This window comes from Winogradskyella poriferorum, assembly GCF_036553625.1.
In the GTDB taxonomy this organism is placed as follows: Bacteria; Bacteroidota; Bacteroidia; order Flavobacteriales; family Flavobacteriaceae; genus Winogradskyella; species Winogradskyella poriferorum.
This window is the reverse complement of the sequence record NZ_JAZHOU010000001.1, coordinates 634,387-692,057: the sequence shown is the minus strand read 5'-3', so window position 1 is coordinate 692,057 and position 57,671 is coordinate 634,387. Positions and strand designations below refer to the sequence as shown.

General features: G+C 34.0%; 52 protein-coding genes and 1 tRNA gene (2 of these 53 only partly in view). 23 read left to right on the top strand and 30 right to left on the bottom strand.

Annotated features, from left to right (window positions below; genetic code table 11):
- The 3 genes from V1468_RS03175 to V1468_RS03165 all read left to right on the top strand — a co-directional run.
- A protein-coding gene (locus V1468_RS03175) for a HupE/UreJ family protein (protein WP_331808804.1) crosses the window boundary here: on the top strand, positions 1-471 show its 3' portion. The gene continues 120 nt to the left of window position 1, outside the view; the window shows 471 of its 591 coding nt (coding positions 121-591); the start codon falls outside the window, past its left edge; the stop codon is at positions 469-471.
- 91 nt (positions 472-562) lie between these two features.
- Positions 563-991 carry a deoxycytidylate deaminase gene (locus V1468_RS03170; protein WP_331808803.1) on the top strand — a complete coding sequence of 143 codons (429 nt, stop codon included), beginning with the start codon at positions 563-565 and terminating at the stop codon, positions 989-991.
- Positions 992-1,014: 23 nt separating this feature from the next.
- Positions 1,015-2,622 (top strand): S41 family peptidase, encoded by a 1,608-nt coding sequence (locus tag V1468_RS03165; RefSeq protein WP_331808802.1) that lies wholly within the window; start codon positions 1,015-1,017, stop codon positions 2,620-2,622.
- Here V1468_RS03165 and V1468_RS03160 read toward each other — a convergent pair.
- Genes V1468_RS03160 through V1468_RS03150 form a run of 3 tightly spaced genes read right to left on the bottom strand, consistent with a single transcriptional unit; the run spans position 2,612 to position 4,016 of the window.
- The gene (locus tag V1468_RS03160; protein ID WP_331808801.1) at positions 2,612-3,223 is read right to left on the bottom strand and encodes an FAD-dependent oxidoreductase; all 612 of its coding nucleotides are present in this window, start codon (positions 3,221-3,223) and stop codon (positions 2,612-2,614) included. The two genes, V1468_RS03165 and V1468_RS03160, sit on opposite strands and share 11 nt — an antisense overlap.
- Positions 3,220-3,423 (bottom strand): hypothetical protein, encoded by a 204-nt coding sequence (locus tag V1468_RS03155; protein WP_331808800.1) that lies wholly within the window; start codon positions 3,421-3,423, stop codon positions 3,220-3,222. The genes V1468_RS03160 and V1468_RS03155 overlap by 4 nt, the downstream gene beginning before the upstream one ends.
- Positions 3,424-3,434: 11 nt before the next feature.
- The gene (locus V1468_RS03150; RefSeq protein ID WP_331808799.1) at positions 3,435-4,016 is read right to left on the bottom strand and encodes a MarC family protein; all 582 of its coding nucleotides are present in this window, start codon (positions 4,014-4,016) and stop codon (positions 3,435-3,437) included.
- A gap of 90 nt (positions 4,017-4,106) precedes the next feature.
- Between V1468_RS03150 and V1468_RS03145 the strand changes: the two genes are divergently transcribed.
- From V1468_RS03145 to V1468_RS03135, 3 genes are all read left to right on the top strand, one after another.
- Positions 4,107-4,676 (top strand): DUF3109 family protein, encoded by a 570-nt coding sequence (locus tag V1468_RS03145; protein WP_331808798.1) that lies wholly within the window; start codon positions 4,107-4,109, stop codon positions 4,674-4,676.
- 165 nt (positions 4,677-4,841) lie between these two features.
- Positions 4,842-5,345, top strand: a complete 504-nt coding sequence (locus V1468_RS03140; RefSeq protein ID WP_331808797.1) for a hypothetical protein — start codon at positions 4,842-4,844, stop codon at positions 5,343-5,345.
- Positions 5,346-5,359: 14 nt separating this feature from the next.
- A complete protein-coding gene (locus V1468_RS03135; RefSeq protein ID WP_331808796.1) occupies positions 5,360-6,109 on the top strand; it encodes a CPBP family intramembrane glutamic endopeptidase in 750 nt (249 codons plus the stop codon).
- A gap of 91 nt (positions 6,110-6,200) precedes the next feature.
- Here the strand turns inward: V1468_RS03135 and V1468_RS03130 are convergent, their stop codons facing one another.
- Both V1468_RS03130 and V1468_RS03125 read right to left on the bottom strand, forming a co-directional pair.
- On the bottom strand, positions 6,201-7,052 hold the full coding sequence (locus tag V1468_RS03130; protein ID WP_331808795.1) for an OmpA/MotB family protein: 852 nt from the start codon (positions 7,050-7,052) through the stop codon (positions 6,201-6,203).
- Positions 7,053-7,195: 143 nt separating this feature from the next.
- Positions 7,196-9,493, bottom strand: coding sequence for an inorganic phosphate transporter (locus V1468_RS03125; RefSeq protein ID WP_331808794.1), 2,298 nt, complete (start codon positions 9,491-9,493; stop codon positions 7,196-7,198).
- Between the two features lie 287 nt (positions 9,494-9,780).
- Here V1468_RS03125 and V1468_RS03120 point away from each other — a divergent pair, with 287 nt between their 5' ends.
- Positions 9,781-10,137 (top strand): toxin-antitoxin system YwqK family antitoxin, encoded by a 357-nt coding sequence (locus tag V1468_RS03120; RefSeq protein WP_331808793.1) that lies wholly within the window; start codon positions 9,781-9,783, stop codon positions 10,135-10,137.
- A gap of 78 nt (positions 10,138-10,215) precedes the next feature.
- Here V1468_RS03120 and V1468_RS03115 read toward each other — a convergent pair whose 3' ends face one another.
- Together V1468_RS03115 and V1468_RS03110 are read right to left on the bottom strand one after the other, a co-directional pair.
- Positions 10,216-13,050 (bottom strand): TonB-dependent receptor, encoded by a 2,835-nt coding sequence (locus V1468_RS03115; RefSeq protein WP_331808792.1) that lies wholly within the window; start codon positions 13,048-13,050, stop codon positions 10,216-10,218.
- A gap of 73 nt (positions 13,051-13,123) precedes the next feature.
- The gene (locus V1468_RS03110; RefSeq protein ID WP_331808791.1) at positions 13,124-14,395 is read right to left on the bottom strand and encodes a hypothetical protein; all 1,272 of its coding nucleotides are present in this window, start codon (positions 14,393-14,395) and stop codon (positions 13,124-13,126) included.
- Positions 14,396-14,641: 246 nt separating this feature from the next.
- Here V1468_RS03110 and V1468_RS03105 point away from each other — a divergent pair, with 246 nt between their 5' ends.
- Both V1468_RS03105 and V1468_RS03100 read left to right on the top strand, forming a co-directional pair.
- Complete coding sequence (locus tag V1468_RS03105; protein ID WP_331808790.1) at positions 14,642-15,982, top strand: deoxyguanosinetriphosphate triphosphohydrolase; 1,341 nt, start codon at positions 14,642-14,644, stop codon at positions 15,980-15,982.
- Positions 15,983-16,066: 84 nt separating this feature from the next.
- The gene (locus V1468_RS03100; RefSeq protein ID WP_331808789.1) at positions 16,067-16,237 is read left to right on the top strand and encodes a hypothetical protein; all 171 of its coding nucleotides are present in this window, start codon (positions 16,067-16,069) and stop codon (positions 16,235-16,237) included.
- On the opposite strand, the gene V1468_RS03095 is transcribed toward V1468_RS03100, so the two are convergent.
- Both V1468_RS03095 and V1468_RS03090 read right to left on the bottom strand, forming a co-directional pair.
- Entirely contained in the window at positions 16,211-17,983 is a 1,773-nt protein-coding gene (locus V1468_RS03095; RefSeq protein ID WP_331808788.1) for a 1-deoxy-D-xylulose-5-phosphate synthase, read from the bottom strand. The genes V1468_RS03100 and V1468_RS03095 overlap by 27 nt on opposite strands.
- A 21-nt stretch (positions 17,984-18,004) precedes the next feature.
- Positions 18,005-19,024 (bottom strand): energy transducer TonB, encoded by a 1,020-nt coding sequence (locus V1468_RS03090; RefSeq protein WP_331808787.1) that lies wholly within the window; start codon positions 19,022-19,024, stop codon positions 18,005-18,007.
- 80 nt (positions 19,025-19,104) lie between these two features.
- On the opposite strand from V1468_RS03090, the gene V1468_RS03085 reads away from it, so the two are divergent.
- Positions 19,105-19,554, top strand: a complete 450-nt coding sequence (locus tag V1468_RS03085) for a nucleoside deaminase (RefSeq protein WP_331808786.1) — start codon at positions 19,105-19,107, stop codon at positions 19,552-19,554.
- An 11-nt stretch (positions 19,555-19,565) separates the two neighbouring features.
- On the top strand, positions 19,566-20,018 hold the full coding sequence (locus V1468_RS03080) for a protease complex subunit PrcB family protein (RefSeq protein ID WP_331808785.1): 453 nt from the start codon (positions 19,566-19,568) through the stop codon (positions 20,016-20,018).
- Between the two features lie 52 nt (positions 20,019-20,070).
- On the opposite strand, the gene V1468_RS03075 is transcribed toward V1468_RS03080, so the two are convergent.
- The 8 genes from V1468_RS03075 to V1468_RS03040 form a co-directional block, all read right to left on the bottom strand.
- Positions 20,071-20,262: a cold-shock protein gene (locus tag V1468_RS03075; protein ID WP_138432774.1), complete on the bottom strand. Its 192-nt coding sequence runs from the start codon at positions 20,260-20,262 to the stop codon at positions 20,071-20,073.
- 100 nt (positions 20,263-20,362) lie between these two features.
- The gene (locus V1468_RS03070) at positions 20,363-20,608 is read right to left on the bottom strand and encodes a hypothetical protein (protein ID WP_331808784.1); all 246 of its coding nucleotides are present in this window, start codon (positions 20,606-20,608) and stop codon (positions 20,363-20,365) included.
- A 12-nt stretch (positions 20,609-20,620) separates the two neighbouring features.
- Positions 20,621-22,402 (bottom strand): chloride channel protein, encoded by a 1,782-nt coding sequence (locus tag V1468_RS03065; RefSeq protein WP_331808783.1) that lies wholly within the window; start codon positions 22,400-22,402, stop codon positions 20,621-20,623.
- 45 nt (positions 22,403-22,447) lie between these two features.
- Positions 22,448-24,202, bottom strand: coding sequence for an aspartate--tRNA ligase (gene aspS / locus V1468_RS03060; protein WP_331808782.1), 1,755 nt, complete (start codon positions 24,200-24,202; stop codon positions 22,448-22,450).
- Positions 24,203-24,301: 99 nt separating this feature from the next.
- Positions 24,302-27,844 carry an efflux RND transporter permease subunit gene (locus V1468_RS03055; RefSeq protein ID WP_331808781.1) on the bottom strand — a complete coding sequence of 1,181 codons (3,543 nt, stop codon included), beginning with the start codon at positions 27,842-27,844 and terminating at the stop codon, positions 24,302-24,304.
- A gap of 11 nt (positions 27,845-27,855) precedes the next feature.
- Positions 27,856-29,040 (bottom strand): efflux RND transporter periplasmic adaptor subunit, encoded by a 1,185-nt coding sequence (locus V1468_RS03050; protein WP_331808780.1) that lies wholly within the window; start codon positions 29,038-29,040, stop codon positions 27,856-27,858.
- A 10-nt stretch (positions 29,041-29,050) separates the two neighbouring features.
- Positions 29,051-30,463 carry a TolC family protein gene (locus V1468_RS03045; protein ID WP_331808779.1) on the bottom strand — a complete coding sequence of 471 codons (1,413 nt, stop codon included), beginning with the start codon at positions 30,461-30,463 and terminating at the stop codon, positions 29,051-29,053.
- Positions 30,464-30,466: 3 nt separating this feature from the next.
- Complete coding sequence (locus tag V1468_RS03040; RefSeq protein ID WP_331808778.1) at positions 30,467-31,078, bottom strand: TetR/AcrR family transcriptional regulator; 612 nt, start codon at positions 31,076-31,078, stop codon at positions 30,467-30,469.
- Between the two features lie 120 nt (positions 31,079-31,198).
- Here V1468_RS03040 and V1468_RS03035 point away from each other — a divergent pair, with 120 nt between their 5' ends.
- Entirely contained in the window at positions 31,199-32,173 is a 975-nt protein-coding gene (locus V1468_RS03035; protein ID WP_331808777.1) for a polyprenyl synthetase family protein, read from the top strand.
- Positions 32,173-32,520, top strand: coding sequence for a hypothetical protein (locus V1468_RS03030; RefSeq protein WP_331808776.1), 348 nt, complete (start codon positions 32,173-32,175; stop codon positions 32,518-32,520). The genes V1468_RS03035 and V1468_RS03030 overlap by 1 nt, the downstream gene beginning before the upstream one ends.
- Positions 32,521-32,552: 32 nt before the next feature.
- On the opposite strand, the gene V1468_RS03025 is transcribed toward V1468_RS03030, so the two are convergent.
- A complete protein-coding gene (locus V1468_RS03025; RefSeq protein ID WP_331808775.1) occupies positions 32,553-33,095 on the bottom strand; it encodes an alpha-ketoglutarate decarboxylase in 543 nt (180 codons plus the stop codon).
- 114 nt (positions 33,096-33,209) lie between these two features.
- Here V1468_RS03025 and V1468_RS03020 point away from each other — a divergent pair, with 114 nt between their 5' ends.
- Positions 33,210-35,972: a 2-oxoglutarate dehydrogenase E1 component gene (locus V1468_RS03020; protein ID WP_331808774.1), complete on the top strand. Its 2,763-nt coding sequence runs from the start codon at positions 33,210-33,212 to the stop codon at positions 35,970-35,972.
- Positions 35,973-36,011: 39 nt separating this feature from the next.
- Positions 36,012-37,268, top strand: coding sequence for a 2-oxoglutarate dehydrogenase complex dihydrolipoyllysine-residue succinyltransferase (gene odhB / locus V1468_RS03015; protein WP_331808773.1), 1,257 nt, complete (start codon positions 36,012-36,014; stop codon positions 37,266-37,268).
- Positions 37,269-37,626: 358 nt separating this feature from the next.
- On the opposite strand, the gene V1468_RS03010 is transcribed toward odhB, so the two are convergent.
- The 4 genes from V1468_RS03010 to V1468_RS02995 form a co-directional block, all read right to left on the bottom strand.
- Positions 37,627-40,821, bottom strand: a complete 3,195-nt coding sequence (locus V1468_RS03010; RefSeq protein ID WP_331808772.1) for an alpha/beta fold hydrolase — start codon at positions 40,819-40,821, stop codon at positions 37,627-37,629.
- A gap of 104 nt (positions 40,822-40,925) precedes the next feature.
- The gene (locus tag V1468_RS03005; protein WP_331808771.1) at positions 40,926-41,486 is read right to left on the bottom strand and encodes a hypothetical protein; all 561 of its coding nucleotides are present in this window, start codon (positions 41,484-41,486) and stop codon (positions 40,926-40,928) included.
- A 234-nt stretch (positions 41,487-41,720) separates the two neighbouring features.
- Positions 41,721-42,347, bottom strand: coding sequence for a response regulator transcription factor (locus V1468_RS03000; RefSeq protein ID WP_331808770.1), 627 nt, complete (start codon positions 42,345-42,347; stop codon positions 41,721-41,723).
- A gap of 48 nt (positions 42,348-42,395) precedes the next feature.
- On the bottom strand, positions 42,396-42,848 hold the full coding sequence (locus V1468_RS02995; protein ID WP_331808769.1) for a retropepsin-like aspartic protease: 453 nt from the start codon (positions 42,846-42,848) through the stop codon (positions 42,396-42,398).
- A 48-nt stretch (positions 42,849-42,896) separates the two neighbouring features.
- On the opposite strand from V1468_RS02995, the gene V1468_RS02990 reads away from it, so the two are divergent.
- From V1468_RS02990 to V1468_RS02955, 8 genes are all read left to right on the top strand, one after another.
- Entirely contained in the window at positions 42,897-43,664 is a 768-nt protein-coding gene (locus V1468_RS02990; protein WP_331808768.1) for a TatD family hydrolase, read from the top strand.
- Between the two features lie 4 nt (positions 43,665-43,668).
- The gene (locus V1468_RS02985; protein ID WP_331808767.1) at positions 43,669-44,694 is read left to right on the top strand and encodes an asparaginase; all 1,026 of its coding nucleotides are present in this window, start codon (positions 43,669-43,671) and stop codon (positions 44,692-44,694) included.
- A gap of 74 nt (positions 44,695-44,768) precedes the next feature.
- Positions 44,769-44,856 (top strand) — tRNA-Ser (locus tag V1468_RS02980).
- A gap of 75 nt (positions 44,857-44,931) precedes the next feature.
- Entirely contained in the window at positions 44,932-45,702 is a 771-nt protein-coding gene (locus V1468_RS02975) for a MotA/TolQ/ExbB proton channel family protein (protein WP_331808766.1), read from the top strand.
- An 18-nt stretch (positions 45,703-45,720) separates the two neighbouring features.
- Positions 45,721-46,161: a hypothetical protein gene (locus tag V1468_RS02970; protein WP_331808765.1), complete on the top strand. Its 441-nt coding sequence runs from the start codon at positions 45,721-45,723 to the stop codon at positions 46,159-46,161.
- Between the two features lie 6 nt (positions 46,162-46,167).
- On the top strand, positions 46,168-46,809 hold the full coding sequence (locus V1468_RS02965; protein ID WP_331808764.1) for an ExbD/TolR family protein: 642 nt from the start codon (positions 46,168-46,170) through the stop codon (positions 46,807-46,809).
- Between the two features lie 12 nt (positions 46,810-46,821).
- Entirely contained in the window at positions 46,822-47,283 is a 462-nt protein-coding gene (locus tag V1468_RS02960) for an ExbD/TolR family protein (RefSeq protein WP_331808763.1), read from the top strand.
- 89 nt (positions 47,284-47,372) lie between these two features.
- Positions 47,373-48,071 carry a porin family protein gene (locus tag V1468_RS02955; RefSeq protein ID WP_331808762.1) on the top strand — a complete coding sequence of 233 codons (699 nt, stop codon included), beginning with the start codon at positions 47,373-47,375 and terminating at the stop codon, positions 48,069-48,071.
- Here the strand turns inward: V1468_RS02955 and V1468_RS02950 are convergent.
- The 8 genes from V1468_RS02950 to V1468_RS02915 form a co-directional block, all read right to left on the bottom strand.
- The gene (locus V1468_RS02950) at positions 48,066-48,674 is read right to left on the bottom strand and encodes a hypothetical protein (protein ID WP_331808761.1); all 609 of its coding nucleotides are present in this window, start codon (positions 48,672-48,674) and stop codon (positions 48,066-48,068) included. The genes V1468_RS02955 and V1468_RS02950 overlap by 6 nt on opposite strands.
- A gap of 8 nt (positions 48,675-48,682) precedes the next feature.
- Complete coding sequence (gene rpoN / locus V1468_RS02945) at positions 48,683-50,146, bottom strand: RNA polymerase factor sigma-54 (RefSeq protein WP_331808760.1); 1,464 nt, start codon at positions 50,144-50,146, stop codon at positions 48,683-48,685.
- A gap of 75 nt (positions 50,147-50,221) precedes the next feature.
- Positions 50,222-51,655, bottom strand: coding sequence for an asparagine--tRNA ligase (gene asnS / locus V1468_RS02940; protein ID WP_331808759.1), 1,434 nt, complete (start codon positions 51,653-51,655; stop codon positions 50,222-50,224).
- A 31-nt stretch (positions 51,656-51,686) separates the two neighbouring features.
- Positions 51,687-54,098 carry an efflux RND transporter permease subunit gene (locus V1468_RS02935; RefSeq protein ID WP_331808758.1) on the bottom strand — a complete coding sequence of 804 codons (2,412 nt, stop codon included), beginning with the start codon at positions 54,096-54,098 and terminating at the stop codon, positions 51,687-51,689.
- A 139-nt stretch (positions 54,099-54,237) separates the two neighbouring features.
- Entirely contained in the window at positions 54,238-54,768 is a 531-nt protein-coding gene (locus V1468_RS02930) for a hypothetical protein (protein WP_331808757.1), read from the bottom strand.
- 9 nt (positions 54,769-54,777) lie between these two features.
- On the bottom strand, positions 54,778-55,815 hold the full coding sequence (locus V1468_RS02925) for an aldo/keto reductase (protein WP_331808756.1): 1,038 nt from the start codon (positions 55,813-55,815) through the stop codon (positions 54,778-54,780).
- A 214-nt stretch (positions 55,816-56,029) separates the two neighbouring features.
- Positions 56,030-56,986, bottom strand: a complete 957-nt coding sequence (locus V1468_RS02920) for an OmpA family protein (protein WP_331808755.1) — start codon at positions 56,984-56,986, stop codon at positions 56,030-56,032.
- 118 nt (positions 56,987-57,104) lie between these two features.
- On the bottom strand, positions 57,105-57,671 hold the 3' portion of the coding sequence (locus V1468_RS02915; RefSeq protein WP_331808754.1) for an exodeoxyribonuclease III. It continues 195 nt past the right edge of the window; the window shows 567 of its 762 coding nt (coding positions 196-762); its start codon lies off the right edge, out of view; its stop codon occupies positions 57,105-57,107.

Sequence of the window (57,671 nt, the reverse complement as noted above, 5' to 3'; positions counted from 1 at the left end):
AAGCGTGTTTTACTACTTGTTTCTATGTTTACCTTAGGGCATACGTTGTCCTTGGTATTAGCCGCTTATGGTGTTGTTTCAGTAGATGGAGGGTTGGTTGAGTTCTTAATACCTATAACCATTTTAATTGCTGCTGTTTACAATGTTTTTACAGCAGGTAAAAAAGATAGAGGCAAAAAAATAGGCTTGCTATTTTTTACCACATTGTTTTTTGGTTTAATTCACGGCTTAGGCTTTGCCAGAGAGTTTAAAATGTTTGCAGGCCAGTCTGAAAATAAGATAGAGCTTCTGTTAGAATTTGCATTAGGTATTGAGATTGCACAGATAATTATTGTATTTGTAGTTTTATTCCTTGGATTTCTTTTCCAGACGATATTTAGATTTTCGCGTCGCGACTGGGTAATGGTGCTTTCAGCAATCGTAATAGGTTTGGTTCTTGAAATACTTATTCGTAATGATTACTTATGGTAATACTAAAGTTTTGTAAAACTTTAACGACAGCGTGATTGTTTATACAATTCTATCCTATTATATTCGTTAAATACATTGTTTAAAACACTTAATGTCAAATAAAAAACAATTACGTTACGATAAAGCTTATTTGCGTATTGCTCAAGAATGGGGAAAGCTTTCGCATTGCAAACGTAAACAGGTTGGTGCACTTATCGTCAAAGACCGAATGATTATTTCAGACGGTTATAATGGCACACCAACAGGTTTTGAGAATTATTGTGAAGATGATGAAGGGTATACAAAATGGTATGTGCTTCATGCAGAGGCTAATGCTATATTAAAAGTGGCTTCGTCAACACAATCTTGTAAAGGGGCAACCTTATACATTACATTATCTCCTTGTAAGGAATGTAGTAAGTTAATACACCAAGCAGGTATCGTTAGAGTAGTGTATTCTCAGCCTTACAAAGATGATTCTGGTATAGAGTTTTTAAAGAAGGCAGGAATAGAACTAGAGTTAATAGAAGATTTAAGCTAAGATTCCTAATTGGGAACAATGACATGGCAACAAAGAATAAATACATACCACTTATTATTGGTGTAGCTATTGCAGCAGGTGTTGTCATTGGCGGAAAGTTAAACTTCACAGATACGTCTGATAACCTTTTTACAACCAATAGTAAAAAGGATAAACTCAATCGCTTAATAGATTACATAGATTACGAATATGTAGATGAGGTAAACACAGATAGTATTGTAGATGTTACCGTAAATGGAATTTTAGATAATTTAGACCCTCATTCTACCTATATCCCAAAAGAAGATTTAGAGCGCATTACTGAGAGTATGAAAGGCGATTTTGTGGGTATTGGTATCAATTACTATCCTTACAAGGATACAATAGCTGTAATTAAACCAACAGAAGATGGACCAAGTGAAAGTGCTGGGATAATGAGTGGTGACCGTATTTTGTTGGCAGATGGAGATACAATTTATGGTAGAGGAGTTACCAACGATTATATTTCAAAAAAATTAAAAGGCGATAAGAATACTAAAGTAAAGCTCACAGTGTATCGAAAAAGTGAAGATGAAATTTTAGAGTTTGAAGTAAAACGGAAAACAATTCCTATAAGAAGTGTAGATGCTGCTTATATGCTAACAGACGATTTAGGGTATATAAAAATGAATCGTTTCGCAGAGACTAGTTACAGAGAGTTTAAGGTTGCATTAGAAGATTTACAAGATCAAGGGGCAACAAAATTAGCTCTAGATCTAAGAGATAACCCAGGTGGTTTTTTAGGTATTGCAGAGCAAATAGCAGATGAGTTTTTAGAGGACGATAAACTCATTTTGTTTACCAGAGATAAAAAAGGAAAAGAAGAGCATGTCTATGCTACAAGAAGAGGTGATTTTGAAGATGGTGAAATTTATATACTTATCAATGAAAATTCCGCTTCAGCAAGTGAAGTTATTGCAGGTGCATTACAAGACAATGATAAGGGTATTATAGTTGGGAGACGTTCTTATGGTAAAGGTTTGGTGCAGCGCGAAATGGCTCTAGGTGATGGTAGTGCTGTGCGATTAACCGTTTCTAGATATTACACTCCAACAGGTCGTTCAATCCAAAGACCTTACACTAATGGTGATAATAACTCTTATTACAATGATTATTACAAACGTTTGCGAACAGGAGAATTAGCAGACGAAGAAAATATTGAAGTTGACGACTCATTAAAATTCACAACACCAAAGGGAAAAGTAGTGTACGGAGGTGGAGGCATTATACCAGATGTTTTTGTGCCTGTAGACCGTTCTTTTGATAATGAAACGATCAACTATCTAAGGCGTCGAGGTCATTTCGGTTATTTTGTTTTTGAAGAGTTAGATAAAGATAGAGGTGTATATCAAGATGTTACCAAATACGATTTTATAAATAATTTTGAAGTCAGTGACGATATCGTTGTGCGCTTTCAGGATTACGTAAATCGAAAAGAAGGTACAAACATTACATTTGTGGCTTATAATGATGAAATAAGACGTCTTATAAAGGCAACCTTAGCCAGACAATTGTTTGATGACAATTCCTTTGAAGAAGTTCTAAATAAGGAAGATATTATGGTACAAGAAGTGATTCTTCTCAGCAACGAATACCCAAGTTTTAAACAATAACTTTATCGTGTACCTTGGTGTGTTTGCCACCATTCCAAAGTGTAAGAATATCTGTAGCTACATGAGCACCACTGCCAGAGGCAATAGCAAACTGACTTCTCCAACCAGCCAATGTACCAGCAACATATAGATTTTCTTCAATCAAATGGTCTGTGTTTTTTAGCCAGATTCTGTCTTTTTCTACAGCAGCTCTTGGATGAGGTTCAATATAATTTTCTAAACCATTTATTGTAAATAGGCTAGTGTATCCAACAGCAATAACCACTATTTTAGAGAGGTATTCGCCTTTGTTGGTAGTGACTTTAAAATCACCATAACTCTTATCTATTTGTGTTACTTTCTCGCTATCTATTTGAGTAACGTGTGGGTACAAATCTGTAAGCTGCTGAAGTCCCTCATTTAGAATATCTTTTCCTAAAGTACCTGGTTTAAGACCAAGAACGTTATTAAATAAAGCGGTTTGGAGATGCGAGCTTTTTTGATGCGCGATAATGCCAATCTTTTTGTCTTTTGCAAAAGGCTTATTCTTTGCAGAGCCCAACACTAAAGCACAAGATAATCCAGCTGCGCCAGCACCAATAATTAGCACATCAAAACTCATTTTCTGTTTTTGCTTAGAGTTTCAATTTTCTTAGAGATTCTAAGAATTTGTAATAATATAATAGCACAAAGTGCCGCAACTATTGTTATCATTGCTATTTTACTTTCGCCTGTTAGTAATGCATCAAAATCCAATTTAGTTGCATTATATATTACAAGACCGACAGCAATAATCGTTAAAATCCAGGTAAAAATCTTCATATTATATTTTGTTATACCAATAAGGCTTTAATATTAGCAGCAAATAATTTTACCGCTATGGCTAACAAAATTACACCAAAAACTTTTCTTATAATGTTAATTCCATTTTTACCTATTAGCTTTTCGATTTTAGCTGATGTTTTAAGAACAACATAGATTACAATAACATTACAGATTACTGCAACGATAATGTTTTCAATTTCAAATTCTGCTCGAAGTGATAATAAGGTAGTTAAGCTTCCTGGTCCGGCAATAAGAGGAAATGCCAATGGAAAAACAGAAGCAGTCATTGCGCTGCCTTCATCATCTTTATAAAGTGTTATGCCTAATATCATTTCTAATGCAATAAAGAAGATGACAAAAGCACCAGCTACAGCAAATGAATTAACATCGATACCAATAAGATTCAATAAACTTTTACCCACAAAAAGAAACACAATCATAATTACACCAGCAATTAATGAGGCTTTTTCACTCTGTATATGACCAACTTTTTTGCGTAAATCTATAATGATAGGAATGTTTCCTATAATATCTATTACAGCAAACAAAACCATAAAAGCAGTAAATATTTGTTTAAATTCTAACTGCATAACTTCTGTTTTTAAAATTCGGCGCAAAGGTCTTATTTTATTGTGGATTAACAATATTAAATAACGGTAAAGTTTATTTATTTTTGTGGCATGTTTCAGTTAGGAAAAACCATAGTTTCAGAAGATATTATAGAAAAAGATTTTGTGTGCAATCTCTCGGCATGCAAGGGTGCTTGTTGTGTGGATGGAGATGCTGGTGCTCCTTTAGATGAAGAAGAAACAAAGATTTTAGATGATATCTACCCAAAAGTAAGACCTTTTTTACGCAAGGAAGGTGTTGAAGTCCTTGATGCACAAGGTGCTTGGGTAAAAACATCCTATGGAGAATTAGAAACTCCGCTTATTAATGGTGCAGAATGTGCTTATGTTATTTTTGATGATAAAAACACTGCATTATGTGGTATAGAGGAAGCCTATAACCAAGGTGAGATATCTTGGAAAAAACCTGTGTCTTGCCATCTTTATCCGATTAGAGTAAAGGATTACTCTGAATTTTCTGCAGTTAACTACGAAAAATGGGAGATTTGTGATGATGCCTGTTCTCTTGGTAAAGAATTACAAGTGCCTATTTACAAATTTGTAAAGGAAGCTTTGATTAGAAAGTTTGGTGAAGATTGGTATGCTGAGTTAGAGAAAATTGCAGAGAAAAATTTCAAATAGCCTTTTTATATAGCTAGCTTCTTTGTTTGTCTTGTTTTTATTAGTGTTTAACAAGAAAAGCATTATCGATATTTTTCTACTCATAACGAGTATTTCGTTGATACTGATATAGGTATTGGCTTTTTTTCTATATTGGTTGCTTCATCCAAAAATCGTATTCCAAATATGGAAGAAGGACCAATAATCCAAACTCAAGAATTCGCGTGTACAATATGTAAGACTTCCATGGATATAGAAGATTTGTATTGTTCAGAATGTGGTTATCCAGAAAAAGGTACTGAACGAGAAATAGCTCTATATCATGCAAGGAGAGCGATGCAGAAAAATCAGAATATGGATGCTGATAAAAAAATTAGATTAGCAAGAAATATACTGTATGTAATGGCTGGTATTGTACTTATTTTTGGTTTCTTTAGTTTTTTTGAAGATGAGGATTTAGGTGTATTGATTACCAATGCTATTCTTGGGATTATTTATTTGTTGTTGGGTGCTTGGACTTCTAAAAAGCCTTTGGCAGCGTTATTGCTTGGGTTATTTCTATTTTTAACAACCATAATTATCTCGGGCATTTTTGATCCTTCAACAATTTTAAGAGGTATTATATTTAAAATAATAATTATAGTTTACCTGGGAGTGGGTGTGTATTCTGCTTCTTCAATAAAAAAGTAAAGAGGATTTAGAATATGAGTATTGTTTGTAGTAGTTGTAATGTGGAGTTATACAGAGAAGTTAAGTTTTGCACCAGATGTGGTAAGCAACTTCTTAAAAATAATGTGGATAAGAGAACATCCTCATTAAACTTAATTATAGTTTTTTATGCAACTTTTCTGCTGTTTGCTGTTGTATCTTATTTGCTATACAACGAATACCCTCTTAATCTTTATGTTGAAATTGGTATAGAGAGTGTATTTGCACTTATGGTAGTTGCTTTCTCTTTGTTTGATTATAAGCAGATTGTAAAGCTTTATAAAATCCCTAAGTTAAACAGGAAAGTTTTAGCGTTTTCAATTGTGTTTCCCTTGTTTTCAGCAATTGTTGTTTCTTTATCTATTGGGTATTTAAACGAATCGCTCTTTGGCGTTAGTGAGAATTATTATAGTGAATATTTGTATTTAGAATACCCTTTATTATGGGCAATTCTGTTTACAGCTATTTTGCCACCAATATTTGAGGAGTTAGGATTTAGAGGGTTCTTGTTTAATAGCTTACAGAAGGTGGTTAGTGAGCGAATTACTATTATTGCAACGGCTTTTATTTTTGCGCTAATTCATTTCTCATTTATATCTTTTATTTGGATTTTTCCATTTGGATTAATTTTAGGATACATGAGGAGTAAGTACAATACACTTTGGTATAGTATTATTATTCACTTTATACACAACTTTGTTGTTTTAATGATAGATTACTACAACTTTAACTACTCTTTATTTTAGTATTAAAATTAGTAATGTAAAAACAAAAAGCACTCAACGCCGAGTTACACGCGAGAGTGCTTTTTCACCTCTATAAAAAATAATGGATTAATTAATTTGCCTCCATTAAAGCAAAAAACTTGTCAATATTAGGCATTAAGATAATACGTGTTCTACGGTTTTTAGAACGGTTTTCTCTGGTGCTGTTGTCTACCAAAGGTTGGTAGCTGCTGCGACCAGATGCTATAAGTTTTGCAGGATCTACTTTGTATTTGTGTTGTAATTTTCTAACAACAGAAGTTGCTCTTAACACACTTAAATCCCAATTGTCTTGTATCTTTTCTGTATTAATACTTCTAGAATCAGTATGACCTTCTACCATAACATCAATACTTTCTTCTGAGTTAATAACATCAGCTAACTTTTGCAAAATGTCGTCTGCTTTACTACTTATTCTATAGCTTCCAGAATTAAATAACATCTTATCTGAAATTGAAATCATTACAACAGTTTCATTGATGTTTACAGCAATATCTTCATCTTCATTAAGATCCGAACTGTTCATTGTTTTTTCAAGATTGTATTGAATAGCTAAATTCATAGAATCCTTTAAGGTCTTGGCTTCAGCCAATTTAGTAGGATCAACATTTTCTAGAGTAGTAAGCATTTTTCGTTTACTCTCATTAGACATAATAGTGCCATCTTTATGGACATCTAACTTTATGTCGTTTTCCATTGTTAAGCCTTCTACATCTTCATTTAGCGAGCTGATTTTTTCATTATATCTATCAACACGTTCTTGAATTTTAGCGAATTTGTTTTCTAGATCCTCTTTCGCTACTTGGGTTTTGGTTAGTTGGCTTTTAATCTCTCCGTTTTCTTGTTCTAAAGCCATGTATTTCTTTTTTGAAACACAAGAGTTTAAAAGAATTGTTGCTATTAAAAGCATTGAAATTTTTTTCATGTTTTTGTTTTAATTAGTTTATCTAGTATAAGTAGATATACGACTAAATGCGTGTTTTGGATGTTTAAGTGTAATAATTTTTAAAAATTGACCATAAAAAAGCCTTAGAATCTCTAAGGCTTTTGGTATAATAAAGTTTGAATTTATTCCTCTTGGTCAGAACCTACTCTAGAGTTAAGTCTTGCAGGTTTAACAGAGCTATCATGAGATTGATAATACTCTTCTAGTAGGTTCATCATGGCAGTCAATAAGTCTTTAGTTTCTAAGAGTAAACTAAAATATAACGTTGTGTTCTTAGGGCTAGATTCTTCGCTTCTTGTGCGTTCTACTTGCTTTTGTATTTTGTTTCTAACTAAGTCAAACATCTCTGTTTTAGTCTCTAACACAGCTCCAATTTGCTCAAAAGATCTAGATTCAAACGCAGTTTGTGTTGTAGCAAATAGTGTTTCGAGTTCAGAATCTAAGTCTTTAAGCTCTTTAATTTGACTAAACTTTAATTTCTTATGATTGTTATTGATGTGTTTATGGCTGGCTTTAGAGATGTAGTCTAAAGATTGTGTCATGTCTTGTAAATGACCTAGTATGTTAATATAGAAATTACTTGCCGCTACACTTGGTTCGTCTAGATTTCTTATAAAGTAGAAAATGTTATCCTTAAGATCATCAATTTCGGTTGATAATTTATCGATTTGTTTTCTATTCTTTTTTAAGAGCTTTAAATCTTGTACAGCTAAACCATTAATAGCTGACGTGTAAATCCTATTTCCGCGTTTAATAACATTAGCAATGTTAGATGCACTCTCGTGAATAACACCTTGTGTAGAACTACTTTCAGCTTTTTCAAGCTGATCTTCTTCACGCATTATTTTAGAGCTCTTACGGTGGGCCAAATAACTTCTCACTAATAAAATTACTGCTAATACTAACAATCCGGCTAAAGCATAGCCTTCTCCATGGTATAAAATAAAAGCCATGATTGCAGCAGCAACAAAAGCACTAAATGCTGTAAAAAACCATCCGCCAATAACATTTAGTACACCAGCAACTCTATACACTGCGCTTTCGCTTCCCCAAGCTCTATCTGCTAAAGACGTTCCCATGGCAACCATAAATGTAACGTAGGTTGTAGAAAGTGGTAATTTCATAGATGTAGCAATTGAAATAAGAACAGATGCTACCATTAAATTTACAGCAGCTCTTACCAAATCAAAAGCAGGTTTATCTTGCTCTTTTACAACAACATTAGGTTTTATAAACCGCTCTTTTGACCAATTTTTGTATGAATTTGGTAAGACTTTGTTTATACTCTCATTAAGACCAATAGTTAGTCTTACTATGTTTCTGGAGAGATAATTTGGTTCAAAACGTTCTTTAACTTCGTCTTGTCTTGATAGATCTACAGAAGTTTTCACTACAGCTTTAGCTTTGCTTGAAAACCATAAGGTAAGTACCATTATAAGACCAGCAATAAGCAGTAGATATGAGTTGGTTGGTACTTTACCAGCAAGCCCTTCCATACTAAACTCTGATGGTAAAACACCATTGGCTAAGAAGGCTTCATACCATTTTTGAAATGAATCATAGCCTGCAATAGGTACACCTATAAAGTTAACTAAATCATTTCCGGCAAAGGCCACAGCTAGAGCAAATGTTCCTATAATAATGATAATAGTATAAATTTTGGCATTAAATAATTTAATAGCCAACATAGAAAGTATGGTAAAGGCTAAAAAGCTTATACCTGTAAAAGTAAAAGGGCTTGTGCTTAAAAACTCCTGAGCCGAAGGTGGCATAAAAGATGCGTTTTTTAAGCCTTTTACTATAATGAAGTACATTATTGATGTTACAGCAAAGCCACTAAATATAGCACTATACCAATCTGGTTTTTCTTCAAATTTAAAAGACAATAGTAAACGAGACACATATTGAATGATAGCACCAATTGTAAAAGCAACAACAACAGATAGTAGAATACCAAGAATGATTTCAATTGCCTTTTCGTTATTTATGTAGTTACCTAAGTCTATTATAGATTTAGAGCTGTCAGCATAAATTTTGATAAGTGCAACAGCAACCGAGGCACCTAATAATTCAAATACAATAGATACCGTTGTTGAAGTAGGTAAGCCCATTGTATTAAAAAAGTCTAAGAGAAGAATATCCGTTAGCATCACAGCCATAAAAATGACCATGATCTCGTTAAACATAAATTCTCCAGGATTAAAGATGCCTTTCCTTGCAACCTCCATCATTCCACTAGAGGTCATTGCACCAACAGCAACACCAATACTGGCAACAATCATTATGGTTTTAAAAGAGACGGCTTTAGAGCCTATGGCAGAGTTTAAAAAGTTTACAGCATCATTACTTACACCAACTACTAAGTCTGCAACAGCTAGAAATGCTAATGCAGCTAGCATATAGATATAGAGGTTTTCCATTTAAAATAGTAACTATAATTGTACGCAAATTTCTTCTTTTAATTTCAACGTTATGTTACCATAATGTTATGATATACGTGTGGGTTTAAAAAAATATAGATTTGATTTTATAGTAAATACGGGAAGTTGATTAAATGTTATCTAATGTTAACGATTTTACAAATACTATATAATTGTAAATCAGTTGTTTATATGTTTAATGTTAACTTAATGTTACGTAAAAGTTGTTTAAATGTAAAATTAATGTTATGTTTGTAATGTGATTATTAATTAAAGCCCAAATGAATATGAGAAATTTAGTAATTGTTCTTATGATGTTGAGTGTAGCATTCTCTTATGCTCAAGACAATAATGAACCAAAGTTAGAAAAGAAAGGCGACTTAACTTACGTTACATATTATCATGATAATGGTGAAATAAGTCAAACAGGTGTTTTTAATGCAGATGGCAAGGTACACGGCGAGTGGAAGAGCTATGACGCAGAAGGAAATAAAGTTGCATTAGGAAATTATGAAGATGGTAAAAAAGTTGGAAAATGGTTTTTCTGGCAAGGTGAATCTTTAAAAGAAGTAGATTTTATTGATTCTAAAATTGTAAGCGTTAACCAATGGGATAACAAAACTAAGGTTGCCATTAACAACTAGTTATTATCAATAGTGTAAATAAAAAAAGCGCTCTAACATTAGAGCGCTTTTTTTATTTACAATAATTTTATAATTGCATTAGAACTTAAAAGTGTAACCCAGTGAAAACTCTGTACCTGGATTTCTTAATGAGAAAACTTGATTGTCAGTTCCATAAGATACATAGTCACTTTGACGCTCATCTCCTAATATGTTGCTAACTTTTACATCTATAGAAGAACGTTTGCTCTCACCAAAAGATTTATTAAAAGTTAAGTTTAAACTATTAAAAGGTTGTGCGTATACATCTGGTACTAAGCCAATACCAACAACATCTAAAGTTTCACCTTGAACATTATAGAATAAACCTGCTTGTAAGCCAATATCATTATTGTTATAGTCAAAACCAAAATTAATCACAAAAGGAGCTTGTCCTTGCATATCTCTTTCTCTATCAATAGTTTCTCCATCTCTTGCTGCTAATTGTCTACTGTTAAATTCATCTTCACCCATAGTTAATCGAGACTCGGTAACAGTAACGTTAGTAACAAGTCTTAAGTTGTTAAGACCTTCAGAAAGAAAACCTAAGCGTTGTCTAACTTCAAACTCAGCACCAAAAACTTGCGCATCACCAAGATTACCAACAGTAATTTGGCTTGGAGCTTGTTGAAAGAATGCTTGCTCAATAGGATCTTTAAAATCTTTGTAAAAACCACTTACTGCAAACATCTGACCATTTTCACCAAAGTACTCGTAACGTAAATCAAAGTTGTTTACGTAAGTTGGTACTAAGTTGATGTTACCAATAAATAATCGGTTTGTAATAGGGTCAAAAATCTGAGCAACAGAAGCTTCTTTGAATGAAGGACGTGCAGTTGTTCTACCATAAGAACCTCTTAAGTTAGATTTTTCGTTTAATGCATAAATCAAGTTAGCAGAAGGGAAAAAATCTACTTCATCCAAAATACTTGTTCTGTCAAAAACAGTAGTGTTATCTTGTCCTGTATAGTAAGAATTAAATGCTTCTGCTCTTACACCAATAATAGATTTAAAGCTTTCAGATATATTAAACTCAGCAGATACGTAAGTAGCACCAATATGTTGTTCACCTTCGTATGCGTCATTAGGGTTAAATGTATCAATAGAGATTAAATAAGTACCATTGTCCGTATCTGGAGTCCAAATGTTATTTGGATTTAATAATTGATTAACATCTCCACTAGCAATAAAAGAATCATCACCTTGAATATTAAACGTATAGTCATCTGTACTAAAATCTCTAAACTTGTAAGTGTACGCTCCACCAAATTTAATTTTAGCAGGACGACCAAACATTTCAACAGTTTTATCAAAATCTATTTTACCAGCCCAGTTTTCTTCTATTAAGTTTCTCCATAATTGAATTGGGAAAGTTGCAGCAGATGGACTAACAAAAAACTCACCATTGTCAGCTCTTTGTAATGGTGTAATTCTGTGCGCCTTATCCATAACTTTAGAAAAAGTCGGAGACAACTTCCATTCCATGTTAAAAGCGTTGTCCTCTGTCATACTGTTTAATCTGTGTTTACCAGTTAACAGTAAATTGGTAATAGAACGCTCTGTGTATGTAATAGAACTTTTAGTTAATGGCTCTAAACCACCACCAACACCATCCTGAGATATGGTTTGATTAAAGAAACCTGCTGCCGATTCGCCATTTTGAATGTGAAGTAAGTTTGCTTTAATTTTAGACTTATCTGTCTTATATGTTAAGCCTAACATTCCGTTAAGAATAACATTGTTAATACCTTCAGAACCTGTAGATGCTAAAGTAAAATTTAAGTCATTGTCAGAAGGGTCTGCATTATTTTTAACGTAGGCACCATCTTGTCTGTCTTCATAAAACGTAGTTTCGTTTTTGTAAGAGAAAGAAGCTTGATACCCTAATCTGTCATCACCAATATTGTATTGATTACCTAATGTGAAACCTAAATCGTAGTTCATTCCACTAGTAGATTGCTGACCTGCAAGTTCACTTAAGAATCTGCTTGTTAAAGCATTTAATAACAGTTTGTTATCAAAAGTACCAGGGATTTGTTGGTATCTGTTTATTGGTAAATTTCTTGTACCATCATCGTAACCAAAAAAATCTGTATCACTTCCTTCAGATTTTAAATATTGATCGTTAAAGTGCATATCAGGATTGTAACCTCCACCTAATGAGATAGAATATTCTCCTTTGCTAGGAAAATCTTTTGTTACAATATCAACTAAACCACCAGTAAAGTCTGCCGGATATTCTGCTGATGCTGATTTTACAACTATAACATTATCAATAATATTGGTAGGGAATAAATCCATTTGAATCGTATTACGATCTGGATCTAAACCAGGAATGTCAATGCCATTTAAAGTGGTTTTTGTATAGCGATCACCTAAACCACGGACAAAAACGTATTTATCACCTTGTATAGATACACCAGGAACACTTTTTACAGCGGCAGCAACATTACTAGCACCTGTACTTTTTATGGCTTGCGAAGACAGACCATCTAAAACTACTGCTGACTTTTTTTGAAGGTTTAAAACTGCACTTTCAGTATTTCTCTTAGTTGTAGTAGTGATGACAACCGTATCTAAAGAATTGGTTTCCATCAATACATCTAAAGTAAACACTTCATTGTTTTTTATAACAACATCTGAAATTTCTTTAGTCGCATAACCAACAAAAGAGAATACAATTGTGTAGGTGCCTTCTTCTAGCTCTAGCTCATATTTTCCATCAAAATCGGTAGTAACACCTTTTGAGGTACCTTTAACTAAAATGTTAGCAAAGGCCATAGGCTCATTGAATTCACCGTCAATTACAGTTCCACTTACTTTTCCCTGAGAAAAAGTAGTAGTTGTAGCTGAGAAAAATAAAACAAGAGCTAAGACTTTTAAAATATGTTTCATTATATTTTGATATTAATCCAATGCCTACATTGTAGACATTGGATTTATTTTTATGAATGGAAAAAAGGGTTTATTAGAATCCTAAACCACCAGCTACATTAGCGTAGGTCCAGCTTAAGCTAGAGGTGTCAGCTCCAACTGTTTGAGATCCTTCTGTTACTGCTGTTGCAGTAGATCCAAATCCTGAAACAGTAACAGTTTCAGCATTGTTTACAAAGATGTCTGTAACGTTAGTTACTCCAGTAGGTAAAACGATTTCCCAAGGGCCAAAAGTTAAGTCACCATTATTATAGTTAGTTGCAACACCATCGTTGTCTAATTCAACGTCCTTACCTGCAGGGAAACCATAAGCATAAACATTTTCAGTAAGACCTTGAGCGTTACTTCTGTAATCTGCATACTCACCATTTGAAGTAACAGAGTTACCAATAATTGTAGCGTTTCTTAAAGTAAATGCACCATTTGCAGTTCCTTCAGGACCATCGATTTCAAAAGCATGATCAGAGATATCTCCTAATACAACTACAGCATTATCAATAGTACCAGAATAAGCTTGGTCAATATCAAGAGCATCGTCACCTTGAGCCCAAACTAATAAGTTAGAAGCATCAACAGTACCACCGAAGAATTCAATACCATCATCAACATTACCAATAACTTCGATGTTATCTATAACTGTACCACTTCCAACACCACCTAAAGTAAGACCGTTGATTTCGTTACCTTCTCCAATTAAAGCTCCGCCATGACGAATAGAGATGTATCTTAAACTTCCAGAACTATCATTAGCAACTGTTCCTCCGTAAAGACCAAAAGAGTCGTCAGCAGGAATACCTTCTATTTGAGCTTCTGGAATATCACCAGAGAAAGAACAAGGAGCATTACCTAATACAATTAAACCTCCCCAAAGACCTCTGTCGTTTTCATCTAAATTTGTACCTGCAGTTTCTCCACAAGTAATATTATCTGCAGTAGATGTGAAAATGATTGGCTCGTTTGCAGATCCGTTTGCATTTAGAGTTCCACCTCTAGCTATAATTAAAGCAGAAGCTAAAGAACCAGTACCTGAAGAACCTTTAATAATAGTTCCAGGGTTAATAGTTAAAGTTGCACCAGATGGAACAACAACTTTTTGGTTTAATTGGTAGATATTGTCGTTTGTCCAAACAGTACCATCAGCAATTTCACCAGTTACAGCAATTACAGGACATTCTTCACCTGTACCACCACCTGGGTTTTGAATTATTGTAGTTTCCTCTATAATAATAGGAGTATCATCATCTTTAAAGCAACCAGTAAATACTAGTGTAGAAGCTACTAACGCGATTAAAAGTAATTTTTTCATTGAGTTAAATTTTAATAAACAATTTTTGGTTTTTATTGTGATGCAAAGAAAATGTGATATTCCTTCGAAGAGGTTACTCAATGATTAAAGTTTTGTGACCAAAAAGTTAGTTAAAGGTTAGTTCAATATTAAGTCAATTAGTGTTAAGGATACAATTTCTTAACATTAAAAAAGAAGATAATTGAAATGGGTTTTTATAAATATTTCTATATCGATTTATTTATCTTGCATTCTTAATTTTAAGATATGAACTGGGAGCAATTATTATCCTTAAGACGTTTTGGTGACGAAAACAAAAGATTGAGAAAAGAACAAGATGAAACACGTGTTGGCTTTGAAGTAGATTATGACCGTGTTATATTTTCATCAGAATTTAGAAGCTTACAAGACAAGACGCAGGTTGTTCCTTTATCTAAAACAGATTTTGTTCATACTAGGTTAACACATAGTTTAGAAGTAAGTGTGGTTGGACGATCTTTGGGAAGACAAGTAGGTAAATTACTTTTAGAAAAACATCCGCATCTAAAAAATGTACATGGTTACAAGATTAACGATTTTGGTGCCATAGTTGCAGCTGCTGCTTTAGCGCACGATATAGGTAATCCTCCATTTGGTCACTCTGGTGAAAAGGCAATAGGCGCATATTTTAAGACTGGAAGTGGAGCACAGTTCAAATCTAAATTAACAGATAAAGAATATCAAGATTTATGTGATTTTGAAGGTAATGCCAACGGTTTTAAAATCTTAACCGAAAGTAGAGCAGGAAGAATAGGTGGTCTAAGATTAAGTTATGCCACACTTGGTGCTTTTATGAAATACCCAAAGGAATCATTGCCTAAAAAACCAACAAAGCATATAGTTGATAAAAAATATGGTTTTTTTCAAAGTGAAAAAGACATGTTTAAAGAGGTTGCTACAGATTTAGGGTTAATATCCCGAAGTGAAACAGACCTGAGCTTCAACAGGCATCCTTTAGCGTATTTGGTAGAAGCTGCTGATGATATTTGTTACACCATTATAGATTTTGAAGATGGAATAAATCTTGGGTTGATTGAAGAAGATTATGCTCTGGAGTATTTAATAAAGCTTGTAAAAGGCAGAATTATAACCAAAAATTATAATGCTCTAAAAACCACTGAAGACAGAGTTAGTTATTTGAGAGCATTAGCAATTAGTACTTTAATTGATGAAGCTGCTTCCATTTTTATGAAGCATGAAGCTGATATTTTAGAGGGAAAATTTGAAACAGCACTTTTAGATGTTAGTCAATATAAAGCTCAGATAAAAGATATCATTGATTTAAGTATTAAAAAAGTATACCGATCAAAAGAAGTTATAAATAAGGAGATTGCAGGTTACGAAATTTTAAATCAGCTGTTAAATGCTTATGGAAACTTAGCGTATAATGTATACAACGACAGTTTGTCTAACTATGATAAATTGTTACAAAACCTCTTACCTGAAACGGTTAGATTATCTAGTGAATCTCTTTATAATAATCTACTTTCAGTATGCTTATTTATATCAAAATTGTCTGATACTAATGCCATGTTATTACATAAAAAACTGAAAGGTAATATCTTATAAAAATTTGCATTTCATCGAATAAATTTGTTTTTTAACGATATATTGTTTTAATTTATTTCATAATTAGCCCCAAAAAACCTACTTATGAGAAATAATATACTCGGAGGCTTAGTCATTTTTGTAGTAGTATTGACTTGCCTATTAATGCTAGACGACATATCTAACGTCCAAGATCAAGAAGTAAAAAATGATACTGTACAGATTGAGCAGGTTGAAGGAAAAACAGATTTAGCTGTTGTTGAGGATAGAGAGTAGTTGTTCTACTTTCTTTTTAATTGAAGTGGAATCCAGCTGTTGTAATTGTTGCAATTGCAACACAGAGCCATGCTCAATAAATTTATCTTCAATTCCTAAAACTTCAATATGATGTTTGTATCTATGTGTATTAGCAAAAGCTAAAATAGTACTCCCAAAACCACCTACGATGGTGCCATCTTCTATGGTAACAATAGTTTTGTGTGTGTTAAAAATTTCATGTAGCAACGTTTCATCCAGAGGCTTAACAAATTGCATGTCATAATGCGAAGCATCTAAATCTGTAATAGCATCTTCAACATGTTTTGCCATAGTACCAATAGATAATATGGCTACATCTTTTCCTTTTTTAAGGCATTCGCCTTTACCTATTTTAATGGTTTTATAAGGTAGTTTCCATTCTAAAAGATGACCTCTACCACGTGGATAGCGTATGGCAATTGGGAAATCAATTCCTAACTGAACAGTGTACATTATGTTTCGTAAAGCAATGGCATCTCTTGGTGCAAAAATTACCAAATTGGGTACACAATTAAGATAAGCTAAGTCAAAAACACCATGATGCGTTGCGCCATCTTCGCCAACTAAGCCAGCTCTGTCCAAACAAAACACTACAGGTAAATTTTGCAACGCTACATCATGTATAATCTGGTCGTAAGCACGTTGCAAAAAGGTAGAGTAGATATTACAAAACGGAATTAATCCTCGTGTCGCCATACCTGCTGCAAGAGTAACAGCATGTTGTTCTGCAATACCAACATCAAAAGCACGATTAGGAAATACTTCCATCATATATTTTAATGAACTTCCTGTTGGCATAGCTGGTGTAATACCAATAATTTTTTCGTTGTTTCTGGCAAGTTCTACAATGGTTTCACCAAAAACATCTTGATATTTTGGAGGCTCAATAGTGCTAGATTTTGCAATAAGTTCACCAGTTTTTGCGTCAAATTTACCAGGTGCATGGTATTTTACTTGGTCGGCTTCTGCTTGTTTTAGCCCTTTACCTTTTGTGGTAATTACGTGCAAAAACTTTGGACCTTTTACTGTTTTTAATCGCTCTAGTTCAGAAATTAATAATGATAAGTCATGACCATCAATAGGACCAGAATAGTTAAAGTTTAAAGCTTCAAAAATATTATCTTGTTTTTGAGTGCCCTTTTTTACATTGGTTAAGTACTGTTTTAGGGCACCAACACTTGGATCTATACCAATAGCATTATCATTAAGAATAACCAATAGGTTAGCATCTGTAACTCCAGCATGGTTAAGACCTTCAAAAGCCATTCCGCTTGCAATAGAAGCATCACCAATAACCGCAATATGGTGTTTGTTTTCACCTTTTAGTTGTGAAGCAATAGCCATACCTAAAGCTGCTGAAATTGAAGTTGAAGAGTGTCCAACTCCAAAGGTATCATAATCACTTTCACTTCGTTTTGGAAAACCGCTAATACCATTAAGTTGTCTGTTGGTTTCAAAACGATCTTTTCTTCCGGTTAAAATTTTATGACCATAAGCTTGGTGACCAACATCCCAAATTAATAAATCTTCAGGTGTGTTAAAGGAGTAATGTAGTGCAATAGTCAATTCTATAACACCTAAACTAGCGCCAAGATGCCCTTCTTTTGTGGCCACAACGTTGATGATAAACTCACGTAATTCTTTAGCTACTTGAGGTAAATCCTCAGCTTTGAGTTGACGTAAGTCTTCAGGTAAGTTTATATGTTTTAAAAGTGAATTTTGCACCAAGCAAAAATACGAGTTTTTCTAGTCTTCAATTACAAAAATTATGGGCAGATTATAGACTACAGAAATTGCCTTACCTCTTTGCTTACCAGGTTTAAATTTTGGTAATAAATTTATAACGCGTTTGGCTTCAGCCTCAAAAAGAGGATGAGGCGCTCTTACTTTTATATTTTCTACTTCTCCAGTTTCGTTTATGGTGAACTGAGTGAATATTCTTTGTTTACCGTGGAGATCAAGAAAACTTTGAGGAGCCTTAAAGTTTTCCTTTACGATTTCTTGGATGCGATCTGAAAAGTAAGTTTTCTTTTCTTTGATGGTTAATTGTTTTGGAGTATCCAAAAATTCTGGTGGTTGCTCAATACTCACAAAACCTATAATTGAATTGTCTGTGTCTGTATCCAACTCCATTTTTCCCATAATTATAGGTTCTATAATGCTGTCGTTTTTTGTTGGTAATGCACATTCTTTAGGTTTTTTGACATTTAGTGAATCTAAGCCATTACTGCTAATTGAATCAATTGCAACTTCACCAGTTTCAACAATAACCAAACCGAGAAAATCTGGTTCTGGTGCCGTTTGGATTTTTTTCGGTGATTGTATAGCTATTGAATCATCTTTTTTTATCAACTCTTTTTGAGGCTCATCAATAATAGAATCTTTAACTTTCGCCTTAGTTTCTACAACTTCTACACTTTCAATTTTCTTTTTTTGTCCGTTTTCATCTTCACAACTAAACAACGTCATTCCCATAGAAATTAAAAGTGCCAAAAGAAACAATCGATGGAAACTTTGATTTTGATGAATTACAGCTTCAGGAATTCTTAAGTTGATACTATCAAGTTGACTTTGTTTTATATGGCCACAAATGCGTTGGTCTTTATTATTATGCAAGTAATCCTGAATAGCATCAGGACTCATTTTTGTAAAATCCACAACGGTTTTAGTACACGATTTACAAAATCGACCTTTTTCGTTTGGTGTCATTTTAGACCAGTCCTCATGGCATGGTTTTGGGATAGAAATAGAATAGTGAGTACTCATAATTAATAGCTTTCTGTTATTTCATCAAAATTCTTGCCGTAATAGAATTTAATGATTTTTGAAATCGTATTTTTACAATAATGATAAAGCCATTTGACGATACATATTATATGAAAAAAGCCCTTCAGGAGGCTGAGGTTGCTTATGAAAAAGGTGAAATTCCTGTTGGAGCTGTTGTTGTGGTAGAAGATAGAATTATAGCCAGAACGCATAATCTCACAGAGTTGCTAAATGATGTTACAGCGCATGCAGAAATGCAGGCGATAACTTCTGCAGCTAATTTTTTAGGTGGAAAATATTTAATCAAATGTACATTGTACGTTACGTTAGAGCCTTGCCAAATGTGTGCTGGTGCATTGTACTGGAGCCAGATTTCAAAAATAGTTTATGGAGCTTCAGACGAACAACGTGGTTTTACGGCTATGGGAACCAAATTACACCCTAAAACTAAAGTTGTTAGTGGAGTTTTAGCAGAAGAAGCTTCAGAATTGATGAAGCGATTTTTTATTGAAAAACGAAATTTGAATTAAAACAAAGATCTATGCATAAGTTAATGGGAATTGTAATTTTACTGTTTGCCTTAAACTGTAAATCAGCAGAAAATCAAGCAAAAATGAAGCAAGAAAATATTATTCTTATTGGAAAAGGTAACCTATATGGCTCTGGTGCTGAAGGCGTAGAGAAACAGAATTTAGTAATTACAACTACAGAAGAATGGAAGGATCTACTTAATAAAATTAATGCTGCCAATAAGGTTTCTGATAGTTTTTCAGAAACAGATATTGACTTTTCTGAGTATACTGTAATTGCTGTTTTTGATGAGATAAAGAATTCAGGTGGACATAGCCTAAATCTGGCTATTCAAGAAACTAAGGAGAAAATTTTAGTAGAGGTGTTGAGAAAAGGGCCAAATGGTATAGCAACTTCGGTAATGACGCAACCTTATTATATTGTAAAAATTCCTAAACCTAGTTTGCCAATAGTTTTTGAATAAAAAAAACGCCCAACCAAAGGTTGAGCGTTGCACTAAAAATAAAGTATATCTCTTAAAGGATGCTTACGTTTGCAGCAACCATTCCTTTTCTGCCTTCTTCTTCTGTGTACTCTACATTGTCACCTTCGCGTAACTCTACGCCATTAAGGTTTGATACGTGAACGAAGATGTCTTTTCCTGTTTCTTCGTTTGTAATGAATCCAAATCCTTTTGAATCATTGAAAAATTTAACTGTTCCAGTCATTATAAAAAAATAAAAAATTAAAGCCCAAAGGTAAGGTATTAATCGACGCGCAAGGTTAATAAATCGTTTTATTTTAAAATATTGAAAATTAATAAGTTACTTAATACTTGTTTTCTCTTTGGTTTTCGCGCATTTTCGCAAGGTTTTCCTTAGTTAGCATATAGTCTTTAGCGTCTTTTCCTTTCCATCTGTAGTAAGAAAATAATGGAAAAACAACCAAAAATAATCCCAATACTCCAAAGCCTATGAGTTTTTCAGAGTAGTCAACCTCTAAAATTAATCCGCAAACAATGCTACCTAATGAGGCCAAAAAAGCTATAAGTGTGATAATATGAATAGGTTTCATTATTTTAAATTTCTAGGACGTAAAATTAATCAATTCGCGACGGTAAGCTGTTAAAAGCTTAGATTTTGATACAAAACCATAATATTTATCATCTCTGATTACAGGTAAATTCCAGGCTTTTGAGCGTTGAAATTTTTTCATCACCTTTTCCATAGAATCCTCTTCATAGTAGATGATTTCTGGTGGTTTTTGCATAAAGGTTTCAACTGTAGTTGAATTGTATAGTGTTTGGTCAAACATTACAGACCTTATGTTATCTAGTAAAATGATGCCTATAAAGTTCTTTTCATTATCAGTAACAGGAAACAAATTTCGGTTCGATTTAGAAACACCATTTTTCAGCATTTCTCCCAATGTCATGTCTGGGTGTAGTTCTACAAAATTTTGTTCAATAACAGAATCTAACTTCATTAATGTGAGTACGCTTTTGTCTTTATTTTGAGTGAGAAGCGCACCTTTTTCTAATAATTCTTTAGTGTAAATAGTGTGGTCTAAACCATTTTTGTTAATGATAAAAGACATGGAGGCTGTTATCATCAAAGGTACAAAGAGTTGATATCCACCAGTAATTTCAGCAATTAAGAAAATGGCAGTTAATGGAGCATGCAGTACACCTGCAATAAGACCAGCCATACCAATTAATGTAAAATTAGCTTCAGACACATTAAAACCTAAACCACAGTTATTAATGACTTTGGCAACTACATTTCCTAAGGCACTTCCCATCACTAAGGTCGGAATGATAATTCCGCCAGTTCCACCTGCAGCAAATGTTGTGGTCATGGCAATGGCTTTAAAAATGGTAATGCCAAATAAAAGTCCGATAACGATCCAGATATTGTCTAAATGCGAATCAAAAGGTGTATTACCTAAAGCTTCAATATCGTTACCAATTAAAAGGTTGTTGATGAATCCAAAACCTTCACCATAAAGTGGAGGAATAAAAAAGAGCATAACACCAATAGCCAAACCACCAACAATTAATTTTTGTCTAGCGGATTTAAACCGATTAAATATTGACGTAACTCCGAAGTAAATTTTTGAAAAATAGATAGAAGCAACACCAGTTCCTATTCCTAAAAGGATGTAAAATAGTGTATCCTTAATTACAAATTTATCTGAAACGCTAAACTCAAATAATACACTATCTCCCAGAAAAAAGTAGGATGTAATTACAGAAGATACTGAAGCCATCAATAAAGGTAAGAGTGAAGCAAATGTTAGGTCTAAACTAAAAACTTCAATAGCAAAAATAATTGCGGCAATTGGCGACTTAAAAATAGAAGCAATTGCACCTGCTGCTGCACAGGCAATTAATAAGCTTCTGGTTTTTCTATCAATATGCAATAGTCTGCTAAAGTTAGAGCTTAATGCAGAAGCCGAAGCAATAGCTGGTCCTAACAATCCTACCGAACCACCAAAACCTACGGTTAATGGAGCTGTAATTAAAGGATAGTATATCTTTTTCTTATTTATAATGCCATCTCTTTTAGATAAGGCAAAAAGGATGGATGGAATGGCATGTTCGCTTGGTTGTTTTGAAATGTATTTTACAAACAAGTAAACCAAAAACAAACCAACTATTGGTAAAATAAAATAGATGCTATTTTCTGAAAGAATAATACCTTTTTCAAAAATAGCTTCAATAGCAAAGGTGATATTTTTAATGAAAACAGAAATCAATCCAGCTAATAAACCAATGATGAGGCTTAGTAAAAAAATAAAGTTCTTTTCGGAGACATGTTTGTATCTCCAAATGAGTAATCGCTTTAAAAAGATGGACTTCGTTGGCATAGTTTAAAGCTAACAAAAAATCCTGCAAGAAGCAGGATTTAATATTTATGATTTTAAATTCAATTTTAAATTGAGTTCCTGCAATTGTTCATCATCTATTGGTGCAGGTGCATCTATCATTACATCTCTACCAGAATTGTTTTTTGGGAAAGCGATGAAATCTCTAATCGTTTCTTGTCCACCTAAAATAGCAACAAGTCTATCCAAACCAAAAGCAATACCACCATGTGGAGGTGCACCATATTCAAAAGCATCCATTAAGAAACCAAATTGCGCTCTGGCTTCTTCTTCAGAAAATCCTAAGTGTTTTAGCATAATCGCTTGTATTGCTTTATCGTGAATACGAATAGAACCACCACCAATTTCGTTACCATTTAATACTAAATCGTAAGCATTAGCCTTTACTTCACCTGGTTTAGAATCTAATAATTCTAATTGTCCTGGTTTTGGAGACGTAAATGGATGGTGCATAGCGTGATAGCGCTCAGTATCTTCATCCCATTCTAAAAGTGGGAAATCCATAACCCAAAGTGGAGCAAATTCATCTGACTTACGTAAGCCAAGACGTTCTGCTAATTCCATACGTAAAGCACTTAATTGTGCTCTCACTTTATTGGTGTCTCCTGAAAGTACACAAATTAAATCGCCTGCTTTAGCACCTGTAACTTCTGCCCATTTTGCTAAATCGTCTTGATCGTAGAATTTGTCTACTGAAGATTTAAAAGTACCATCTTCGTTACAACGACAATACACCATACCTAAAGCACCAACCTGTGGACGCTTTACCCAATCAATAAGTTTGTCTATTTCTTTTCTGGTGTATGCATTTCCGCCTGGTACTGCGATACCAACAACCAATTCTGCTGAATTAAATACGTTAAAATCTTTGTGCTGTGCTACGTCGTTTAACTCACCAAACTCCATTCCGAATCTAATGTCTGGTTTGTCGTTTCCGTACAAACGCATAGCGTCATCGTATAACATTCTTGGGAATTTATCAACCTCTACTCCGTTGATTTCTTTAAGTAAATGACGTGTTAACCCTTCAAACGTATTTAAAATATCTTCTTGTTCTACAAACGCCATTTCGCAGTCTATTTGTGTAAACTCTGGCTGACGGTCTGCACGAAGATCCTCATCTCTAAAACATTTTACAATCTGAAAATATTTATCCATGCCACCAACCATAAGCAACTGCTTAAAGGTTTGTGGAGATTGTGGTAAGGCGTAAAACTGACCTTCGTTCATACGAGAAGGTACCACAAAATCTCGAGCACCTTCTGGTGTAGATTTTATTAAATATGGTGTTTCAACTTCAATAAAACCATCGTTAGAAAGATAATTTCTAACAGCTTGAGCTACTTTGTGTCTAAAAACTAAACTGTTTTTTACAGGATTACGACGAATATCTAAGTAACGATATTTCATACGCAAATCATCTCCACCATCAGTTTCATCTTCAATAGTAAATGGAGGTGTTTTAGAGCCGTTAAGAACGTTTAATTCTGAAACTAAAATCTCAACGTCACCTGTAGGAATATTAGGGTTTTTAGAGGTACGCTCTTGTACTTTTCCTTTGACCTGAATTACAAATTCGCGCCCTAATTTTTGAGCGGTTTCCATAAGTGCTTTGGAGCTTTGATCTTCATCAAAGTAAAGCTGTGTTATACCATAACGGTCTCTAAGATCTACATAGATCATAAAACCTTTATCTCTAACTCCTTGTACCCAACCTGCTAGTGTAACTTCTGTATTGTTGTGAGTGGCTCTTAATTCTCCACAATTATGACTTCTGTACATATTCAAAAATTAATCCTGCAAATTTAATCAACTTAAGGGATAAAAAAATAAAAAGCCTCAACAATTGTTGAGGCCTTCTCGCTATTAATCAATGTACTCTTATTCAAGTACAAGGGTGTCTTCATCTGAAGTGTCAAAATCTTCATTTGAACTAAATTTAGATTTTAACCACATCTTGAATGCTGTTGATAAGTAGAAAAGAACTGGTACTACTATTAATGTTAAGAACGTGGCTATAATTAGGCCATAGATTACTGTCCAAGCTAATGGTCCCCAAAATATAACGTTGTCACCACCAAAATAAATATTGGCATCAAACTCACTTACAAATGTAAAGAAGTTGATGTTTAATCCAATCGCTAATGGAATTAACCCTAAAATAGTTGTAATTGCAGTTAACAATACTGGTCTTAAACGTGCCTTACCAGCTTTGATGATTTGTTGTAGCAATTCGTCTTTTGGTAAATATTCAGACATATCTAAGTCTAATTCATTTTTACGTCTATCAATTAATAATTGCGCATAATCTAGCAGTACCACACCATTATTTACAACGATACCTGCCAGAGAAATGATACCCATCATTGTCATTAATATTACGAATGAATCGCCAGTAATTACAATACCGCCAAATACACCAATTAAGCTCAAGAAAATCGCAATCATTATAATCGCAGGCTTAGATACAGAGTTGAATTGGAAAATTAAGATGAAGAAAATCAACCCTAATCCTGTAAAGAACGCACTCATTAAAAATGCCATTTCCTTGTTTTGTTCTTCGATTTGACCTGTGTAATCTATTTTGATATTCGATGGCAGACCATCAAAATTTTTCATTTCATTCTGAATTTGACTAACTACTGCACCAGCATCAGTGTAGCCAGGTGCTAATGCCGAATAGACGGTAACTACACGTTTAGTTTCGTTATGTTTAATAGCACTGAAACCTGAGTTATTTCTTTGATTAGCAACTGTTGAAACAGGAACTTCTTTTATTTGACCAGAAGCCATATCTCTGAACACTATATTTTGATTAAATAGTGCACTAGTGTTATAACGTAAATCTTCATTAAAACGAACATAGATATCAAAATCGTCACCATCTTCTTTGTAAATACCAGCCTTAGCACCAAATAAAGAATTACGCAACTGTTGCCCAACTTGACCAGTACTTACGCCAAGTTCACCAGCCTTTTCGCGATCAACAACTACTTGCATTCCTGGTTTAGACTTGTTAACGTCTATCTTAAGCTCGTCTATTGCTGAAATATTCTTTGAATTTATGTAATCTCTCATTCGCTCCGCTACAGCAATAAGTTCGTCATAATCATTTCCTTGTAATTCAATATTTACAGGAGGTCCTGCTGGTGGTCCGTTGGCATCTTTTTCCACTGAAATTAAGACGCCAGGATAAATTCCAGATAATGCTTCTTGCACTTTTTTACGCAATTCTTCACTATCTTTTCCTTTTCGAAATTTATACTCACGCATTGAGGCTGTAATTTTTCCTTTATGTGGCATCTCTGCAGTAGATCCACCATCGGTTTGAGGATTTCCGGCTCCTTCACCTACTTGTGATACTGAGCTTTCTACCATAAAGTTTTCGCCATCTGCAATATATTCGTCATCATATAGGATGTCGTAGACTTTGCCTTCTATTTCTTTAGTAATTTCATTAGTTTTTTTGATATCTGTACCTTCAGGATATTCGATATAAACAATGATTTGATTCGGTTTGTTATCTGGGAAGAACTCTATTTTAGTTCTTTGACTAGCAACAGAAGCACCAAAACTTCCAAAGGCTAAAAAGAATAACACAAAACTTCCTATGGCTATAATTTGTGGCCACCATCCTTTAAATGAACCTTTTAATGTACTTTCATAAAGATTTTCAAGACGTACTAATGTCTTAGTTTGAAAATTATAAGCAGCTTTTCTTAGTATTAATCGGTAAACCCATAGCATTATAGCTGTAAAAATCATTACAGTTCCCAATCCTCTATAAGTTCCTCCAAATAGTAATATCAGCAGACCTATTCCACCTACTATTGATGTGATATAAATAATTCGCTTAAGTGGCATTTCTTTGTCTTCAATAGTCATAAATTGAGATACTAAAACCGAATTGAAGAATATTGCTACAACTAATGAAGAACCTAATACAACACCTAAGGTTTTAGGGAAATATACCATAAACTGACCCATTAATCCTGGCCATAAACCAAGCGGAATAAATGCAGCTACCGTCGTTGCAGTTGAAATAATGATTGGAAAAGCAATCTCTCCAATACCTTTTTTAGCAGCTTCTTTACGCGATAAACCTTCTTGCTCCATTAAACGATAAACGTTTTCAACAAGTACAATACCATTATCTACAAGCATCCCAAGACCCATAATTAGTCCGAAGAGAATCATAGTGTTCATTGTAAAGCCCAAGAGGTTTAATATCATTAAGGACATAAACATTGACATTGGTATGGCAAACCCAACAAAAAGGGCATTTTTAAAACCAAGGAAAAACATTAATACCGTTACAACTAGGATAATACCAAAGATGATGTTGTTTACTAAATCATCTACTTGGCCAATTGTTTTTGAAGACTGGTCATTTGCAATAGTAATACGTAAATTAGTAGGGAGAACATTGGCTTTTGCATCTGCTACAATTTTTTCGATTTTTTCGGCAGCAGCTACCATATTTTTACCTGAACGCTTTTTTACATCTAGCATTACAACGGCATCGCTTTCTCCTTTTTCAGGAATATATTCTCTTGCATATGTTGTTCTGTCTTTTGGTCTAAATGTTATTGTTGCAATATCCTTTAAGTAAATAGGATTGTTATTCTCTGCTTTAACAACAAAGTCTTGTAAATCTTGTGGATTTTCAATTTCGCCAAGTATTCTAATGGTACGACGTTGTCCACTTGTAATAAGGTTACCTGCAGACATTGTCATATTACCATTTCCAATAGCACCAATGATATCATCAAAGTTTACTTTAGATGCCATCATCTTATAGACATCCACAGCGACTTCAACTTCTTTTTCTTGTGCACCTCTAATATCTACTTGTTTAATTTCTTCTAAATCCTCAATTTCATCTTCGAGATACTCACCAAATTCCTTAAGACGTTCTACAGTATAATCGCCAGAAATATTGATATTAAGAATTGGCATTTCTTCAGAAAGACTCAATTCAAACACATTAGGCTCTACCTTGGCACCATTAAAGGTCGGCCAATCTTCACCAGCAGTTTCTGAGTCTATTTCATCTTTAACTTTTTGTTTTGCTGCATCTACGGAAATATCCTCATCAAACTCCACAATAACCATAGAATAATCTTCTTGCGATGTCGATGTAATCTCAACAACATTACTAACATTCTTAAGTTTGTCTTCTATTGGGTCTGTGATTAATTTTTCTATATCCTCAGCCGTATTACCAGGATAAAGTGAACTAATGTAAATTTTAGTTTCTCTAATTTCTGGAAAACTTTCTCTTGGCATACTAAAATATGCAGAAGCTCCTAAGAAGAGTATTAAAATTATGGCCACATACATTGTGGTTTTATTGTTTATGGCCCAAGACGATAAACCAAATTCCTTATCGACGTTCTTTTTTTCTTTTTTCTTTTTTGCCATTGGTTGGTGTATTATTGGTCGTTGGAATTTTTAGAGTTGATAACTTTAACAGTTTGTCCGTCTTTAACACTACGAGCACCTTCTTGTACTATTTCTACATTACCTTCAATCCCAGATAATACTTCAATTAAGTCACCTTGAGTCTTACCAGTTTTTATAATAACTTGTTTTGCAGTTGCTTTATCTTCATTTCTGTCTGTAATTGTGTAAATGTATTGTTCGCCATCAGCATTTTCTGAAATAATACTTTGTGGTATTAATATAGCCTTATCGTTAGTGTAATCATTGATTTTTAGACGAGCAGTTAAGTTTGGTTTTATGCTTCCATCTTTGTTTGGTACTGCAATTTCTACATCAAAAGTTCTGTTGGCAGGATTTATAAAATTGCCAGTTTGTCTAATTTGAGATGTAAGCGTTTTTCCTAAAACAGGAAATGTGACTTCAACAGTTTTTCCCTTTGTAATGCTAGTGATGTAACTTTCAGGTATGTCGGTTTTAATGTACATATCACTTAAGTTAACCAATCGCATTAATGGTGTTTGACCAGCTGCAGCGACATTTCCTTCTTCTGTTATAACGTCATCTATAACACCAGAGAATGGAGCTCTAACACTATTTTTACCTAATTGCTGATTTATTTGAGCTATACTTTTCTGTAAGCCTTCGTATTGCGATTTTGCTTGTAAATATTGAATTTCACTTCCAATTTTTTGATCCCATAGACGCTTTTGACGTTCAAAAGTAGTCTTTGCTAAATCTGCTTGAATCTCTAACTGTGCTTTTTGTTGACTTAAACCACCATCATCAATACTGGCTAATAAATGCCCTTTGCCAACTTTCTGACCTTCTTTTACATAAATACGAGTTATAATACCATTAGATTCGGGTGTAATAACAATATTTTGTTTTGTTTCAACGCTTCCTTGAAGTTCTAAGTAATGTACGAACTCTTCTGTCTCAGCCTTAAACGTTGTAATTAAAGGCACGTTACGGTCTGGACTTATACTCTGAAGTTTTTCGTCTAATTGCTTAATTTGAACAGCAAGCGCTTGTTGCTCGTCTACTAATTCGTCTTTTCTTTTTTGAATAGCTTCTGCATTGTTAGATGCTACTAGCTCTTCTACCGATTGCTTTTTCTCTCCAGAACAAGCTGCCAATATTGAAGCTAAAATGATTAAACTAAATATTTTTTTCATGATGATAGTTTTAAAAGTTGGTCGTTGTGTTGGTTATGGTTTCTAGTTCTGCCTTGGCATTTATTACATCTAGCATAGCTTGCAAAAGCTCTTGTTGTGCAGAATATAATTGCGTCTGTGCTTGTCTCAGCTCAAAACTAGAGCCTATGCCTTCAAAAAATTTGGTTTGGTTTTTTCGCTCAATACGTTCAGCCAATGCTAGGTTTTGTTTTTTGTTTTCGTAATCTTCTGTTGCAAACTTGTAATTGCTTTTTGCTGTATCTATTTGAAGTTTTAGTTGCTGCTCTGTCTCAGTAAGCTGATCCTTAGATTTTTCAAAATTAATTTTTGCACGTTGTGTTGCAGCACTCCTTCCGCCTGAACTAAAAATCGGAATATCGAGATTAAATCCAAACGCAGAAAAGCCTGCCCAGTTTTGTTCTTTCTCAAAAAATGTAAATTCGTCGCTAAAGCCTAAATAGCCACCATTAAGAAATGCACTTAATGTTGGTAGTGCTTTGCTCTTTTCTAATTTTAGTAGAAGTTCTTTAGATTTTGTGTCGTTTTCTGCAATTTTATAATCAACAGTTGTTGTTACATCATTATCTAAATCTAAAGCTTCTAATGAAATATTCTTTTGTGTTAATTGCTCTAAATTTTCGGTAAGTTCTAATTGAGCAGCATAGTCTATTCCTAATGTTATATTAAACATTTGATATGCAATTCCTCTTAAACGAATAGCGTTGTTGAGGTTACTTTTTAGATTAGACAATGTAATCTGTAACTGTTCAACACTTTCTTCTTCCTCCAGTCCGTTTTCATAGATTTTTGTAGTTTCAAAAAGGTTTTTCTCTAAAACTTCGATGTTTTTTTCGAGGATAAGTACACTTTCTTCAGCAAGTAGTACATTTCCGTATGCGTTGATAACATTCTTTCTTACTTCTAAATCTGTTTTCTCTTTAGCGTTTTTTGAAATTTCCAAAAACACTTTTGCAGATTGTAGCCCTACTAAATAAGAGCCATCAAAAATCAATTGACTTAAAGTGGCAGTTGCATTTACGTTTTGCTTAGTTCCGAAGATAACTTCAGAAAAACCTGGTTCAATCGGAGGGATTCCTTCAGGAGCACCTAGCTCGTCATAAAATTGGTCTAGATTTCTAATTTGGCTGTAAGGGTCAAAAAATTCATTTGGTAATAATGATACCTGCTGCTTTAAATTATTTTGATACGCAATATTAGCGTTTAATTGAGGTAAACCAGTAGCGGTAGTTTCCCATTTTTGTTGCTTTGCGGCTTCTATATCTCTTGCAGCGTTTTTAGCTTGCCTATTGTTTTCTATGGCATAATCAATTGCCTCCTGTAAAGTAAAGCTTTGAGGATGCTCTTGAGATATACCAATAGCGCCAAAAAGAAGACTTATTATTAATAAAAGCGTTTTTTTCATTGGTTATTGTTGATTTTGATTGATCTCTAAATATTTGTTTAGGTACTCTATTCCTTTAGGTGTACATATACCTCTTAAATGGTATTCTAGATAGTTGTTCATCAGCATACGCATCGAAAAATGCTCTAAAGGAAACAGTGTTTTGTCTTTTAATGCCATCATACAGTTGAAATAGATTTTTGAAATAAACTCAACATTAATATCTTCTCTAAAAAGTCCCATTTTCTTACCACGATCTAGGTTGCAACCCACGCAATCTTGCATAACGCATAGCTGTTTTTCTTTAATGTCGTGAAAAATTTTAGGGTAGTATTTCTCTAGTTGAAACTGAGGCGAAGATTTTTCGTCTTTTAAGTTTTTCATTAAAAAACGTTTAATCTCATAAATTTCTTCGATTGGATTTTTTTCTTGATCTCTAATATCCTCTATACCGCACGATATAGTTTCAAACAAAAGCATTACGGCTTCCTCAACTAAAACAGTCTTGTTTTTAAAATATTGATAAATGGTCTTTTTAGATATACCCTTAGTATTGGCAATATCATCCATGGTTACGCTCTTAAAACCGTAGTTTAAGAACATGTCAACAGCAGTCTTTAAAATTTCTTGTTTCATAATTAAGGCGCAAATCTACATTAGGAAACTTTAAAAACAAAAAAAGTTTCCATAGTTTTAATAATTTTTTAACATAGATAACATTGTCTTAAAATGTGTTTAAAGCATTATTTTTGCTTTATGCAGAATATTGAAACTTATCAAAAATCGTTTCTATCTTATTTAGAAGATTTTGTAGTAAACAAAAAGCCTAAGAATCTTTATGAACCCATAAATTATATTTTAAAACTTGGTGGTAAACGCTTGCGACCTGTCTTAACTTTGATGACATCAGAGATTTTTAATGGTTCTACAAGTGCTGCTATGGATGCCGCTCTTTCTGTGGAGGTATTTCATAATTTTTCTTTGATACATGATGATATTATGGATGATGCACCTTTGCGTAGAGGAAAAGCAACGGTTCATGAAAAGTGGGATTTGAATACAGGAATTCTCTCTGGTGATGCTATGCTCATCTTGGCATATCAATTGTTTGAAAACTACGAACCAAAAATTTTTCAGGCCTTAGCAAAATTATTCAGTAAAACGGCTTTAGAGGTTTGCGAAGGACAACAATACGATATTGATTTTGAAACTCGAAATGACGTTACAATACCAGAATATCTTAAAATGATTGAATATAAGACTGCTGTTTTGGTTGGTGCTGCAATGAAAATGGGAGCTATTGTTGCAGAAGCTTCAGAAGAAGATCAAAATTTAATTTACGATTTTGGTCGTTATCTAGGTGTCGCTTTTCAACTTCAGGATGATTATTTAGATGCATTTGGTAATCCTGAAACATTTGGTAAGCAAGTAGGAGGTGATATTTTAGAGAATAAAAAGACCTATTTATACCTCAAAACATTAGAACTGGGTAATAATGCTGAAAAAACTAGCTTATTAGATTTAATGATTAATAAAGCGTTAACTGATGACGAAAAAGTAGAAAAAGTAAAAGCACTTTTTAATGCTTCTGGTGCGGCTGACGCTACGCAATTAGCTGTTAAAGATTACACCCAAAAGGCGTTTAACGTATTGGATAAAATAAATATTTCTGAAGATAAAAAACAAATGCTTCAATTGTTTGGTGAACAATTAATGAATAGACGTGTGTAATGGCTTTGCCTGTAAATTTTGAAGATTTAATCGTTGAGGCCAACAAATTAAAGCTGTACAAAAAGTTAATAGTTCAGCTTAATAAGGATTTACTTTTTGCAAATGTAGATTTAGAATTTGATGAAGATACGTTGCCAACAAGCCTTAAGTTGGTATTGCAAGACACGGTTTTTCATCTTATTCAGCATAAATTTTCAGACTATCTTAATCTACTTTATCAAGTTGATGTTTCTGAAAAGAAAGTAAGATTGCTCGATGGAGATGATACCTTAAAGTTGTCTGAAGATATTACCTTTTTAATCCTTCAGAGAGAGTGGCAAAAAGTTTGGTATAAAAATAAACACTGAAATAGGGATACGGTATCTGAGCGCAGTCGAAGTCAAAACCAAAATCTCACAAAAGGCATCCAAGCTTGGTTTTGTATACTTTTATCTTCATCATAAAGCACGTCATACCTTATTCCAAAAGTTACATTACCACTTCGGTAACCAGCACCCAGAAACAGAGCAGGATACCAATAGCTGTCATCTACATTGCTTACAAACTGCTCATCAAAATCGCGGTTTACGTATAGCTGTTCAATTTCAGTAGAGAGTTGTAGTTCTCTGTAAGGATTAAATAAACCAATCACACTTCCGCCAACGACGGTAGATTTAAAAACGTCACGTTGAGAGCTGTACTGAAAATTTAGCCCAATGCCAGTGGCAACATAAGGACTAAAGTTATATAAAGCATTAGGAGCAATAGCACCACTAAAAAAACCATCTCCAAAGTTTAGGCCCAAACCACCGCCAAACTGAACGTTTTGCCAAAAACCATCTTCATTACTAATATCTTGGGCATTTAAAGAAAATGTAAAAAACCATAAAAGAACACTAGTTAAAATTATTTTTTTGGCAGTCTTTAATCTAAATTTTATCATCTTAATAATTCTTAATTCCTTATTTGTTATAAATATAATAAAACGCTTAGTTTATCTACTAAAAGTTGTATTTTTGAAGAAATTTTGTTGAAACGACAACGTCTCGTAAAAATAATGGATAAATATTCCTTTCTCAACGCAGCACATACAGCATATTTTGCTGACTTATACGATCAATATCTTAAAAATCCAGATGCTATAGAACCGAGTTGGCGTGCCTTTTTTCAAGGGTACGATTTTGGCTCTGAAAATTATGGAATGGATGGTGAAATAGTAGAAGGTGTGTCTGCTCAAATTCCTGAACAGCTTCAAAAAGAGTTTCAGGTTGTAAAACTTATTGATGGTTACAGAAACAGAGGTCACTTATTTACTAAAACAAATCCGGTTAGAGCCAGAAGAAAATACGCTCCAACTTTAGAGATTGAAAATTTTGGTCTCTCAAAAAGTGATTTAAATACTGTTTTTTCTGCAGGTGAAATCATAGGTATTGGCACTTCAACCTTACAAAATATTATAGATCATTTAGAGCGTATTTATTGCGATTCTATTGGTGTAGAGTATATGTATATAAGAAAACCAGAGGAAATTCAGTGGATTCAAGAAAAACTGAATGTTAATGATAATCACCCTCAGTTTTCGCCAGATCAAAAGAAAAATATTCTAAGAAAACTTAATGAAGCAGTTTCTTTTGAAAACTTCTTGCATACCAAATATGTAGGTCAAAAGCGATTTTCTTTAGAAGGAAACGAATCTCTAATTCCTGCTTTAGACGCTATGATAGAAACAGCGGCAGAATACGGAGTTAAAGAATTTGTAATGGGTATGGCACATCGTGGCCGCTTAAGTACACTTACAAATATTTTTGGAAAATCTGCAAAAGATATCTTTAGTGAGTTTGATGGTAAAGATTATGAAGAGCAGATTTTTGATGGTGATGTAAAATACCACTTAGGTTGGACGAGCGATCGCGAAACCGACTCTGGCAAAAAGATTAACCTAAGTATTGCTCCAAACCCTTCGCATCTTGAAACTGTAGGTGCAGTTGTAGAAGGTATATCTAGAGCAAAACAAGACAAGCCAGAAATTGAAGATGCTTCGCAAGTATTACCAATTGTAGTACATGGTGATGCTGCCATAGCAGGACAAGGCCTTGTGTACGAAGTTGTACAAATGGCAAAATTAGATGGTTATAAAACAAACGGAACAGTACATATTGTAGTAAACAACCAAATAGGTTTTACGACTAATTACTTAGACGCACGTTCTAGTACCTATTGTACAGATGTTGGTAAAGTAACCTTGTCTCCGGTATTACATGTTAATGCCGATGATGCAGAGTCTGTGGTACACGCAACATTATTTGCACTTCATTTTAGAATGAAATTTAAGCGCGATGTATTTATAGACTTATTAGGTTACAGAAAATATGGTCATAACGAGGGTGATGAGCCAAAGTTTACACAACCATTATTATATAAAGCAATTGCAAAGCATAAAAATCCAAGAGATATCTATGCAGAACGCTTAATTGCTGAAGGAATAATAGATAAGGATCATGTTTCTAAAATTGAAAAAGATTACAAGGATAAACTAGAGGAAAAACTAGAAGACTCTCGTAAAGTAGAAAAGACAGTTATTTCTCCATTTATGCACGAACAATGGAAAGACTTTGAACGTGTTGATGAAAGCGAAATGATGAAGCCTGTAGACACAACAGTTTCTAAAGAATTGCTTACAGACATTACAAAGGTTATTTCTAATTTACCTGATGATAAAAAGTTTATCAGAAAAATTCAACGTTTGGTAGAATCGCGTCAAACTATGTTTGATGAAAACAGATTAGACTGGGCAATGGCAGAGCATTTAGCTTACGGTACATTGTTAGCCGAAGGTTTTAATGTTAGAATTTCTGGTCAGGATGTAGAACGTGGTACTTTCTCACACAGACATGCTGTTGTAAAAGTAGAGGACAGCGAAGAAGAAATTATTTTATTAAAAAATGTGTCTGAGAGCCAAGGGCAATTCAATATTTATAACTCATTATTGTCAGAATATGGTGTTGTAGGTTTTGATTATGGTTATGCTATGGCTAGTCCTAATACATTAACCATCTGGGAAGCACAATTTGGAGACTTTAGTAATGGAGCTCAAATTATGTTAGACCAATATATATCTTCTGGAGAAGATAAATGGAAAACATCAAACGGATTGGTAATGTTATTACCTCATGGTTATGAAGGTCAAGGTGCAGAACACTCTTCTGGTCGCATGGAACGTTACTTACAGTTGTGTGCAAAGGACAATATGTTTGTTGCAGACTGTACAACGCCAGCCAATATGTTTCATTTGTTACGAAAGCAAATGAAGGCTAACTATAGAAAGCCATTAATTGTGTTTACACCAAAAAGTTTATTACGTCATCCTAAGGTGATTTCTACTGTAGAAGAATTTGCAAACGGAAGTTTTCAAACCATAATAGATGATACAAGTGCTAAAGCCGATAAGGTTAAAACTTTAGTGTTTGTAACAGGCAAATTCTATTATGATCTTTTAGAAGAGCAAGAAAAGTTAGGTAGAGAAGATGTCGCTTTAGTTAGAATAGAACAATTATTCCCATTACCAATAGATGAAATTAATAACATATTAGGTAAATATAAAAATGCTGACGATGTGGTTTGGGCACAAGAAGAGCCTAGAAATATGGGTGCTTATGGTCATATGATGATGCATTTTGATAAAGCACGCACATGGAGAGCGGCAAGTAGAAGACCATATGGTGCACCTGCAGCAGGTAGTTCTGTACGTTCAAAAATAAGACATCAAGAAGTTATCGATTACGTTTTTGATAAGAAGAAAAATAACCAAATTAGAAAATAAGAATAATTAAACCAAAACAAGGTTAAATACAATAAACGCATGATTTTAGAAATGAAAGTGCCTTCACCGGGCGAATCAATTACTGAAGTAGAAATTGCTGAGTGGTTAGTAGAAGACGGAGATTATGTAGAGAAAGACCAAGCAATTGCAGAGGTTGATAGTGATAAAGCAACATTAGAATTGCCAGCAGAGGCTAGTGGTATTATTACGTTAAAAGCTGAAGAAGGTGATGCTGTAGCTGTTGGGCAAGTTGTTTGCTTAATTGACACTAGCGCTGAGCCAAAAGCAGATGCTACAACCACATACAAAGGAGGTGACGAAGGCGGAAACGATAGTGGTGTTGAAGAGAACTTAGCGAAAGAGCAAGCTGATACTAACAAATCTGGTGAAAAAGCTCCAAATCCTGCGAAAGAAACATATGCTTCTGGTACGCCTAGCCCAGCCGCAAAAAAAATCATTGAAGAAAGAGGGTTAGATGCCAATACTATAAAAGGTACTGGTAAAGATGGCCGAATTACTAAAGATGATGCTGTAAATGCTGTACCTTCTATGGGAACTCCAACAGGAGGAAACAGAGGGACTTCTCGTAGCAAAATGTCTATGTTACGTCGTAAAGTAGCAGAGCGTTTGGTTGAAGCTAAGAATACAACAGCTATGTTAACGACTTTTAATGAGGTTAACATGACACCAATTTTTGAATTGCGTAAGCAATACAAAGAAGACTTTAAAGCGAAGCATAGAGTAGGTCTTGGTTTTATGAGTTTCTTTACTTTGGCAGTAGTAAGAGCATTAAAACTATATCCTGCAGTTAACTCTATGATAGATGGTAAGGAGATGATTTCTTACGATTTTGTAGATGTAAGTATTGCAGTATCTGGGCCAAAAGGACTTATGGTTCCGGTGATAAGAAATGCAGAAAACTTAACCTTTAGAGGTGTTGAGGCAGAAGTGAAACGTTTAGCGTTAAGAGCCAGAGATGGTCAGATCACAGTAGATGAAATGACAGGCGGTACATTCACTATCTCTAATGGTGGTGTATTTGGTAGTATGTTATCTACACCAATTATAAATCCTCCACAGAGTGGTATTCTTGGTATGCATAATATTATAGAAAGACCAATAGCTGTAGATGGTAAAGTTGAAATTCATCCAATGATGTATGTCGCATTATCTTACGACCATAGAATTATTGATGGTAAAGAATCTGTTGGTTTCTTAGTTGCTGTTAAAGAAGCATTAGAAAACCCAGAAGAATTATTGATGGATAACAATCCAAAGAAAGCTTTAGAAATGTAATTTTATTAAAGTTATCAATAAAGTAAAAAAGCGCAATTAATAAGTAATTGCGCTTTTTTTACTCCTAATAAATAGGTAACTAACTAAAATTAACTAAAAAAATTAACAGCCACATTCGCTGAAATGACTATAACAGAACTTACAATTAATAGAATCATAAATATTTTATCCCTTTTTGCAGTATTATCTTTCATTGTGTCCATAATGTTTGTTTTTTTAAAAAAGCTCTGAACTTTATTGTTCTGCCCAGAGCTTTTTGATAATATAATCTGAGGCATTGATTAATAGCTCTGTAAAATTGCAAATAATTGTAAAGCAATACTATACGTAACCTTACGTATTTTTTAATTTTTTTTGACTAATCTACAGGAATTAACTCATTTCCACCGCCACTTGGACTAACTTGAAAAAGTTTGTATCTCCATTCACCATTACCACAGTCGCAAACTGCCCTAACACCAATATTTAGTTGTCCAGAGTTATTTGGTTTAACATCTTTATAAGCAGTATCATCATAATTTCTAATAGCACTGTTTGGTATTTGCCAATCAAAAGTTACATTAAGAGAATCGTTAGCTTCGTATAATAGTGGCGCATAAACAGCCTGTAGTTTTGTCCAACGACCGACCATTAAGTCATAAGCTCCTATTTTTTCTATCGATAGCCCAGCATTGCTTGGTACACCTACCCAAACACCTTTGTCAATGGAAAAACTACTATTTGGCAAGTTTGCAGTAATTATACCAGCATATTGGTCGTTAAATGGATTTGTAGTTACTGTAACGCTCGTTGGAGTATGTGAGATTATATTTAAATTATCTGACACTGTCCATTCTACATCATCTACACAAGGATGGCTAAAGCCACTAATGTAGTATGTATACTGCTGGCTATCACAAACAGAGGTTTCACCTGTAAGTGAAGCATTACTAACACGACTAGGAAGTATACCGACTTCTATGTCTCTTGTAAGTGTAATGTTACCACATCTTTGGTTACTGTAATAGACCTCTAATGTAACCATACCAAAGTTATCAGGGTTTAGCTGATTGAGGGTAATTTCATTGCCATTTGTTGTAAACGACACAAGGTTGTCAGGGTCAGTGACAGTCCAAATTACAGTTGTCGCCACATCTGATACAGAGTATGTGCCGCTAGTACACAATATATCCTCGCCTACTATTTCTGCTTCATTTGTACAAAAAGCTGAGCAATCTTCTAAAATTGGATAATCCCCTGGTGATAATGCTTCTAGTTCCTCAGCCAACCAGTTGCCATTCCTTGGTTGAAAAGAGATATGATTATTATTAAACGGTTGGTTGGGTACATTATCTACTATGAACGCATTAAAACCAGATACAAGATTAGGATCTGATGGTACACCTCCAGAATACGATTTTAAATAGTCATCTGGAGTAGGATTATTGCCATTACTTTTTCTTATATCTAAAGCACTAACTAGGGGAATAAAGCCATAACGAGGATTAACAAAATCAATTGAAGGTACAAAACTTGGTAACTCATCTTCAAAATCCTGAAAATTTTCTACACCACCAGAAAAAGTGTCCAAAGGCAATGCATCTTGCGGAGCATAATAACTACGATTGGTAATATTAACAGTAATCCTTGGGCCTATCCATAATACACGTTTTTCATAAGATATTTTACCACGATATATTTTATTTTCAGAACCTTGAACACCATAGCTGTTAAAATTAAAATTGGTTTTCCATTTACTAAATCCAGGTATTGCACCTACAACAATCAAACCTAAGTTTGGTCTTACGAGTGTACCGACAAATATAGCTTCTAACATACCTAGCCATATTGTTGGAAAAGTGTCATCGTCTATAAAGAACAAGGCATCACCAGGATTGTAGCCGTTGTCTACAGCACATTCGTTACCGTTACTTATGGCAATATTTCTGGATAGGGCAGGCCAGCCTGTTGTGTCTAAGGTTTGTTGCCAAGACTCGTTATAAGATTTTGTTTGTATTTGGTTGCCATTTGGGGCACTAATAGCAGACCAATAGTTAAGCTGCCTAGCCGCAGCTTGGTCTTGTAAACTAAGCAACTGCGAAGGAGTCACAAAACTAGGGACTGAGGTGTTGGCTCCAAAGAAGTTTAAAAGGCCACTACCTAATTCTGCTAAGCCATAACCAATTGGTATTAAAACCTCACCGGTTAACCAACCCAATGGACTTTCTACATACAACTCTCGCATATGTAATGAGAAATGTTGTATTGATAAAGGCGTGTTGGCACCTTGCATAGGACTATCGTGGGCAATAAACAAGCGCACATCGTGAGTGTTGCCCTCATTCTCCATACGTGCTAATGTATAACGGCCAATAACGCCTCCCATACTTTGCCCTAACAATACATTGGGCTCGTTGCCAACCTTTTGCTCGTTGACCCAACCGATCACTTCCTCTAGCACACGGCTGTTAGCTTGCATATCTCCCATACCACGTACCCAATCGATGTAAATGAGGTCATAGTCATTAGCATTATTATTAGCATCAAGTAGAGGAAGTAAATCACCAGAGTTATTGATTGAACCAAGGAAGTTTTGTAAAGTAGTCTCACCACCAAAATCTTCGGGTGCGGTAAAGTTACCAGTGTCCAAGCCTTCGGCAATAATGAGTGGCCGTGTAATGTTATCATTTCCAGGAATACGGCGAATAGTAACCCATGCTGCGCTAAAAAAATTGTTGTCTTCATGGATATAGACGCGTTCGTCGTTGACAATAATAACACCTCTGGCTTGTTGCTTTTGTCGTTCTAAAACAGGGTCATCTATTTTAAACTTGCTATGGCAATACAGAGTTTGTCCATTAACTAATGTAACCTTAAACTTTAACTCATGGATTTTGTTTTCAAAGAACTGTATGGGTACAATAGTATTGTAAGGCATATTTTGATAGCCTTGACCATTATCTGCATCTAATTGAATATTGGCTATTTGGTTATTAAGATTAGAAAGAAATAACTCGTTAGGTAGTTTAAAATAAACATCTTTACTGCGGCTGTGAGCTACAGGAGGTGTTACAGCAAAGGCACGTTTGGTTTGGTAAGGGTTTTGCCAAACTCCACTAATGTATTTATCGTAGTATTTGTTATTACTAACGGTTATTTTGTTTTGTGCTAAGGCATTTTCGTTAAGTTTTTGATACTCGTATAATAAGCCAGTAAGTATATAAACACCGCTGCTGTCCTTTGTGGCATTATAGCGTTCTCTTGCCCAATTATAGGCATAACGCTCAAATAAAGGTGTATGTGTGGTATCGGCTGCCACCTTGCTCATAAATAGGGTTTTATAGATATCTCCTACTATATTGGCATTAATATAGGTAGAGTCTGTAAGTGTACCGTTATAGGCGGTAACATCGATAAACTCCATAGCATAATCCAATAGCATACCCGATTGGATTTTGTTTTTGTCGAGATTTTGAAAGATAGGGTTCACCGAGGTTTTCCATTGGTCGTCAACTTCTATTTGTGCAAGTGCAAGCGTTGGTAGCATAAATAAAAGATAAAATAGTTTTTCCATAATTTTGTAAAGTGTTTAAAGGTTAATAAATGTGTGAATCTTTATTCATTTTTAAGCCCTGTTGGCGCAGGGCTTTTATTTAGATTCCCACGAAAGTGGGAATGTTATTGTGTAAAAAAGCTGTCAAAGCGACCTTCGGTTATTTCAAAAGTCTCTCCTGTATCAGGATTAATGACTGTAAAGTTGAATATTCCTGAAACTATGTTATTTGTCAGGTCAAGTTTCGTTATTTCAAGAGTTCCAGGTTCATCAGAATTTGTCATTCCTTGAGGGCAAATACAATCAAAACTCAACAACCCATAAAAATTTCCGTTCTCACGTTCTTTAAGTTGCAATTGAGTATCTGTTTCAATAGAAGAATTTAATGAGCCAATATCAATTTGAGTGTATTCGTTTCCACTATCCTGAGCTGTAATTCCGAAAAAATACTCACCATCCACCAATTGGTAAAAACAGTTAAAGAAGCCAGAGTTGTCCACAAAGGGCTCGCCGTTAACAAGGCAGCCAAAAGTACCCTCGCCAGTTTGGGTGGCTGGTGGCAGGCAGTCTATGCCTTGGCAGTTGTTGTCATCGTTGTTGCAGCTTGTTGCGCTGAGCAATAAAAAACTTAGTAGTAATGAGATTCCTCGGCAGGCTCGGAATGACAAGTTTAGTGTTTTTTTCATAGCATTGGGATTTAGGTTTTTATTCTGTATAAAATTAATTATCAATTTAATGAGATACTATAAGTAACCTTACGTATTTTTTGAATTTTTTCATAAAAAAAGAGCCTTGGATGACTCCAAGGCTCAAATAATCCCCTAAGAACTAATTAATAGCTCGTTATTAACCCTTAATTAATAACAGTGTAAATTTCTGAAATAAAACAATGTGATAATATACGTAACCTTACGTATTTTTTAAGAAATATAGTTTTGGTTCTCTTTTGCCCAAATTAACAAGCTATTAGGTGTTTTTTCTATACCTAACTTTCTGATAGTGTTGCTTTTGTGTTTTTCTACAGTCCTTGGAGAGATGAATAAATGCTCTGCAATTTCCTTTGCAGTCTTATTTTCTACAATTAATTTTAAGATTTTGAGCTCCGTTTTTGTCAAGTTTTTTAATTCTTCAGGTCCATTATCAACTTCTATGTACGCTAAAAGTTCTGGACTAAAATAGGGTTTGTCTTTAATTACTGCAGAAATACAGTTTTCAATTTCATCCAGTGCAAACTCCTTTAATACATAACCGTAAACTCCTAAAGCTTTAGCCTCGTTATATATTTTCTCGTCTTTCTCAAAAGTAATAAGAACTATTTTTGTCTTAAGATTAGCGTTTTTACATTTTTCAGCTATTTGCAAACCTGTAAAAAAAGGCATTTTAATATCTAGAATGGCAATATCTGGAGTGTGAGCTTTTATTAATGCCAAGGCTTCTTTACCATTTTTAGCACTGGCAAGGACGTTATATTCTTTTTCGTGTAAAAAATCTTGAAGACCTTTTAGCACCAAAGGGTGGTCATCTGCAATTATGATGGCTGGATTCATAAGGCTATTAATCAACTAGGGAGGATAAAGATAAAAAGAATCTTTTAGTTAAGAAATATCTTTCAGCTTTAAGAAAAGGTATTTCTTCTCGTAATCAATTATAGCTTTCCCTTTCTTTAAAATATCTGCACCAATAATGCCATCTACAGGATCTGCATTATGATTAACGAGCCCAGTGTTAACATGAGAAAGATTAAAAAGAATTAAGGCAACTCTACTTTTTTTCCATTTCCCAATTTTTAAATTGTTGGATTTTGAAATTTGCGTAGTCATATTAGAAGCACCAGCACCAACAGCTTTTATTTCAGAATCTTTAACTCTAAGGTTAAAACGTTCTATGGCTTCAAAGCCAACACAACTGCTAGAAGCTCCAGTGTCTAAAATAAAGCGACCTTTAACTCCATTAATAGTAGCTTTAATTTCAAAATGATTTGTTTTGGTCAATTTCAGCTTTATCTTGGAGTAGCCTTTGCTCAGAAGAAAGTCTTTTAACGTTTCCATTTTCAAAATTTGTGTAAATATAAGATACTAAACCTTTATTTTTGGCAAATGATTATAACCGATACGCACACACATTTATATAGTGAAGCTTTTGATGAAGATAGATCAGCTATGATTCAGCGTGCTTTAGATGCTAATGTCTCCAGATTTTTTATTCCAGCAATAGATTCTACTTATACAGCATCAATGCTTCAGCTCGAAAAAGATTTTCCTGAGCATATTTTTTTAATGATGGGATTGCATCCTACACATGTAAAAGAAAATTATAAGAAAGAATTAGAACATGTCGAGGATATGTTATCGCAAAGACAGTTTTATGCGGTTGGAGAAATAGGAATTGATCTATATTGGGATAAAACCACACTAGATATTCAGATTGAAGCATTCAAATATCAAATTAATCTAGCAAAAAAGCATAAGTTGCCTATTGTTATTCATTGTAGAGAAGCATTTGATGAGATTTTTGAAGTTTTAGAACAAGAAAAATCAAATGATCTTTTTGGAATCTTTCACTGCTTTACTGGCACATTAGAGCATGCATACCAAGCCATATCTTATAACATGAAGTTGGGCATAGGCGGAGTAGTAACATTTAAAAATGGAAAAATAGACCAGTTTTTAAACAAAATCGATTTAAAACATATTGTTCTAGAAACCGATTCTCCATATTTAGCACCAAAACCATATCGCGGTAAGCGTAACGAAAGTTTATATATTAATAAGGTATTAGAAAAATTGTCCGAACTTTACGATACATCCGAAGAGGAGATTGCTAGAATTACTACAGAAAACTCAAAACAAGTATTTGGAATCTAAAATTATGCAAAAACCTAACATCCTATTAATATATACAGGTGGTACAATTGGTATGATAAAAGATGCCGATACAGGAGCGTTACGAGCGTTTGATTTTGATAGCATCCTAACACGTATTCCAGAGATACGTTTGCTAGATTGCAATATTGAAACCATTTCCTTCGAAGAACCTATAGATTCGTCTAATATGAATCCTAAGTTTTGGGCAGATATTGCTCAAATAATAGAAGTTAATTATCAATCATTTGATGGTTTTGTAGTTTTACATGGTAGCGACACCATGAGTTATTCTGCATCAGCACTAAGTTTTTTGTTAGAGAACTTAGAAAAGCCAGTCATCTTTACAGGATCTCAATTGCCAATAGGTGATTTAAGAACGGATGCTAAGGAGAATTTAATAACCTCCATTCAGATGGCATCATTGCAAAAAGAAGGTCTTCCGGTTATTCGCGAAGTAGGACTTTATTTTGAATACAAACTCTACAGAGGTAATAGAACCACTAAAATAAACGCAGAACATTTTGAAGCTTTTGAGTCTTTTAATTACCCAAATTTAGCAGAGTCTGGTGTACACCTTAATATTAATAATGAGTATTTATGGAGAGCAAAGTCAAAAGATCAATTAGTAGTTCGAACAAAAATGAATACCAATGTTGGTATTCTTAAACTATTTCCTGGGATATCTAAGGCATTAGTTGAATCAATACTAAACTGCAAAACACTTGAAGGATTATTATTGGAAACCTATGGAGCAGGTAACGCAACAACAGAAGAGTGGTTTGTAGATTTGCTAAAAAAAGCAATATCTAGAGGTCTCCATATCATTAATGTATCTCAATGTGCAGGAGGAAGCGTTAATATGGGGCAATATGAAACCAGTTCAAAATTAAAAACCATAGGTGTAATTTCTGGAAAAGATATAACCACAGAAGCAGCAATCACTAAATTAATGTACCTTTTAGGTGAGAAAATACCTGCTTCGGAATTCAAAAACACATTCGAAACATCACTGCGTGGCGAAATGACCTAAAATTAACGATACAAATTTTAGTGTTTGAAGTTTTTTTTGTTATTTGGCACACCGTAATTTTTGACAAAATTTAGAGAGAGGTGGCCGAGTGGTCGAAGGCGCACGCCTGGAAAGTGTGTATACTCCAAAAGGGTATCGAGGGTTCGAATCCCTTCCTCTCTGCATAGATTTTAGGCGATTTTTACATTATTTTTTTTATCTTTAACACTTTAACTAATAAAATTAAGATTAAGAACAATGAAAAGATTATTTTCTATTCTTGCCATAACATGTTTAATGGCTATCGGAACTGTTAATGCCAATGCAACAACATTAGCAACTACAACAGCAACTATTACAACTCTAACTCAAGAAGCTGAAGAACCAGCAGGTGAAGATTTGAGTTTCCATCAAGAATTAAAAAAGCGTTTTATTGAAGGTGGCCCAGGCTTTATGGGTATTGTATTATTATGTTTAATTCTTGGTTTAGCAATCGCTATTGAGAGAATTATCTTTTTAAACCTTTCAACTACAAACACTAAAAAATTAACTCAAAATGTAGAAGATGCATTAGCGTCTGGTGGTATAGAAGCTGCTAAAGAAGTTTGTAGAAACACAAAAGGACCAGTTGCCTCTATATTCTATCAAGGTTTAGATAGAGCTGACGAAGATATTGATGCCGCTGAAAAAGCTGTAGTAGCTTATGGTGGTGTTCAAATGGGTCAGTTAGAAAAGAATGTTTCTTGGATATCATTATTTATCGCATTAGCACCAATGCTTGGTTTCATGGGTACAGTAATCGGTATGATTCAGGCCTTCGATAAGATTGAAGCAGCAGGTGACATGCAGCCATCATTAGTAGCAGGTGGTATTAAAGTAGCACTTTTAACAACAGTATTTGGTCTTATTGTGGCTATTATTCTTCAAATATTCTACAACTACATCATCGCTAAGATTGATAGTATTGTAAATGATATGGAAGATGCATCAATTACATTGATGGACTTATTAGTAAGACACAAAAAATAAAAAAGACCAAATTAAATTATGTTACACAAAATATTAAAAATAGTAGCTGCTGTACTAAGTCTGGTAGGGATTGTATCCTTAGTTAGAATTATTGCAGCTGGTGATGAGGCTATCGAGACAGGCGAAAAAGCTGGTCTTGTAGAGCCAATGGCCTGGGCAGCTTACATTACTTTAGGTATTGTAATCTTGTTTGTAGTGGTTTTTATTATCAAAAATCTATTTACAAATACTTCAGGGCTAAAAAACACGTTAATAGGAATAGGAGCTTTTGCTGCCGTCTTAATAATATCTTATGTGGTATCTGGTGGAGACACAAAGTCATATAAGTTACAAGAAGGATTTGCAACAGACGGTCAATCGCACATGGTAGGAGCTGGTTTAACAGCATTCTATGTGTTAATCGTAGTTGCAGCTTTAGCAATGATTTATGCTTCTGTAAAAAAAATAATTAGTAAATAATAAGGTATGGCAAAAAGAGCAGCACCAGAAGTTAATGCAGGTTCAATGGCTGACATTGCCTTCTTATTACTTATCTTCTTCTTGGTAACTACTACCATAGAAAAAGATAAAGGTTTATTAAGAAGTTTGCCACCTATTGACGATACTGAGGTTGAGCCACCTATTATTAAACAAAAAAATCTATTTACTGTTCTTATAAACCGAAACAACCAATTGCTTGTAGAAGATGAGCAAATGGAGTTAAAGGATTTAAGACAAGCAGCCATAGAGTTTTTAGATAATGGTGGAGGAACCAATGCGGCAGGTGAACGATGTGATTACTGTAAAGGAAAGAGAGACGAGTCATCGTCTGATCATCCTGATAAGGCAATTATATCTATGAAACACGATAGAGAAACCTCGTATGAGAAATATATAGACGTACAAAACGAACTTGTAGCGGCTTATAATTTCTTAAGAGAGAGAGAAGCTAAACGTTTGTATGGTAACTTAAAAGAATACCAAGGGGTAGAAAAAGTTTACCAAGCAATGTTAGAAGAGAAAGAGAAGAATCAATTTAGTAAGGATACTATCTTAAATGGACGTATAGAGGACATTAAGAAATTATTCCCTATGAAATTGTCTGAAGCAGAACCAGATAAAAGTTAAAAAGTAACAATTATGTCAAAGTTTAAAAAAGGAAAACAAGGAGACTTGCCAGCGATTTCAACGGCGTCTTTACCTGATATTGTATTTATGTTACTTTTCTTTTTCATGGTAGCAACCGTAATGAGAGATAGCTCTCTAATGATTAAGAACAGTTTGCCTAGTGCAGACCAGGTTGAGAAGCTTAAGAAAGACAGAACGGCTTTTATTTATGCTGGTGAGCCAAGTGATCAATTTAAACAATTGGGAACAGAACCAGTTATACAGTTTAATGACAAAATCATTAAAGTAGAAGAAGTACAAGCAAGTGTATTAGAAGCACAGCGAGCTTTAACTGAAGAATTACAACCAAAATTTGTTGTAGGTCTTAAAGTTGATAAAAACACTCATGCTGGTTTAGTTTCTGATATTAAGCAAGAGCTTAGACAGGCAAATACATTAAAGGTTATGTATATTGCTAACGCTAAAGCTGAATAAAAATAGTCTTAATTTTTATATTTAAAACGTCCTGAGTAATCAGGGCGTTTTTGTTTTATTACACTTAAAGATTTTGTAGTTTTAACTTTATGAAGAATACCATTTTAATTGTTTTATTCATTTCAGGCTTTATCGGGTTTTCGCAGAAAAAAAATGATAAAGAAAAAACTGAATTATATAAAAACTACCGTGAAGATCAGTTTTATATATCAGTAACCTATAATTTACTTAACGAAAAGCCTATTGATGTAAGTCAAAGCGGGTTTTCTTCAGGTTTTCATTTTGGGTTTATTAGAGATATGCCAATTAATAAAGAACGTACAGTTGCCTTAGGTTTGGGGTTAGGACTATCTACTAATTCCTTTAATCAAAACATTGCTATTACAGAGACTAATGATAATGTTTCATTTAACATTATAAATGAGAGTGAATTAAATGTGTCTAAAAACAAGTTTACAACCTATTTATTTGAGGTGCCTCTTGAGTTAAGATGGCGAAAATCTAGCCCAACGAATTATAGTTTCTTAAGGATTTATCCAGGTTTTAAATTAGGGTATCTTTTTTATAACTCCACTAAGTTGAAAAGTGACCAAGGCAATACAAAGCTTTCTAACATTGATGAATTTAATAGGCTTCAGTATGGTTTAACATTAAGTGCAGGTTATGGTACATGGAATTTGCATGCCTATTATGGCTTAAACCCTATTTTTGAGGACTCTACAAAATTAGTCGATGCTCCGTTAAATATGACTGCTTTTAAAATTGGTCTGATTTTTTATATTCTATAACCAATATTTCATAAATAATATCTGAGGAAACAATCCTGTTATTAAACCAATAATAAGTTCTTGATTTGTGTGTGCTTTAAGGTGTAAACGTGATGTTGCAATGGCACCTATAATTATCATCATTAACGCAATTGTGCCATTTATATTAATTTTATAGTTAAGACCAACAGCTACAGCGAACATAAAAAAACCAGAAGAAGCAATCATGTGTATGCTGGCTTTAACTTTAAAAACAGCCATTATAAAACAAGCCAATGTAGAGCATAATATTCCTAAAAAGAAGTAGTACAGTTCTACAATTTCATTTGGTGTTAAGACACGTATTAAAATTAAAGTAGTTATCACGCAATTAATAAGTAGAGGAATTAAGCGTTCTTTGGTGCTCTTTAGATATATAGAATCTACTTTGTTAATGGTTTTAAGTAAGAAGAATAATAAGATGGGAAGTATTATTGTGAGAATAACTATAGAGAAAATTTTAGCATTCTGAATAGGCTTTGGAATGTATCGCGGTGTTTTGTGAAAATAAAACAAAACACCAAGTAAAGGCATAATCAAAGGATGAAAAACAAAGGATATACTTTTTAAAAGAAAATTTTTCATCCAAATAATTATAGTTCTTTTCTCAATCTAGCAACCGGAATATCGAGTTGCTCTCTATATTTAGCAACAGTACGTCTGGCAATTGGATAACCCTTTTCTTTTAAAATTTTAGAAAGCGCTTCGTCAGTTAAAGGTTTCTTTTTGTTTTCTTCTTCAATTACGGTTTCTAAAATCTTCTTTATTTCTCTTGTAGAGACTTCTTCACCTTGATCATTAGTCATCGATTCTGAAAAGAATTCTTTGATTAATTTTGTTCCGTAAGGTGTGTCTACATATTTGCTATTTGCCACTCTAGAAATGGTTGAAACATCCATTTCAATCTCATCTGCAATATCTTTTAAAATCATTGGCCTTAACTTACGCTCGTCGCCTGTAAGGAAGTATTCTTTTTGATAGTGCATAATGGCACTCATGGTAACAAAAAGTGTCTGCTGACGTTGTCTTACCGCTTCTATAAACCACTTTGCAGCATCTAGTTTTTGCTTTATAAATAGCACGGCATCTTTCTGTGCTTTAGATTTTTCTTTGGTGTCCTTATAGCCTTTAAGCATATTGCTATATTCTCTGGATACATGTAGTTCTGGTGCATTTCTGCCATTAAGGGTAAGTTCTAATTCACCATCAACAATTTTAATAGCAAAATCTGGGACAATATGTTCTACAATTTTGTTGTTACCAGCGTAAGAGCCACCTGGTTTTGGGTTAAGGCGTTCTATTTCTTCAATTGCATCTTTGAGCTGCTCTTCATCAATACTAAATTTTTGCATTAATTTTTTGTAATGCTTTTTAGTGAATTGTTCAAAGGCCTTGTCAATAATCTGACTTGCTAATTCAACATCTGGATTTTGCTCTTTTCTACTTAATTGGATACTTAAACATTCTTGTAAATTACGAGCACCAACACCTGCAGGATCTAGTTGATGGACAACTTTAAGTACTTTTTCAACTTCTTCTACAGAAGTAAATACATTTTGAGTAAATGCTAAATCATCTGTAATATCAGATAAAGAGCGTCTTATGTAACCGCTTTCATCCACACTACCGACTAAGAAATAAGCAATTTCTTCTTCCTGTTCAGATAGTCTAAAGGTATTAAGTTGGTTGATTAAATGTTGTGTAAACGATGTTCCTGCTGCGTATGGCACACTCTTTTCTTCATCGTCTGAGCTATAATTGTTGGCCTGAGTTCTGTAGTCTGGTATTTCATCATCACTAAGATACTCATCGATATTAATATCATCAGCCTCAATAGAATCGTTATCGTTGTAATCATCAACAGAGTTGTCAAACTCATCAAAATTATCATCAGAAGGCTCATCTTTTCCAGTATCTAACGCAGGATTTTCTTCAAGTTCTTGCTTTAAGCGTTGCTCAAAAGCTTGAGTAGGAAGCTGAATCAACTTCATAAGTTGAATTTGCTGTGGAGACAGCTTCTGGGATAACTTAAATTGTAAATACTGTTTTAGGGACATTGAAATTTCTGTTGAATATAAAAGTAAGAAAAAAACCTGTGAGGTAACTTATACCTTACAGGTTTAATATTATTTTTAGAACTCTGCGTTTTGCGGTGTTCTTGGATAAGGAATAACGTCTCTAATATTACCCATTCCTGTTGCAAACATTACGAGCCTTTCAAAACCAAGACCAAAACCAGAGTGTACAGCTGTACCATATTTTCTAAGATCTAGGTACCACCATAATTCTTCTTCTGGTATATCTAGCGCTTTCATTTTTTCTTTAAGAACATCTAAACGTTCTTCACGCTGAGAGCCACCTACCATTTCACCAATGCCTGGGAAAAGGATATCCATTGCCCTTACGGTTTTTCCATCTTCATTTAAGCGCATATAGAAGGCTTTAATGTTAGCAGGATAATCGAATAAGATTACAGGACATTTAAAGTGTTTTTCAACCAAATAACGTTCGTGCTCAGATTGTAAGTCTGCTCCCCATTCTTCAATGATATATTTAAATTTCTTCTTCTTGTTTGGTTTACAGTTTCTAAGGATATCTATAGCTTCTGTGTAGCTTACACGTTTAAAGTTGTTTTCTACAACAAACTTAATTTTATCTATTAAGTTCATTGGGCTACGCTCTGCTTGAGGTAGCGACTTTTCAGCATCTTGCAAACGCTTGTCTAAAAACTCTAAGTCTTCTTTGTTGTTTTCAAGAACGTAGCTTAAAACAGACTTCATAAAATCTTCTGCCAAATCCATGTTACCAGCCAAGTCCATAAAAGCCACTTCTGGTTCTATCATCCAGAATTCAGCTAAGTGACGAGACGTATTTGAATTTTCTGCTCTAAAGGTTGGTCCAAAGGTGTATACTTTGCCTAAAGACATTGCAAAAGTTTCAGCTTCTAATTGTCCAGAAACAGTTAGGTTGGTTTCTTTTCCGAAGAAATCTTCTTTATAATTTACATCACCATCTTCTGTTAATGGTGGGTTTTTTGGATCTAGAGTGCTTACTCTAAACATTTCACCAGCACCTTCTGCATCACTACCAGTTATTATTGGTGTGTGCATGTAATAGAACCCATTTTCGTTAAAATACTTGTGAATAGCAAAAGATAACGAAGAACGTAAACGCATTACAGCGCTAAATGTATTAGTTCTAGTACGTAAGTGAGCGTTTTCTCTTAAAAACTCAAACGTGTGTTTTTTTGGTTGAATAGGATAAGTTTCAGCATCAGAGTCACCTAAAACTTCAAGCGCTTTTACTTGTATTTCTACAGATTGGCCTTTTCCTTGGCTTTCTACCAATTCGCCAGTGATATGAACAGCAGCACCAGTAGTGATGCGTTTTAGCAATGCTTCATCAAAATTTTCAAAATCTACAACACATTGAATATTATTTATGGTAGAACCATCATTTAAAGCAATAAATCGGTTAGCTCTAAACGTTCGTACCCATCCTTTTACGGTAACATCTTGTAAGGTCACATCTTGTGAAAGCAGTTCTGCTACAGTTTTTGTTGTCATTTTTTAAATATTTTGAATGCTAAGATAATTTTTATTCTTTGTTTTTTGAGTTCTCGTCTGAATCATCTTCCGAAGGAATGATATCTATCGTTGGTTTACGCAGTACTTCTTTGTTGGCAATATTACGTTCTAATGATAATAATAACGATGGTAATAACAATAAATTAGATAACATGGCGAACAATAATGTTATTGAAACCAAAGCTCCTAAAGCTACTGTACCACCAAAACTAGAAATGGTAAATACAGAGAATCCGAAGAACAGAACAATTGAAGTGTAAAACATACTTACGCCAGTTTCTCTTAACGCAGCGTAAACCGATTTTTTAATCTTCCAGTGGTTGGCTTGCAATTCTTGTCTGTATTTTGCCAAAAAGTGAATGGTATCATCTACCGAAATACCAAAAGCGATACTAAATACTAATATTGTTGAAGGCTTTATAGGTACACCTAAATAACCCATTAAACCAGCTGTAACTAACAATGGTAATAGGTTAGGGATAAGTGATACAATAATCATTCTAAACGAACGGAACAAATACGCCATAAATAGCGATATAAGTATAATGGCAAGCGTTAATGAAATAACAAGGTTTCTTACAAGGTATTTTGTGCCTTTTTGAAACACTAAAGCTTTACCTGTCATAGTAACTTCATAACGCTCTTTAGGAAAAACTTTATCTATTTTATTTTGAAGATTTTCCTGAATGCGTTCCATTTTATCCGTACCAATATCTTTCATAAAGGTAGTAATACGTGCATATTGCCCTGTACTGTCTACAAAATTCTTAAGCAAATCTACATCAGATGATGAGTTTTTAGCATAAGACAAAATGAAACTGTTTTCTTGGCTGGTTGGTAATTGGTAATATTTAGGGTTGCCGTTAAAGTAGGCTTGCTTACTATATTTTACCAAGCTTACAACAGATATTGGCTTAGACAATTCTGGTGTTTCTTCAATAAGTTCTTCAAGCTCATTAATGCGTTTTAAGGTCGCTAATTTCATAACGCCTTTTTTGCGCTTTGTATCTACCATTATTTCTAAAGGCATAATGCCATTAAACTCTTCTTCAAAAAAACGAATGTCTTTAAAGAATTGTTTGTTTTTTGGCATATCTTCAATCAAGCTACCAGATATTTTCATTTGATTAATACCTATCATACTTGCCATGATAAGTATAAATGCAGTGACGTAGATGGTAATACGTTTGTGTTTTACCATACGTTCCATCCAATCTACAAAACCACCAATCCAACGTTTATTTAAGTGTTCTAAATGACGCTCTTTCGGATAAGGCAAAAACGTGTACATTATCGGAATGATAAGTAAACAGAGTATGAAAATTGCCAGAATACTGAGCGATGCTACGATACCAAATTCCTTTAGCAGTTTACTTTCGGTTAAGATAAACGTTGCAAAACCAGAAGCGGTAGTAACATTAGTCATTAAGGTAGCATTACCAACTTTGGTAATAACACGTTGTAGCGACTTTACTTTGTTACCATGCGATTTTACCTCGTGCTGATATTTATTAATTAAAAAGATACAGTTAGGTATACCAATAACAATAATTAACGGTGGAATAAGAGCCGTAAGCACTGTAATTTCGTAACCAAGTAAACCAAGGATTCCAAAGGTCCACATCACACCAATACAAACAACAATTAGTGATATAAACGTAGCTCTAAAAGATCTAAAGAATAAAAAGAAAATTAACGAAGTCACAAACAAAGCTGCTCCAATAAAAATCGGAATTTCGTCAACAATGTTTTGAGAATTTAATGTTCTGATGTAAGGCATACCAGACACCTTAACATCTAGCTTAGGATGTTTTGCTTCAAATTCTTGTATTCTTTTTTCAAGAATATTTATAATAAAGTCTTTTCTGGCAGAGGTGTTAACAATCTCTTTCTTTAAATAAATTGCAGTACGAAGTGTCTTGTTTTCTGCATTAAATAAAAAGTTATCGTAAAATGGATATTTCTTAAAAAGGTCTTCTTGTAGTTTGTTTATTTCATCAAGACTTGATATAGAATCTTTTATGAACGGAACTAAATCAAACTGTTTCTTTTCATTGTTCTTTACCAGTTTTTGAAGATCTTTTATTGAAAGCACAGTTTCAACTTCGTCATAAGGTTTAAAGGACTCTGCAAGGTTGTTCCAGGCATTAAACTGATTAACCGTAAATACGCTAGAATCTTTAACTCCTAAAACAATGAGATTGCCTTCTTCACCAAAGACTTCGAGGAAATTATTGTAGGTTAGGTTAACTTCATGATCGTCAGGTAACATATTAGCTTCAGTGTAAGTAAAGCGCATATGTTTCCATTGCATGCCCAAGAACACAGTCGTCGCAATTATGACTAAAAGAATGAAGATTTTGTTACGGAGAATAATTCTTGCAACACCTTCCCAAAATCCTGTGGTCAATAGTTTAAACATGTATAATTTTCTACCTCTTTAAATAGCAAATAATGCCTTAATTTGAAACGAGCCGCAAAGGTAGAAAAAACCTAAGGATTAGCTAAGGAATTAACACTAATATAATAGTTGAAATAAATACGAGGAATACAGAAATAGCCTAATAGAAATTACGGTTAGTCTTTTTGCTTTTCATCCGTCTTTTGTATTGCCATTTCCACGTTAATTTATGCCAATAGCGTTTAATTTTATTGTGACGCCAATTAATATTAAATTTTACGTCTTTCTTAGCCCAAGGCGGCAAAGGTATTTTAATATTAAAGGGAGGGTATTCACTAACTTTATAATTTAGGTCTGAGTCATTTCTAAATCGTCTAGAACAAAGTAACCTAACAATAGTTTTCTTTTTGGATGATTTGTAAACTTCCATATCAATCCAAAGAGGAACTAATCCAGAATCATATAATAAATCTACAGTTCTTGCTAATGGTTGGTGTTTTCCTTCAAGCGTATTAATTTCTATTAATCTCTTTAGTTCATCATTATTTAAATGATCACTTATTAATCTTGAGCTTGGTTCAATTAGATATTCAACATTATTAGAAATCAAATTTTTAACTGAGTTACTTGTAAAATCAATCAGCCTTTTAGTAGATTCTATTAACCTATATTGAAATTCCTCTTTGTTCACGACTAAAGATTATGTCGCTGGATTAGGAATAACAGCATGAACATCATTAATGGCTTTTAGCACATCATCTGATAAGGTTATGTTGATACTGTCAATGTTTTCTTCAAGCTGTTTTATACTTGTGGCGCCAATGATATTACTTGTTACAAAAGGTCTTTGGTTAACAAATGCTAAAGACATTTGTGCTAAAGACATATTATTATCTTCGGCTATTTGTAAGTATCGCTTAGTAGCTTCTGTAGCCTGGTCGCTACTATATCTAGCAAACCTTGGAAACAGCTTTAATCTTGCATTATCTGCAGCAATACCTTTGATGTATTTACCAGATAAAACACCAAATGCCATAGGTGAGTAGGCTAGTAAGCCAATATTTTCTCTGTGAGCAATTTCTGCTAAATCGCCTTCAAAAGGTCTGCATAATAGAGAATATGCATTTTGGATGGTAATCATCCTTGGTAGGTTATTGTATTTAGATTCTTCTAAGTAGCGCATGGTTCCCCAAGCTTTCTCGTTAGATAAACCTACTTGCCTTATTTTTCCAGATTTGATAATCTCATCAAGATTGTGTAAAATTTCATTGAAATTATCCTCCCAACCATCATTAGCATTATGAACATAATCTCTTATGCCAAATGTGTTTGTGTTACGTTCTGGCCAGTGCAACTGGTATAAATCTATGTAATCTGTTTGTAAGCGTTTTAGACTGTTGTCAACAGCTTCGTTTAATGCTTGTTTGCTAAAACCAGTAGTTCTTATGTGGGCAGTATAGTCGCCAGGACCAGCAATTTTTGTGGCTAAAACAACTTTGTCTCTGTTACCAGTTTTTGCAAACCAATTACCTATAATACGTTCGGTTTCTGCATAGGTTTCGGCTGTAGCAGGTACAGGATATAACTCAGCAACATCAAAAAAGTTAACGCCTTTGTCTAAAGCCAAGTCCATTTGGGCAAAACCTTCGTCTTGAGTGTTTTGATTGCCCCAAGTCATGGTGCCTAAACATATTTTACTAACTTTTATATCTGTATTTGGTAAGGTTGTATATTTCATATCAATTTCCTGCGAAAGCAGGAATCTTTTTGCGTTAAACTTAAATTTTATTAGAGCTTGTTAAGCGTTGACTTTGATAAGCTCTGTCTGACAGCATTCAATAACTATCACTACTACAAAAATAAGAAGACCTTTCACGTTGTAAAAACACGAAAGGTCTAAATCTATGTTAAGGTTTTGTTTGAAATGATTTCTATCTCAACAAGAGTGATGATTAAATGTCATTCAATAATTTTGAAATCTCATCAAGTTTTGGCGTTAAAATCACTTCAATTCTACGGTTTTTTGCTCTACCTTCTGAAGTATCATTAGAGGCAACAGGAGCATATTCGCCTCGTCCCGCAGCTGTTAAGTTTTCTGGGTTTATAGACGAATTCTCTCTTAATATATTTACAATAGCCGTAGCACGTTTAGTTGATAAATCCCAGTTGCCACTTAGTTGTGCATTGCCTTTATAAGGTACATTATCTGTATGACCTTCTATTAAAATGGCAATATCCGGATTTTCAGCCAAAACGCTTCCTAGTTGTTTTACCGCTTGCTTTCCTTGTGTACCAACATACCAGCTACCAGATTCAAAAAGCAATTTGTTTTCCATAGAAACGTATACTTTACCATCGCGCTGTTCTACAGTAAGACCTTTGCCTTCAAAGTTAGTTAAGGCTTTAGAAATAGCGTCTTTTAAAGCACGCATGTTAGCATCTTTAGCTGCAATTACGCTTTCTAATTCTGCAACGCGTTGCGATCTGCTTTCAAGTTCTTTTTTTAATTTTTCTAAACGCTCATTTTCGGCAGCAAGGGCTTGTTCTTTGGCTTCTAATTGTGCTAAAAGTTCTCTGTTTTTTTGAGAGTTTTTGGCAATTTCAGCGGAGCTGTTTTTTTCTAATGCATCGTAAGATGCTTTTAAATTGTCGAGATTAGTTTTTGTAGCAGCATAGTCTGAGCGTAACTGATCTCTTTCTTTTACAGCCTCGTCATAGGCAGCTTGCAGGCTGTTTAGGTCATTAGTTAATTTGTTTCTGTCTGCAGAAAGCGCTTCTACTTCATCAGATAAAGCTCTGTTATCCTTTTTTAGATTGGCATATTTGTCCTCTAACTCAGTGTATATTTTTTTAGACACACAAGAGGTCATCGTAATAAGTAAAATGGCTATTAATGAAAGTTTTTTCATGTGTTAATGTTTATTATTTTTTTAATGGTCACATGGAACATCATATTGTTATTTTAACTGTTTGATTTATAATTAATCATTGATGTTTCATCATGTTTAAAAATTGAATAAAATGTATTTATAAATCTAATTCTAATAAAATTGGGCAATGATCGCTATGTACTGCTTCAGTGAGTATAACGCTTCGTTTTATGTTTTCTTGTAAAGGTTTGCTCACCATTGCATAATCTAATCTCCAACCTTTATTATTGGCTCTGGCATTAGCTCTGTAACTCCACCATGAGAATTCTTGCTTTTCTGGGTGTAAATATCTGTAGCTATCTATAAAACCGCTGTCAATAAAATTACCTAACCATTCGCGTTCTTCAGGTAAAAAACCAGACACACCTTTCATTTTTGGGTTATGAATATCTATAGGCTCGTGGCAAATATTATAGTCTCCGCAAACTACAAGATTTGGTTTTTCGTTTTGCAATTCGTTTAAATAGTTATGAATTAAATCCATGTATTCAAACTTGTGCGACAACCTAGCATCATTAGTTCCAGAAGGTAGATACATGCTCATAACAGAGACCTTGTCGTAGTCTACTCTAAGGTTTCTGCCTTCAAAATCCATGGATTCTATACCAGTGCCAAACTCAATGTGGTTTGGTTCTTTTTTGCAAAGAATGGCAACACCACTATA

What these genes read in the sequence shown, in the direction of transcription:
- V1468_RS03170 (WP_331808803.1), top strand. Translation starts at nt 563, where the DNA reads ATGTCAAATAAAAAACAATTACGTTACGATAAAGCTTATTTGCGTATT.
- V1468_RS03165 (WP_331808802.1), top strand. Translation starts at nt 1,015, where the DNA reads ATGGCAACAAAGAATAAATACATACCACTTATTATTGGTGTAGCTATT.
- V1468_RS03160 (WP_331808801.1), bottom strand. Translation starts at nt 3,223, where the DNA reads ATGAGTTTTGATGTGCTAATTATTGGTGCTGGCGCAGCTGGATTATCT.
- V1468_RS03155 (WP_331808800.1), bottom strand. Translation starts at nt 3,423, where the DNA reads ATGAAGATTTTTACCTGGATTTTAACGATTATTGCTGTCGGTCTTGTA.
- V1468_RS03150 (WP_331808799.1), bottom strand. Translation starts at nt 4,016, where the DNA reads ATGCAGTTAGAATTTAAACAAATATTTACTGCTTTTATGGTTTTGTTT.
- V1468_RS03145 (WP_331808798.1), top strand. Translation starts at nt 4,107, where the DNA reads ATGTTTCAGTTAGGAAAAACCATAGTTTCAGAAGATATTATAGAAAAA.
- V1468_RS03140 (WP_331808797.1), top strand. Translation starts at nt 4,842, where the DNA reads ATGGAAGAAGGACCAATAATCCAAACTCAAGAATTCGCGTGTACAATA.
- V1468_RS03135 (WP_331808796.1), top strand. Translation starts at nt 5,360, where the DNA reads ATGAGTATTGTTTGTAGTAGTTGTAATGTGGAGTTATACAGAGAAGTT.
- V1468_RS03130 (WP_331808795.1), bottom strand. Translation starts at nt 7,052, where the DNA reads ATGAAAAAAATTTCAATGCTTTTAATAGCAACAATTCTTTTAAACTCT.
- V1468_RS03125 (WP_331808794.1), bottom strand. Translation starts at nt 9,493, where the DNA reads ATGGAAAACCTCTATATCTATATGCTAGCTGCATTAGCATTTCTAGCT.
- V1468_RS03120 (WP_331808793.1), top strand. Translation starts at nt 9,781, where the DNA reads ATGAGAAATTTAGTAATTGTTCTTATGATGTTGAGTGTAGCATTCTCT.
- V1468_RS03115 (WP_331808792.1), bottom strand. Translation starts at nt 13,050, where the DNA reads ATGAAACATATTTTAAAAGTCTTAGCTCTTGTTTTATTTTTCTCAGCT.
- V1468_RS03110 (WP_331808791.1), bottom strand. Translation starts at nt 14,395, where the DNA reads ATGAAAAAATTACTTTTAATCGCGTTAGTAGCTTCTACACTAGTATTT.
- V1468_RS03105 (WP_331808790.1), top strand. Translation starts at nt 14,642, where the DNA reads ATGAACTGGGAGCAATTATTATCCTTAAGACGTTTTGGTGACGAAAAC.
- V1468_RS03100 (WP_331808789.1), top strand. Translation starts at nt 16,067, where the DNA reads ATGAGAAATAATATACTCGGAGGCTTAGTCATTTTTGTAGTAGTATTG.
- V1468_RS03090 (WP_331808787.1), bottom strand. Translation starts at nt 19,024, where the DNA reads ATGAGTACTCACTATTCTATTTCTATCCCAAAACCATGCCATGAGGAC.
- V1468_RS03085 (WP_331808786.1), top strand. Translation starts at nt 19,105, where the DNA reads ATGATAAAGCCATTTGACGATACATATTATATGAAAAAAGCCCTTCAG.
- V1468_RS03080 (WP_331808785.1), top strand. Translation starts at nt 19,566, where the DNA reads ATGCATAAGTTAATGGGAATTGTAATTTTACTGTTTGCCTTAAACTGT.
- V1468_RS03075 (WP_138432774.1), bottom strand. Translation starts at nt 20,262, where the DNA reads ATGACTGGAACAGTTAAATTTTTCAATGATTCAAAAGGATTTGGATTC.
- V1468_RS03070 (WP_331808784.1), bottom strand. Translation starts at nt 20,608, where the DNA reads ATGAAACCTATTCATATTATCACACTTATAGCTTTTTTGGCCTCATTA.
- V1468_RS03065 (WP_331808783.1), bottom strand. Translation starts at nt 22,402, where the DNA reads ATGCCAACGAAGTCCATCTTTTTAAAGCGATTACTCATTTGGAGATAC.
- aspS (WP_331808782.1), bottom strand. Translation starts at nt 24,202, where the DNA reads ATGTACAGAAGTCATAATTGTGGAGAATTAAGAGCCACTCACAACAAT.
- V1468_RS03055 (WP_331808781.1), bottom strand. Translation starts at nt 27,844, where the DNA reads ATGGCAAAAAAGAAAAAAGAAAAAAAGAACGTCGATAAGGAATTTGGT.
- V1468_RS03050 (WP_331808780.1), bottom strand. Translation starts at nt 29,040, where the DNA reads ATGAAAAAAATATTTAGTTTAATCATTTTAGCTTCAATATTGGCAGCT.
- V1468_RS03045 (WP_331808779.1), bottom strand. Translation starts at nt 30,463, where the DNA reads ATGAAAAAAACGCTTTTATTAATAATAAGTCTTCTTTTTGGCGCTATT.
- V1468_RS03040 (WP_331808778.1), bottom strand. Translation starts at nt 31,078, where the DNA reads ATGAAACAAGAAATTTTAAAGACTGCTGTTGACATGTTCTTAAACTAC.
- V1468_RS03035 (WP_331808777.1), top strand. Translation starts at nt 31,199, where the DNA reads ATGCAGAATATTGAAACTTATCAAAAATCGTTTCTATCTTATTTAGAA.
- V1468_RS03030 (WP_331808776.1), top strand. Translation starts at nt 32,173, where the DNA reads ATGGCTTTGCCTGTAAATTTTGAAGATTTAATCGTTGAGGCCAACAAA.
- V1468_RS03025 (WP_331808775.1), bottom strand. Translation starts at nt 33,095, where the DNA reads ATGATAAAATTTAGATTAAAGACTGCCAAAAAAATAATTTTAACTAGT.
- V1468_RS03020 (WP_331808774.1), top strand. Translation starts at nt 33,210, where the DNA reads ATGGATAAATATTCCTTTCTCAACGCAGCACATACAGCATATTTTGCT.
- odhB (WP_331808773.1), top strand. Translation starts at nt 36,012, where the DNA reads ATGATTTTAGAAATGAAAGTGCCTTCACCGGGCGAATCAATTACTGAA.
- V1468_RS03010 (WP_331808772.1), bottom strand. Translation starts at nt 40,821, where the DNA reads ATGGAAAAACTATTTTATCTTTTATTTATGCTACCAACGCTTGCACTT.
- V1468_RS03005 (WP_331808771.1), bottom strand. Translation starts at nt 41,486, where the DNA reads ATGAAAAAAACACTAAACTTGTCATTCCGAGCCTGCCGAGGAATCTCA.
- V1468_RS03000 (WP_331808770.1), bottom strand. Translation starts at nt 42,347, where the DNA reads ATGAATCCAGCCATCATAATTGCAGATGACCACCCTTTGGTGCTAAAA.
- V1468_RS02995 (WP_331808769.1), bottom strand. Translation starts at nt 42,848, where the DNA reads ATGGAAACGTTAAAAGACTTTCTTCTGAGCAAAGGCTACTCCAAGATA.
- V1468_RS02990 (WP_331808768.1), top strand. Translation starts at nt 42,897, where the DNA reads ATGATTATAACCGATACGCACACACATTTATATAGTGAAGCTTTTGAT.
- V1468_RS02985 (WP_331808767.1), top strand. Translation starts at nt 43,669, where the DNA reads ATGCAAAAACCTAACATCCTATTAATATATACAGGTGGTACAATTGGT.
- V1468_RS02975 (WP_331808766.1), top strand. Translation starts at nt 44,932, where the DNA reads ATGAAAAGATTATTTTCTATTCTTGCCATAACATGTTTAATGGCTATC.
- V1468_RS02970 (WP_331808765.1), top strand. Translation starts at nt 45,721, where the DNA reads ATGTTACACAAAATATTAAAAATAGTAGCTGCTGTACTAAGTCTGGTA.
- V1468_RS02965 (WP_331808764.1), top strand. Translation starts at nt 46,168, where the DNA reads ATGGCAAAAAGAGCAGCACCAGAAGTTAATGCAGGTTCAATGGCTGAC.
- V1468_RS02960 (WP_331808763.1), top strand. Translation starts at nt 46,822, where the DNA reads ATGTCAAAGTTTAAAAAAGGAAAACAAGGAGACTTGCCAGCGATTTCA.
- V1468_RS02955 (WP_331808762.1), top strand. Translation starts at nt 47,373, where the DNA reads ATGAAGAATACCATTTTAATTGTTTTATTCATTTCAGGCTTTATCGGG.
- V1468_RS02950 (WP_331808761.1), bottom strand. Translation starts at nt 48,674, where the DNA reads ATGAAAAATTTTCTTTTAAAAAGTATATCCTTTGTTTTTCATCCTTTG.
- rpoN (WP_331808760.1), bottom strand. Translation starts at nt 50,146, where the DNA reads ATGTCCCTAAAACAGTATTTACAATTTAAGTTATCCCAGAAGCTGTCT.
- asnS (WP_331808759.1), bottom strand. Translation starts at nt 51,655, where the DNA reads ATGACAACAAAAACTGTAGCAGAACTGCTTTCACAAGATGTGACCTTA.
- V1468_RS02935 (WP_331808758.1), bottom strand. Translation starts at nt 54,098, where the DNA reads ATGTTTAAACTATTGACCACAGGATTTTGGGAAGGTGTTGCAAGAATT.
- V1468_RS02925 (WP_331808756.1), bottom strand. Translation starts at nt 55,815, where the DNA reads ATGAAATATACAACCTTACCAAATACAGATATAAAAGTTAGTAAAATA.
- V1468_RS02920 (WP_331808755.1), bottom strand. Translation starts at nt 56,986, where the DNA reads ATGAAAAAACTTTCATTAATAGCCATTTTACTTATTACGATGACCTCT.